At 54.6% G+C, this 57,671-nt stretch carries 54 protein-coding genes (2 of these 54 running past the window's edge); 40 read left to right on the top strand and 14 right to left on the bottom strand.

Going from position 1 to position 57,671, the window contains the following annotated elements; genetic code table 11:
* Positions 1–650, bottom strand: partial view of an ATP-dependent RNA helicase SrmB gene (srmB, locus tag IP582_RS19100; RefSeq protein ID WP_193794123.1) — the 5' end (the start) only. Its footprint begins 685 nt before the window's first position; 650 of the gene's 1,335 nt are visible here — the first part of the coding sequence; its start codon is at positions 648–650; its stop codon lies off the left edge, out of view.
* Positions 651–780: 130 nt separating this feature from the next.
* Here srmB and IP582_RS19095 point away from each other — a divergent pair, with 130 nt between their 5' ends.
* Positions 781–1,518 (top strand): tRNA1(Val) (adenine(37)-N6)-methyltransferase, encoded by a 738-nt coding sequence (locus tag IP582_RS19095; RefSeq protein ID WP_193794122.1) that lies wholly within the window; start codon positions 781–783, stop codon positions 1,516–1,518.
* On the opposite strand, the gene nadB is transcribed toward IP582_RS19095, so the two are convergent.
* Positions 1,503–3,122: an L-aspartate oxidase gene (gene nadB / locus IP582_RS19090; RefSeq protein WP_039079563.1), complete on the bottom strand. Its 1,620-nt coding sequence runs from the start codon at positions 3,120–3,122 to the stop codon at positions 1,503–1,505. The two genes, IP582_RS19095 and nadB, sit on opposite strands and share 16 nt — an antisense overlap.
* Before the next feature lie 426 nt (positions 3,123–3,548).
* Between nadB and rpoE the strand changes: the two genes are divergently transcribed.
* The 6 genes from rpoE (at position 3,549) to lepB (ending at position 9,189) form a co-directional block, all read left to right on the top strand.
* The gene (gene rpoE / locus IP582_RS19085; RefSeq protein ID WP_000003307.1) at positions 3,549–4,124 is read left to right on the top strand and encodes an RNA polymerase sigma factor RpoE; all 576 of its coding nucleotides are present in this window, start codon (positions 3,549–3,551) and stop codon (positions 4,122–4,124) included.
* Between the two features lie 31 nt (positions 4,125–4,155).
* A complete protein-coding gene (gene rseA, locus IP582_RS19080) occupies positions 4,156–4,806 on the top strand; it encodes an anti-sigma-E factor RseA (protein WP_039079564.1) in 651 nt (216 codons plus the stop codon).
* On the top strand, positions 4,806–5,762 hold the full coding sequence (rseB, locus tag IP582_RS19075; protein WP_193794121.1) for a sigma-E factor regulatory protein RseB: 957 nt from the start codon (positions 4,806–4,808) through the stop codon (positions 5,760–5,762). The genes rseA and rseB overlap by 1 nt, the downstream gene beginning before the upstream one ends.
* On the top strand, positions 5,759–6,229 hold the full coding sequence (gene rseC, locus IP582_RS19070) for a SoxR-reducing system protein RseC (RefSeq protein WP_071193439.1): 471 nt from the start codon (positions 5,759–5,761) through the stop codon (positions 6,227–6,229). The genes rseB and rseC overlap by 4 nt, the downstream gene beginning before the upstream one ends.
* Before the next feature lie 169 nt (positions 6,230–6,398).
* Entirely contained in the window at positions 6,399–8,198 is a 1,800-nt protein-coding gene (lepA, locus tag IP582_RS19065) for a translation elongation factor 4 (RefSeq protein WP_039079626.1), read from the top strand.
* Between the two features lie 16 nt (positions 8,199–8,214).
* Positions 8,215–9,189 (top strand): signal peptidase I, encoded by a 975-nt coding sequence (lepB, locus tag IP582_RS19060; RefSeq protein ID WP_039079627.1) that lies wholly within the window; start codon positions 8,215–8,217, stop codon positions 9,187–9,189.
* Between the two features lie 156 nt (positions 9,190–9,345).
* On the opposite strand, the gene IP582_RS19055 is transcribed toward lepB, so the two are convergent.
* The gene (locus IP582_RS19055) at positions 9,346–9,513 is read right to left on the bottom strand and encodes a hypothetical protein (protein WP_162303307.1); all 168 of its coding nucleotides are present in this window, start codon (positions 9,511–9,513) and stop codon (positions 9,346–9,348) included.
* Here IP582_RS19055 and rnc point away from each other — a divergent pair.
* The 5 genes from rnc to acpS all read left to right on the top strand — a co-directional run bounded on the left by rnc (position 9,457) and on the right by acpS (position 13,097).
* Positions 9,457–10,137 (top strand): ribonuclease III, encoded by a 681-nt coding sequence (rnc, locus tag IP582_RS19050; protein WP_039079783.1) that lies wholly within the window; start codon positions 9,457–9,459, stop codon positions 10,135–10,137. The genes IP582_RS19055 and rnc overlap by 57 nt on opposite strands.
* Positions 10,134–11,045 (top strand): GTPase Era, encoded by a 912-nt coding sequence (gene era, locus IP582_RS19045; protein WP_039079628.1) that lies wholly within the window; start codon positions 10,134–10,136, stop codon positions 11,043–11,045. Before rnc ends, era begins: the two co-directional genes overlap by 4 nt.
* Positions 11,046–11,177: 132 nt before the next feature.
* Positions 11,178–11,885 carry a DNA repair protein RecO gene (gene recO, locus IP582_RS19040; protein ID WP_193796309.1) on the top strand — a complete coding sequence of 236 codons (708 nt, stop codon included), beginning with the start codon at positions 11,178–11,180 and terminating at the stop codon, positions 11,883–11,885.
* A gap of 100 nt (positions 11,886–11,985) precedes the next feature.
* Complete coding sequence (pdxJ, locus tag IP582_RS19035) at positions 11,986–12,717, top strand: pyridoxine 5'-phosphate synthase (protein ID WP_193794120.1); 732 nt, start codon at positions 11,986–11,988, stop codon at positions 12,715–12,717.
* The gene (gene acpS / locus IP582_RS19030; RefSeq protein ID WP_039079630.1) at positions 12,717–13,097 is read left to right on the top strand and encodes a holo-ACP synthase; all 381 of its coding nucleotides are present in this window, start codon (positions 12,717–12,719) and stop codon (positions 13,095–13,097) included. Before pdxJ ends, acpS begins: the two co-directional genes overlap by 1 nt.
* 135 nt (positions 13,098–13,232) lie before the next feature.
* On the opposite strand, the gene IP582_RS19025 is transcribed toward acpS, so the two are convergent.
* On the bottom strand, positions 13,233–13,493 hold the full coding sequence (locus tag IP582_RS19025) for a YfhL family 4Fe-4S dicluster ferredoxin (RefSeq protein WP_193794119.1): 261 nt from the start codon (positions 13,491–13,493) through the stop codon (positions 13,233–13,235).
* A 58-nt stretch (positions 13,494–13,551) separates the two neighbouring features.
* Entirely contained in the window at positions 13,552–14,400 is an 849-nt protein-coding gene (locus tag IP582_RS19020; RefSeq protein ID WP_193794118.1) for a MurR/RpiR family transcriptional regulator, read from the bottom strand.
* Between the two features lie 117 nt (positions 14,401–14,517).
* On the opposite strand from IP582_RS19020, the gene murQ reads away from it, so the two are divergent.
* From murQ to tadA, 4 genes are all read left to right on the top strand, one after another.
* Positions 14,518–15,411 (top strand): N-acetylmuramic acid 6-phosphate etherase, encoded by an 894-nt coding sequence (gene murQ / locus IP582_RS19015; protein WP_193794117.1) that lies wholly within the window; start codon positions 14,518–14,520, stop codon positions 15,409–15,411.
* A gap of 12 nt (positions 15,412–15,423) precedes the next feature.
* Positions 15,424–16,782, top strand: a complete 1,359-nt coding sequence (locus IP582_RS19010) for a PTS transporter subunit EIIC (RefSeq protein WP_193794116.1) — start codon at positions 15,424–15,426, stop codon at positions 16,780–16,782.
* Between the two features lie 3 nt (positions 16,783–16,785).
* The gene (gene yfhb / locus IP582_RS19005) at positions 16,786–17,421 is read left to right on the top strand and encodes a phosphatidylglycerophosphatase C (protein ID WP_193794115.1); all 636 of its coding nucleotides are present in this window, start codon (positions 16,786–16,788) and stop codon (positions 17,419–17,421) included.
* Positions 17,422–17,483: 62 nt separating this feature from the next.
* Positions 17,484–17,987 (top strand): tRNA adenosine(34) deaminase TadA, encoded by a 504-nt coding sequence (gene tadA / locus IP582_RS19000; RefSeq protein WP_193794114.1) that lies wholly within the window; start codon positions 17,484–17,486, stop codon positions 17,985–17,987.
* Here the strand turns inward: tadA and mltF are convergent.
* On the bottom strand, positions 17,980–19,539 hold the full coding sequence (gene mltF, locus IP582_RS18995; protein ID WP_193794113.1) for a membrane-bound lytic murein transglycosylase MltF: 1,560 nt from the start codon (positions 19,537–19,539) through the stop codon (positions 17,980–17,982). The two genes, tadA and mltF, sit on opposite strands and share 8 nt — an antisense overlap.
* A 256-nt stretch (positions 19,540–19,795) precedes the next feature.
* On the opposite strand from mltF, the gene purL reads away from it, so the two are divergent.
* The 8 genes from purL to glnB all read left to right on the top strand — a co-directional run bounded on the left by purL (position 19,796) and on the right by glnB (position 34,874).
* Positions 19,796–23,683, top strand: coding sequence for a phosphoribosylformylglycinamidine synthase (gene purL / locus IP582_RS18990; protein WP_193794112.1), 3,888 nt, complete (start codon positions 19,796–19,798; stop codon positions 23,681–23,683).
* Between the two features lie 124 nt (positions 23,684–23,807).
* Complete coding sequence (locus IP582_RS18985) at positions 23,808–26,822, top strand: hypothetical protein (protein ID WP_193794111.1); 3,015 nt, start codon at positions 23,808–23,810, stop codon at positions 26,820–26,822.
* Entirely contained in the window at positions 26,812–28,434 is a 1,623-nt protein-coding gene (locus IP582_RS18980; protein WP_193794110.1) for an SWIM zinc finger family protein, read from the top strand. Before IP582_RS18985 ends, IP582_RS18980 begins: the two co-directional genes overlap by 11 nt.
* Before the next feature lie 318 nt (positions 28,435–28,752).
* Entirely contained in the window at positions 28,753–30,453 is a 1,701-nt protein-coding gene (locus IP582_RS18975) for a reverse transcriptase family protein (RefSeq protein ID WP_193794109.1), read from the top strand.
* Between the two features lie 506 nt (positions 30,454–30,959).
* Positions 30,960–32,396 carry a two component system sensor histidine kinase QseE/GlrK gene (gene qseE / locus IP582_RS18970; protein WP_193794108.1) on the top strand — a complete coding sequence of 479 codons (1,437 nt, stop codon included), beginning with the start codon at positions 30,960–30,962 and terminating at the stop codon, positions 32,394–32,396.
* The gene (gene qseG, locus IP582_RS18965; protein WP_193794107.1) at positions 32,393–33,127 is read left to right on the top strand and encodes a two-component system QseEF-associated lipoprotein QseG; all 735 of its coding nucleotides are present in this window, start codon (positions 32,393–32,395) and stop codon (positions 33,125–33,127) included. The genes qseE and qseG overlap by 4 nt, the downstream gene beginning before the upstream one ends.
* Complete coding sequence (gene glrR / locus IP582_RS18960; RefSeq protein ID WP_039079641.1) at positions 33,124–34,461, top strand: two-component system response regulator GlrR; 1,338 nt, start codon at positions 33,124–33,126, stop codon at positions 34,459–34,461. The genes qseG and glrR overlap by 4 nt, the downstream gene beginning before the upstream one ends.
* A 74-nt stretch (positions 34,462–34,535) precedes the next feature.
* A complete protein-coding gene (gene glnB / locus IP582_RS18955) occupies positions 34,536–34,874 on the top strand; it encodes a nitrogen regulatory protein P-II (protein WP_024549981.1) in 339 nt (112 codons plus the stop codon).
* A 43-nt stretch (positions 34,875–34,917) separates the two neighbouring features.
* On the opposite strand, the gene hmpA is transcribed toward glnB, so the two are convergent.
* Positions 34,918–36,108: an NO-inducible flavohemoprotein gene (hmpA, locus tag IP582_RS18950; RefSeq protein ID WP_193794106.1), complete on the bottom strand. Its 1,191-nt coding sequence runs from the start codon at positions 36,106–36,108 to the stop codon at positions 34,918–34,920.
* A gap of 318 nt (positions 36,109–36,426) precedes the next feature.
* Between hmpA and glyA the strand changes: the two genes are divergently transcribed.
* On the top strand, positions 36,427–37,680 hold the full coding sequence (gene glyA / locus IP582_RS18945; protein ID WP_039079643.1) for a serine hydroxymethyltransferase: 1,254 nt from the start codon (positions 36,427–36,429) through the stop codon (positions 37,678–37,680).
* A 49-nt stretch (positions 37,681–37,729) separates the two neighbouring features.
* Here glyA and IP582_RS18940 read toward each other — a convergent pair whose 3' ends face one another.
* Complete coding sequence (locus IP582_RS18940) at positions 37,730–38,623, bottom strand: nickel/cobalt efflux protein RcnA (protein WP_193794105.1); 894 nt, start codon at positions 38,621–38,623, stop codon at positions 37,730–37,732.
* 141 nt (positions 38,624–38,764) lie between these two features.
* Here IP582_RS18940 and rcnR point away from each other — a divergent pair, with 141 nt between their 5' ends.
* Together rcnR and IP582_RS18930 are read left to right on the top strand one after the other, a co-directional pair.
* Complete coding sequence (gene rcnR, locus IP582_RS18935) at positions 38,765–39,037, top strand: Ni(II)/Co(II)-binding transcriptional repressor RcnR (RefSeq protein WP_039079645.1); 273 nt, start codon at positions 38,765–38,767, stop codon at positions 39,035–39,037.
* A 98-nt stretch (positions 39,038–39,135) separates the two neighbouring features.
* Positions 39,136–40,275 (top strand): 3-phenylpropionate MFS transporter, encoded by a 1,140-nt coding sequence (locus IP582_RS18930; protein WP_193794104.1) that lies wholly within the window; start codon positions 39,136–39,138, stop codon positions 40,273–40,275.
* On the opposite strand, the gene csiE is transcribed toward IP582_RS18930, so the two are convergent.
* Positions 40,272–41,549, bottom strand: a complete 1,278-nt coding sequence (csiE, locus tag IP582_RS18925) for a stationary phase inducible protein CsiE (protein ID WP_193794103.1) — start codon at positions 41,547–41,549, stop codon at positions 40,272–40,274. The genes IP582_RS18930 and csiE overlap by 4 nt on opposite strands.
* Before the next feature lie 124 nt (positions 41,550–41,673).
* Here csiE and IP582_RS18920 point away from each other — a divergent pair, with 124 nt between their 5' ends.
* Positions 41,674–42,312 (top strand): DUF1007 family protein, encoded by a 639-nt coding sequence (locus IP582_RS18920; protein WP_039079648.1) that lies wholly within the window; start codon positions 41,674–41,676, stop codon positions 42,310–42,312.
* Positions 42,303–43,283, top strand: coding sequence for a nickel/cobalt transporter (locus IP582_RS18915; protein WP_193794102.1), 981 nt, complete (start codon positions 42,303–42,305; stop codon positions 43,281–43,283). Before IP582_RS18920 ends, IP582_RS18915 begins: the two co-directional genes overlap by 10 nt.
* Positions 43,284–43,335: 52 nt before the next feature.
* On the opposite strand, the gene suhB is transcribed toward IP582_RS18915, so the two are convergent.
* Complete coding sequence (gene suhB / locus IP582_RS18910; RefSeq protein WP_039079650.1) at positions 43,336–44,139, bottom strand: inositol-1-monophosphatase; 804 nt, start codon at positions 44,137–44,139, stop codon at positions 43,336–43,338.
* 117 nt (positions 44,140–44,256) lie between these two features.
* On the opposite strand from suhB, the gene trmJ reads away from it, so the two are divergent.
* From trmJ to sseB, 11 genes are all read left to right on the top strand, one after another.
* The gene (gene trmJ / locus IP582_RS18905) at positions 44,257–44,991 is read left to right on the top strand and encodes a tRNA (cytosine(32)/uridine(32)-2'-O)-methyltransferase TrmJ (protein WP_193794101.1); all 735 of its coding nucleotides are present in this window, start codon (positions 44,257–44,259) and stop codon (positions 44,989–44,991) included.
* Between the two features lie 217 nt (positions 44,992–45,208).
* Positions 45,209–45,700 carry a Fe-S cluster assembly transcriptional regulator IscR gene (iscR, locus tag IP582_RS18900; protein WP_039079652.1) on the top strand — a complete coding sequence of 164 codons (492 nt, stop codon included), beginning with the start codon at positions 45,209–45,211 and terminating at the stop codon, positions 45,698–45,700.
* A gap of 243 nt (positions 45,701–45,943) precedes the next feature.
* Positions 45,944–47,158 (top strand): cysteine desulfurase, encoded by a 1,215-nt coding sequence (gene iscS / locus IP582_RS18895; RefSeq protein ID WP_193794100.1) that lies wholly within the window; start codon positions 45,944–45,946, stop codon positions 47,156–47,158.
* A 27-nt stretch (positions 47,159–47,185) separates the two neighbouring features.
* A complete protein-coding gene (iscU, locus tag IP582_RS18890; RefSeq protein WP_003860661.1) occupies positions 47,186–47,572 on the top strand; it encodes a Fe-S cluster assembly scaffold IscU in 387 nt (128 codons plus the stop codon).
* A 13-nt stretch (positions 47,573–47,585) separates the two neighbouring features.
* A complete protein-coding gene (iscA, locus tag IP582_RS18885; protein ID WP_039079654.1) occupies positions 47,586–47,909 on the top strand; it encodes an iron-sulfur cluster assembly protein IscA in 324 nt (107 codons plus the stop codon).
* Positions 47,910–48,031: 122 nt separating this feature from the next.
* Positions 48,032–48,547: a co-chaperone HscB gene (gene hscB / locus IP582_RS18880; protein ID WP_193794099.1), complete on the top strand. Its 516-nt coding sequence runs from the start codon at positions 48,032–48,034 to the stop codon at positions 48,545–48,547.
* An 18-nt stretch (positions 48,548–48,565) separates the two neighbouring features.
* Positions 48,566–50,416: a Fe-S protein assembly chaperone HscA gene (gene hscA, locus IP582_RS18875; protein WP_193794098.1), complete on the top strand. Its 1,851-nt coding sequence runs from the start codon at positions 48,566–48,568 to the stop codon at positions 50,414–50,416.
* Between the two features lies 1 nt (position 50,417).
* Positions 50,418–50,753 carry an ISC system 2Fe-2S type ferredoxin gene (fdx, locus tag IP582_RS18870; protein ID WP_039055895.1) on the top strand — a complete coding sequence of 112 codons (336 nt, stop codon included), beginning with the start codon at positions 50,418–50,420 and terminating at the stop codon, positions 50,751–50,753.
* Position 50,754: 1 nt separating this feature from the next.
* Entirely contained in the window at positions 50,755–50,955 is a 201-nt protein-coding gene (iscX, locus tag IP582_RS18865; protein WP_039079658.1) for a Fe-S cluster assembly protein IscX, read from the top strand.
* A gap of 60 nt (positions 50,956–51,015) precedes the next feature.
* Complete coding sequence (pepB, locus tag IP582_RS18860) at positions 51,016–52,305, top strand: aminopeptidase PepB (RefSeq protein ID WP_193794097.1); 1,290 nt, start codon at positions 51,016–51,018, stop codon at positions 52,303–52,305.
* Positions 52,306–52,429: 124 nt separating this feature from the next.
* On the top strand, positions 52,430–53,233 hold the full coding sequence (gene sseB / locus IP582_RS18855) for an enhanced serine sensitivity protein SseB (RefSeq protein WP_071193455.1): 804 nt from the start codon (positions 52,430–52,432) through the stop codon (positions 53,231–53,233).
* Between the two features lie 13 nt (positions 53,234–53,246).
* Here sseB and IP582_RS18850 read toward each other — a convergent pair whose 3' ends face one another.
* The 4 genes from IP582_RS18850 to IP582_RS18835 all read right to left on the bottom strand — a co-directional run.
* Complete coding sequence (locus tag IP582_RS18850; protein WP_193794096.1) at positions 53,247–54,020, bottom strand: MurR/RpiR family transcriptional regulator; 774 nt, start codon at positions 54,018–54,020, stop codon at positions 53,247–53,249.
* Positions 54,021–54,866 (bottom strand): 3-mercaptopyruvate sulfurtransferase, encoded by an 846-nt coding sequence (sseA, locus tag IP582_RS18845; RefSeq protein ID WP_039079789.1) that lies wholly within the window; start codon positions 54,864–54,866, stop codon positions 54,021–54,023.
* A gap of 215 nt (positions 54,867–55,081) precedes the next feature.
* Positions 55,082–56,449 carry a 6-phospho-alpha-glucosidase gene (locus IP582_RS18840; protein WP_193794095.1) on the bottom strand — a complete coding sequence of 456 codons (1,368 nt, stop codon included), beginning with the start codon at positions 56,447–56,449 and terminating at the stop codon, positions 55,082–55,084.
* Positions 56,450–56,461: 12 nt separating this feature from the next.
* On the bottom strand, positions 56,462–57,671 hold the 3' portion of the coding sequence (locus IP582_RS18835; RefSeq protein WP_193794094.1) for a PTS transporter subunit EIIC. Its footprint extends 335 nt past the window's final position; the window shows 1,210 of its 1,545 coding nt (coding positions 336–1,545); the start codon falls outside the window, past its right edge; it ends in the stop codon at positions 56,462–56,464.

Genomic DNA, 57,671 nt, shown 5'->3' with positions numbered 1-57,671 from the left:
CGGGTGGACGGCGTTGCAGAAACTTCAACCGGATCTTCCAGCAGACGCTCGGCGAAGTCTTTGATCGCTTCGCCTTCCAGCGTTGCGGAAAACAGCATGGTCTGTTTGCGCCAGCGTGTTTCGCCAGAAATATGCTCGATGTCCTGCGCAAAGCCCAGATCCAGCATGCGATCCGCTTCGTCGAGGATCAATGTTTCGACCGCACGGCAGTCAAAATTCTCTTCTTTAATGTATTGCAGCAGTCGGCCTGTGGTTGCGACCACGATATCCTGGTTTTCGCTGAACACTTCGGCGTGGTTCATATAGGCCACACCGCCGGTGATGGTAGCAATATCCAGGTGGGTATTTTTTGCCAGCTCGCGGGCGTGGTCGGCAACCTGCATCGCCAGTTCACGAGTCGGCGTCAGGATGAGAATGCGCGGCGGGCCCGATTTCTTACGTGGGAAGTCCAGCAGGTGCTGCAACGCTGGCAGCAAATATGCCGCCGTTTTACCCGTACCGGTCGGCGCTGAGCCAAGTACATCACGCCCTTCAAGCGCAGGCGGAATGGCGGCGGCCTGGATGGCGGTCGGGCGTGTGAAACCTTTCTCCTGGAGCGCGTCCAGTAGGCTGTCGTCGAGTTCGAGTTCGGAAAAAGTCGTTACAGTCATGATCTACCTCTGTGTGGGGCGCTGATTATAGACGTTACGGCTGCAATCTTCATCTGTTTGTAAGCTTATTACTTTTCCGGCGCTTTGCTTTCACCTATGCTACGTCTGTTTCCGTATAGAGGTTGTAAAGATGCCCCACCAGAAGGCGCAGTTGCGCCGCGATGGTTTCACATTTAAAGCGTTTTTTGTTGCACACGATCGTTGCGCCATGAAAGTCGGCACCGACGGCATCTTACTCGGTGCGTGGTCGCCTGTTTCGCGGGCGAAAAGGGTGCTGGATATTGGCACGGGCAGCGGGCTGGTGGCGCTGATGTTGGCGCAGAGAACAACCGATGCGGTTGTCATCGATGCAGTAGAACTCGATGAGCAAGCGGCCGCACAGGCGCAGGAGAATGGGCAGGCGACACCCTGGGCTGCGCGTTTTCATGTCCATCATGCGGATATTCGCGATTGGTGTGCGGGGCAAACGGCACGTTACGATCTGATTGTCAGTAACCCGCCTTTTTTTGCGCAGGGCGTGCAGTGTGCGACCCCGGAGCGGGAACAAGCTCGCTATACCACGACGCTGGATCACGCAGTGTTGCTGGACTGTGCGGCGTCGCTTATCACCGAAGACGGTTTCTTCTGCGTGATCCTCCCGGTAGACGTGAGTGAATCCTTTGCCCAAAAAGCGCAGGGTATAGGCTGGCACTTACGGTTACGTACGGATGTGGCGGAGTATGAAAATCGCCCGCCGCATCGCATATTAATGGCCTTTTCGCCAACGCCGGGGGAATGTTTCACCGACTGGCTGGCGATCCGCGGTGCCGATCAGCATTATTCTGAAAGTTACACCGCGCTCACTCAGGCTTTCTATTTATTCATGTAAGTGCGTGGCGACAAAACCGTTGGGCCGGATTCAGGCAACTGATCCGGATAATCCAGCGTATAGTGCAAGCCGCGGCTTTCCTTACGTTCCATAGCGCAGCGCACGATAAGCTCTGCCACCTGTACCAGGTTACGTAGTTCCAGCAAATTGTTCGACACGCGGAAATTGGCGTAGTACTCGTCAATTTCCTGCTGGAGCAAAGTAATACGTCGTAAGGCGCGCTCCAGACGTTTGGTGGTACGCACAATGCCAACGTAATCCCACATAAACAAGCGCAGCTCATGCCAGTTATGCTGGAGAATCACACGTTCATCGGCATCGTCGACGCGGCTTTCATCCCAGGCGGGAAGCGTGGGGGCTGGGCGGGTCATGCCGATCCGACGATCAATATCTTCTGCCGCCGACCAGCCGTAAACCAGACATTCGAGTAGCGAGTTAGACGCCATGCGGTTGGCGCCATGCAGGCCCGTATAGCTCACTTCGCCAATCGCATACAAGCCATCGACATCGGCCCGACCATGTTCGTCCACCATGACGCCGCCGCAGGTATAATGCGCGGCAGGCACGATAGGTACCTGATCTTTGGTTAAATCGATCCCCAGCCCCAGCAGTTTTTCATAAATCATCGGGAAATGCTGGCGGACAAAATCCTCAGGCTTATGGCTGATGTCGAGATACATACAATCAACCCCCAGACGTTTCATCTCGTGATCAATGGCGCGCGCGACAACATCGCGCGGTGCCAGTTCGCCGCGAGGGTCAAAATCGGGCATGAAACGGGTGCCGTCCGGACGTTTAAGATGCGCCCCTTCACCGCGCAGAGCTTCGGTGAGCAGGAAATTGCGCGCCTGTGGGTGGAACAGGGCCGTCGGGTGAAACTGATTGAACTCCAGGTTTGCCACGCGACATCCGGCACGCCAGGCCATGGCGATACCGTCGCCGGATGAGATATCCGGGTTGGTGGTGTACTGGTACACTTTTGATGCGCCGCCCGTCGCCAGCACGACGGCTTTTGCATGGCAGGTTTCCACAATCTCTTTATTACGGTTCCAGATCCATGCGCCTACGACGCGACGCGTGCCGGGCAGGCCGATTTTATCGGAAACAATCAAATCCACCGCGTTGCTGCGTTCAATGATATGAATGTTTGGGTGATTCAGCGCCTTGCTGACCAGGGTGTTTTCAACCTCTTTTCCGGTGGCATCGGCGGCATGCAGAATGCGGCGGTGGCTGTGGCCGCCTTCGCGGGTCAGGTGATAGCTTTCGCTTCCTTGTGCATCCACCTGCATATCGAACGCGACGCCCTGATCGATCAGCCATTGCACACACTGACGGGCGTTACTGGCAACAAACTCTGCTGCCTGACGTTCAACAATACCAGCCCCGGCAATCAGCGTATCTTCGACATGAGACTCAACGCTGTCGGTTTCATCAAACACAGCGGCAATACCGCCCTGTGCGTAAAAAGTTGAGCCTTCACTCACCGGCCCTTTGCTTAACACGATAACGTTGTGGCGTTCAGCGAGGCGCAGAGCAACAGACAGGCCCGCGGCACCGCTGCCAATGACCAGCACATCGCACGAAAGTTCGGGGGTTGTTTTCATGATGGTGTGTTTAATTTACTAAACAAGGTTCGGGCAGCATAGCACTGCAATCTACCCTGGCGTAACCATTTTTTAATGATTTGTACTAACGGCTAAACATGCGAGGGCGGCATAAATGCGATGCCCGCAAGAAAATCGTTATCTGGCAGATTGTTAGCTGATATGGATTAGGTGATGAAAAAAAGGCTGTGTTGCGTTACTCTCTGGCGGTCTTCGGGTCTTTTCATAATCAACATACCCGATACAGAGTTTGTGGACTTATAATGAGTCATAATGAAAAGTCTGCAGAACGATTCACAAAAACAAAGGCGTAACGGAACTTTTTACTGAACCTTCGCTCTAAATGGCTGCTTGCTCATATAGTGCAGTTTTGGAGTGGCGTTTCATTTACGCGTGGAAATAGGTTTTGGGGAGATTTTACCTCGGATGAGCGAGCAGTTAACGGATCAGGTCCTTGTTGAGAGGGTCCAGAAAGGAGATCAGAAGGCGTTCAACTTACTGGTAGTACGCTACCAGCATAAAGTGGCGAGTCTGGTTTCCCGCTATGTGCCTTCTGGCGATGTGCCTGATGTCGTACAAGAGTCATTTATTAAGGCTTATCGCGCGCTGGACTCGTTCCGGGGAGATAGTGCTTTTTATACCTGGCTATACCGTATCGCTGTGAATACAGCAAAAAATTATCTGGTTGCTCAGGGACGCAGGCCGCCATCAAGTGATGTCGACGCGATTGAAGCAGAAAACTTCGAAAGTGGCGGAGCGCTGAAAGAAATTTCGAACCCTGAGAACTTAATGTTGTCAGAAGAACTGAGACAAATAGTTTTCCGTACTATTGAGTCGCTCCCGGAAGATTTACGCATGGCAATTACGTTACGGGAGTTGGATGGTCTGAGCTATGAAGAGATAGCCGCTATCATGGATTGCCCGGTAGGTACAGTGCGTTCACGTATCTTCCGAGCGCGGGAAGCTATTGATAATAAAGTTCAACCGCTTATCAGGCGTTGACGATAGCGGGATACTGGAAAAGGTATTAGGCATGCAGAAAGAACAACTTTCCGCTTTAATGGACGGTGAAACGCTGGATAGGGAGCTGCTCTCTGAGCTGTCTCGCGATCCTGAAATGCAGAAAACCTGGGAGAGCTACCATCTCATTCGCGACGCAATGCGCGGTGATACGGCTGATGTTCTCCACTTCGATATCTCAGCCCAAGTTATGGCCGCGATTGAAAATGAGTCTGTTCAACCGACGACACCATTAATCCCTGAGGCTCAGCCTGCGCCGCACCAGTGGCAGAAAATGCCATTCTGGACAAAAGTCCGTCCATGGGCCAGTCAATTGACACAAATGGGCGTGGCTGCATGTGTATCGCTTGCAGTTATTGTGGGTGTCCAGCACTATAATGGACAGTCTGAATCCACCCAGCAGCCAGAAGCGCCGGTGTTTAATACACTGCCGATGATGGGCAAAGCCAGCCCGGTAAGTCTGGGTGTTCCGGCTGATGCAACGGCGGATGTCGGTCAGCAACAGCAGGTGCAGGAACAGCGTCGCCGTATTAACGCCATGTTGCAGGATTACGAACTGCAACGTCGTCTGCACTCCGAACAGCTTAAGTTTGAGCAGGCACAAACGCAGCAGGCTGCTGTGCAAGTGCCAGGAAATCAAACGTTAGGAACCCAATCGCAGTAATGAAGCAACTTTGGTGTGCCATGTCTTTTGTGGCAGCAGGCCTGTTCTTCTCAAGCAACGCCTCGGCAGATACCTCGTCCGGGGCGTTGTTGCAGCAGATGAACGTGGCGAGCCAGTCACTCAGCTATGAACTGTCCTTTATCAGCATTAACAAGCAAGGGGTAGAGTCTCTGCGTTACCGCCACGCGCGTGTAAACAATCAACCTCTCGCTCAGCTTTTGCAAATGGACGGCCCCCGCCGGGAAGTGGTACAGCGTGGCAATGAGATAAGCTACTTTGAGCCGGGTCTTGAGCCCTTTACGCTGAATGGCGACTACATTGTCGATTCGCTCCCTTCGCTGGTATATACCGATTTCAAACGCCTTGCGCCTTATTACGATTTTATTTCTGTCGGACGTACGCGTATTGCCGATCGCTTGTGCGAAGTGATCCGGGTTGTTGCCCGTGACGGAACGCGTTATAGCTACATTGTCTGGATGGATGCGGAAACGCGCCTGCCAATGCGCGTGGATCTTCTCGACAGAGATGGCGAAACGTTGGAACAGTTCCGCGTGATTGCCTACACCGTAAACGGGCAACAGATCGCCAGCAGTATGCAGACCCTTGCTAAAGCCAACTTGCCGCCGTTGCTGTCCGTTCCGCAGGGCGACAGCGTTGCCTTTAATTGGTTGCCTTCCTGGTTACCGCAAGGTTTTAGTGAAGTCTCCAGCAGTCGTCGTCAGCTTCCTACCATAGACATGCCTGTCGAATCCCGCCTTTATTCCGATGGCCTGTTTAGTTTCTCGGTGAACGTCAATCGTGCTAATCAGAACAGTGCCGATCAGATGTTGCGTACCGGACGCCGGACCGTGAGTACAACCATCCGTGATAACGCTGAAATTACTATTGTGGGTGAATTACCCCCACAAACGGCCAAGCGTATTGCGGACAGCATCAAATTCAGGGCAGCACAATGATTAAAGAGTGGGCGACCGTCGTCTCATGGAAAAACGGTGAAGCGCTGGTGGAGTGCGATGTTAAAGCCTCCTGTAGCAGTTGTGCTTCACGAAGTGGATGCGGGAGCCGCGTACTGAACAAACTTGGGCCGCAAATGACCCATACCTTGTCCGTACCGTGCGATCAGCCGCTGGTTGCCGGGCAAAAAGTGGAGCTGGGAATTGGCGAAGCCAGCTTATTGACGTCAGCGCTGCTGGTGTATATGTCTCCGCTGGTTGGTCTTTTCCTGATGTCGGCGCTCTTCCAGACCCTTTTTAATCAGGATCTGGCCACGTTGTGCGGCGCCATATTGGGTGGGGTTGGCGGTTTTTTACTGGCGCGGAGTTTTTCGCCAAAACTGGCGAATCGTTCCGAATGGCAGCCGGTGATTATCAGCGTTGGCCTCCCTCCCGACCTGGTGCGCATCGACAATTCACCTGCCGAATAATGCCAGTGATTTTCCTGTCTTACCGGGGGGAATGCGCTGCCTGGTTTGTTGCCAGTATGAGCATTTCCCCGCATTGTGGTTGTAGTGTAGAATGCGGCGTTTCAGACTTTTGACGTCAGGCTCCGAACCGCGGCCTCTTAGTTATTCGTAAGGCAAAAAATCTCCCTATATGAAGAATATACGTAACTTTTCGATCATTGCTCACATCGACCACGGTAAGTCGACGCTGTCTGACCGCATTATCCAAATTTGTGGCGGCTTGTCCGATCGCGAAATGGAAGCTCAGGTTCTTGATTCTATGGATCTCGAACGTGAACGCGGTATTACCATCAAGGCGCAGAGCGTTACGCTGGACTTTAAAGCGTCCGATGGCGAAACCTATCAACTGAACTTTATCGATACTCCTGGTCACGTTGACTTCTCCTACGAAGTTTCCCGTTCGCTGGCCGCCTGTGAAGGTGCGTTGCTGGTGGTGGATGCCGGCCAGGGGGTAGAGGCGCAGACGCTGGCAAACTGCTATACCGCCATGGAAATGGATCTGGAAGTGGTGCCGGTACTGAATAAAATCGACCTGCCTGCAGCCGATCCGGAACGTGTTGCGGAAGAAATTGAAGATATCGTTGGTATCGATGCCACCGACGCGGTGCGTTGCTCTGCAAAAACCGGTGTGGGTGTTGTCGATGTCCTCGAACGCCTGGTGCGCGAAATTCCGGCACCTCAAGGTGATCCGGATGCACCGTTACAGGCACTGATTATTGACTCCTGGTTCGATAACTACCTGGGCGTCGTGTCGTTGATCCGTGTGAAAAACGGTACGCTGCGTAAAGGCGATAAAGTCAAAGTGATGAGTACCGGCCAGGTCTATAACGCTGACCGTCTGGGCATCTTCACACCGAAACAGGTTGACCGTACTGAACTGAATTGCGGCGAAGTAGGCTGGCTGGTTTGCGCCATTAAAGACATTATGGGCGCGCCGGTGGGCGATACCCTGACGCTGGCGCGAAATGCGGCTGACAAAGCGCTGCCAGGCTTTAAAAAGGTGAAGCCGCAGGTTTATGCCGGTCTGTTCCCGGTAAGCTCCGACGATTACGAGAACTTCCGTGATGCGCTCGGCAAGCTGAGCCTGAACGATGCATCACTGTTCTACGAACCGGAAAGTTCTACCGCGCTGGGCTTTGGTTTCCGCTGCGGCTTCCTTGGTCTGCTGCATATGGAGATCATTCAGGAGCGTCTGGAGCGTGAATACGATCTGGATCTGATCACCACCGCACCAACGGTAGTCTACGAAGTTGAGACCACCTCGAAAGAGGTTATCTACGTCGACAGTCCGTCCAAGCTGCCACCGCTGAACAATATTTATGAGCTGCGTGAGCCAATTGCCGAGTGTCATATGCTGCTGCCACAGGAGTTCCTGGGCAACGTAATTACGCTCTGTATCGAGAAACGTGGCGTGCAGACCAACATGGTTTACCACGGTAACCAGGTGGCGCTGACCTATGAAATCCCGATGGCGGAAGTGGTGCTCGACTTCTTCGACCGTCTGAAGTCAACCTCCCGTGGCTACGCGTCACTGGATTACAACTTCAAACGCTTCCAGGCTTCCAACATGGTACGTGTGGACGTGCTGATCAACGGTGAGCGTGTTGATGCGCTGGCGCTGATCACCCACAACGACAACGCACCATACCGCGGGCGCGAGCTGGTTGAGAAGATGAAAGATCTCATCCCGCGTCAACAGTTTGATATTGCCATTCAGGCGGCCATTGGTAACCACATCATTGCCCGTTCGACGGTAAAACAACTGCGTAAAAACGTTCTGGCAAAATGCTATGGCGGTGACGTTAGCCGTAAGAAAAAGCTGCTGCAGAAACAGAAAGAAGGTAAGAAACGCATGAAGCAGGTCGGTAACGTCGAACTGCCGCAGGAAGCGTTCCTCGCCATTCTGCATGTCGGTAAAGACGGCAAATAACCCTTAAGGAGTTGGCATGGCGAACATGTTTGCCCTGATCCTGGTCGTTGCGACCCTGGCGACGGGATTTCTATGGTGCCTGGATAAGTTTATTTTTGCACCCAAACGCCGTGAGCGTCAGGCTGTTGCCCAACTGGCAACAGGTGATGCCCTCGATAACAAAACGCTGAAAAAAGTCGGCCCGAAACCGGGCTGGCTGGAAACTGGCGCATCGGTTTTCCCGGTGCTGGCGATTGTTCTGGTCGTGCGTTCATTTATTTATGAACCCTTCCAGATCCCGTCAGGTTCGATGATGCCAACCTTGCTGATTGGTGATTTTATTCTGGTTGAGAAGTTCGCCTATGGCATTAAAGATCCGATTTACCAGAAAACCCTGATCGAAACCGGTCATCCGAAACGTGGTGACATCGCGGTATTTAAATATCCGGACGATCCGCGTCTTGATTACATCAAACGTGTTGTCGGCTTGCCGGGCGATAAAGTGAGTTACGATCCGGTCGCCAAAGAGGTTACCGTTCAGCCAAAATGCAGCTCCGGCCAGGCCTGTGATAACGCGCTGCCAATCACCTACAGTAATGTTGAGCCGAGTGATTTCGTGCAGACCTTCGGGCGCCGCACGGGCGGGGAAGCCAGCAGTGGTTTCTTCCAGTTGCCGAAAGGCGAGAACCGTGATGATGGTATTCGTCTGGGTGAGCGCAAAGAGACGCTGGGGGATGTCACCCACCGTATTCTGACCGTGCCGGTCGCGCAGGATCAACTGGGCATGTATTACAAACAGCAGGGCCAGCCGCTGGCGACGTGGATTGTTCCGCCGGGTCATTACTTCATGATGGGCGATAACCGCGATAACAGCGCTGACAGCCGTTATTGGGGCTTTGTACCAGAAGCCAATCTGGTGGGCAGAGCTACCGCGATCTGGATGAGTTTTGAAAAACAAGAAGGTGAATGGCCAACCGGCGTGCGCTTAAGTCGCATTGGTGGCATTCATTAATTCAACGGGGTGCGGACAGAATATCCGCACCCCGAATTATTTCCGCGATAAATCCGTTCAGACTAACGACATCCCATGTCGTTGCGTATAGAATGTTCCCCCGAAGTTTCAGGCTGGCTCCTCAGGGCGCCACAGCACACGAAACCGCGTTGGTTCTTACACTTCATCATGCGCGCCATCGATTAAAAGAGGCTGCCAATCGATGATATGTACTTTCAGGTCGGTTTCGTGTGCTGCATTGTTGACGCATTCATCTATTGGTATCGCATGAACCCCATCGTAATAAATCGGCTTCAGCGGAAGCTGGGCTACACTTTTCATCATCAGGAGCTGTTGCAGCAGGCATTAACGCATCGCAGTGCCAGCAGCAAGCATAACGAGCGTCTCGAATTTTTAGGCGACTCCATTTTAAGTTTTGTGATTGCCAATGCGCTATATCACCGTTTCCCGCGTGTGGACGAAGGTGATATGAGTCGTATGCGCGCAACGCTGGTTCGCGGAAACACACTGGCGGAAATCGCCCGTGAGTTTGAACTGGGTGAATGTCTGCGCTTAGGGCCTGGTGAACTGAAAAGCGGTGGTTTTCGTCGTGAATCAATTCTGGCCGATACCGTAGAAGCGTTGATCGGTGGGGTATTCCTCGACAGCGATATTCAGACTGTCGAGAAACTGATCCTGAACTGGTATCAAACACGTCTGGACGAAATCAGTCCGGGTGATAAACAAAAAGATCCAAAAACCCGTTTGCAGGAATTTTTGCAGGGTCGCCACCTCCCTCTGCCGTCTTATCTGGTGGTGCAGGTGCGTGGTGAAGCACACGATCAGGAATTCACTATCCACTGCCAGGTCAGTGGCCTGAAAGAACCGGTAGTAGGCACAGGTTCAAGCCGCCGTAAGGCAGAACAGGCCGCAGCCGAACAGGCGCTGAAAAAACTGGAGCTGGAATGAGCACTGAAACTGAAAAAACATATTGTGGGTTTATCGCCATCGTTGGCCGCCCTAACGTGGGTAAATCCACGCTGTTGAATAATCTGCTCGGGCAGAAGATTTCCATTACCTCGCGCAAAGCGCAGACCACCCGTCACCGCATCGTGGGTATTCACACCGAAGGGGCTTACCAGGCCATCTACGTGGACACTCCCGGCTTGCATATGGAAGAGAAGCGCGCGATTAACCGCCTGATGAACAAAGCGGCGAGCAGCTCGATTGGTGATGTAGAACTGGTCATTTTCGTCGTGGAAGGCACCCGCTGGACGCCGGACGACGAAATGGTGCTCAATAAACTGCGTGAAGGGAAAGCGCCGGTTATCCTGGCTATCAACAAAGTCGATAACGTGCAGGAAAAGGCCGATTTGCTGCCGCATCTGCAGTTCCTGGGTAGCCAGATGAACTTCCTCGATATCGTCCCAATCTCTGCTGAGACCGGCTTTAACGTTGATACTATTGCCAGCATTGTGCGCAAGCATCTGCCGGAAGCGGTTCACCATTTCCCGGAAGATTATATTACCGACCGCTCTCAGCGTTTTATGGCGTCCGAGATCATTCGTGAAAAACTGATGCGTTTTCTGGGCGCTGAATTGCCGTATTCCGTCACCGTTGAAATTGAGCGTTTTATTACCAATGAACGTGGTGGTTACGATATCAACGGGTTGATCCTCGTTGAACGCGAAGGGCAGAAGAAGATGGTGATTGGCAACAAAGGGGCCAAAATTAAAACCATTGGAATCGAAGCCCGTAAAGACATGCAGGAGATGTTCGAAGCCCCGGTTCACCTTGAGCTGTGGGTGAAAGTGAAATCGGGCTGGGCCGATGACGAGCGTGCACTGCGTAGTCTTGGCTACGTTGACGATCTTTAAGAGTTGATACTCTATGGATTTCGAGTTGCAGGAAGGCGGCAAGACCGTGAATCCCCTGGAGCTTACATCGGTAAGTTACTGGGGGGAGCTGGCGCAGCTAACGCGCCTGCAGCTTGAAAGACGACGAGTATGATGGAGGGCTGGCAGCGCGCATTCGTCCTGCATAGTCGCCCCTGGAGCGAAACCAGCTTAATGCTGGACGTCTTCACGGAAGAGTCGGGTCGCGTGCGCCTGGTCGCTAAAGGCGCACGTTCAAAACGTTCCAACCTGAAAGGCGCGTTACAGCCTTTCACCCCCTTGCTGGTACGCTTTGGCGGACGCGGCGAAGTCAAAACGCTGCGCAGCGCTGAAGCCGTCTCTCTGGCGCTTCCCCTTTCCGGGATTACGCTTTACAGCGGTCTGTATGTCAACGAGCTCCTGTCACGGGTTCTTGAACATGAGACTCGCTTCTCTGAACTTTTCTTCGATTATCTGCACTGTATCCAGGCACTGGCTGGCGCAATCGGTACGCCCGAACCGGTTTTACGTCGTTTTGAACTCGCGTTGCTGGGGCACCTCGGATATGGCGTAGATTTTCTGCACTGTGCAGGCAGCGGTGAACCTGTTGACGACACCATGACCTACCGTTATCGCGAAGAGAAGGGATTTATTGCCAGCGTGGTGGTGGATAACAGCACATTTACCGGGCGGCATTTGCGTGCGCTTGCCGAACGCGAATTTCCCGATATGGATACGCTCAGGGCGGCGAAACGCTTTACCCGCATAGCGTTAAAGCCGTATCTTGGGGGCAAACCGCTCAAGAGCCGGGAACTGTTTCGCCAGTTTATGCCGAAACGTTAACGGAGCCGAATTTCCGACTCGCTTTCGCCTTTGCGCATGTGAGCAGAAGGGCGGGGTGAGTAGAACGTAAAGACGAACGAAAAAGAAAACGAGGATTGTGATGGCTGAATTACTGTTAGGCGTCAACATTGACCACATTGCCACCCTGCGCAATGCGCGCGGCACGGCGTATCCGGACCCGGTACAGGCGGCATTTATTGCGGAACAGGCCGGTGCGGACGGTATTACCGTACATTTGCGTGAAGATCGTCGCCATATCACTGACCGCGATGTTCGCGTACTGCGTCAGACTCTGGATACTCGCATGAATCTTGAAATGGCCGTTACAGAAGAGATGCTGGGGATTGCGGTCGAAACTAAGCCGCATTTCTGTTGCCTGGTGCCGGAGAAACGCCAGGAAGTGACCACCGAAGGCGGTCTGGATGTGGCCGGGCAACGTGACAAAATGCGTGATGCCTGCAAGCGTCTGGCAGATGCCGGTATCCTGGTCTCGCTGTTTATTGACGCCGATGTTGAGCAGATCAAAGCGGCTGCCGATGTTGGCGCGCCATACATCGAAATTCACACCGGTTGTTATGCCGACGCGAAAGACGAAGCGGAACAGGCAAAAGAGCTGGAACGCATCGCTAAAGCGGCGACCTATGCGGCAAGCCTCGGCCTGAAAGTTAATGCCGGTCATGGCCTCACCTACCATAACGTGCAGGCTATCGCACGCCTGCCGGAAATGCATGAGCTGAACATTGGCCATGCCATTATTGGTCGTGCTGTCATGAGCGGCCTGAAAGAGGCTGTCGCGGAAATGAAACGCCTGATGGTGGAAGCGCGTAAGTAATGGCTATTCTTGGCATTGGCACAGATATTGTCGAAATTGAGCGTATTGAAGCGGTGATTGCCCGTAGCGGCGATCGCCTGGCAAAACGCGTGTTAAGCGACAATGAATGGGCCATCTGGGAGAGGCATCAGCAACCGGTGCGTTTTCTCGCCAAACGCTTTGCCGTCAAAGAAGCGGCGGCAAAAGCGTTTGGAACGGGTATCCGCAACGGGCTCGCGTTTAACCAGTTTGAAGTATTTAACGACGAGCTGGGCAAGCCCTGTCTGCGGCTGTGGGGGGAAGCGTTAGCGCTTGCGGAAAAACTGGGCGTGGCGCACATGCATGTCACGCTGGCAGATGAGCGCCGCTATGCCTGCGCGACGGTGATTATCGAGAGTTAAGGACCTTATTTCAGGGCGTCATTGGCGATGTCAGTTTGAACTCGCACAGCAGAAACCGGAGTGTACTCAGGTACGTGAGGATTGCGGGCACTGCCCTGGTTTAAAACGCCAGGTAAAATAGCCCTGAGTCAGGTTCTAGATCTTATCTGCGTGGTGCATTTGTACAAACTTGTCCCACAACTGCTCTTCGCTTTCGGCATGTGCCGGATCTTTCAAAATGGTATTGGGGATCGGGCACACTTTCTGGCAGGTCGGTGTTTCGTAGTGTCCAATACATTCCGTGCAGCGATCGCTGTTAATCTCATAAATGCTCTCTCCCATCGAAATGGCCTCATTAGGGCATTCGGGCTCGCACATATCGCAATTGATGCATTTTTTGGTGATTAACAGCGCCATCAGGAAAATCTCAGAAACCTCACACAAACAGGGCGGGCATTATACGATCATTCCCTGTTCAAACCAGTTTTTTTACCAGCTCCTCGCTGTGACGAATGCGTTCCGGCGCATGTTCCAGATCGCGCTGGACCAGGGCCATAAATAACAGATCGGTGAGCATCGTTTGGGCGCTGGTCGATGAGATAGCCGCGCTGCGGGTCGCCTGCTCTTCGGCAATCGTGTACAGACAGTGGCTGGCGCGCTGTTGCAGGGCATTAGGTGTGAAACCGGTAATCGCCAGAATGCGTCCACCGGCGCGCAACATTTCATCGGCAGCCATATTGATCTCGCGGCGCTCACCAGAATACGAGATCGGTAACAACAGATCTTGTGGATCCATCGCCTGCACCGTAGCCAGCAGGGCGTGCATATCCTGCTCGACTACGGCATTCAGGCCAATTTTCATCAGCTTCCAGCCAAAATTACGCGCCACCAGACCGGATGCGCCAATCCCGGTCAACACAATGCGTCTTGCCGTGCGCAGCATCTCCACGCTTTGCTGTAGCTTCTCTTCGCTGTTCACATCCAGCGTGGCGCGCATGGCGCTCAGATTCTCATTGATAAGCTTTTCGCCAACCACGCGCAGCGTATCGTCACCGAGAATCTGATTGTGCACAGTGATGGAGAGGGGAACCGGGCTGCTGGCGAGTGCCTCGCTGATCGCCAGTTTCAGTGCCGGAAAGCCTTTGAACCCCAGCTTCTGGGCAAATTTCACCACGCTCGACTGACTCACTCCCGCCTCCAGAGCCAGTTGCTGAGAGCTTAAATGACGAGCGCGATCGGGCTCGGCCAGCAAGAAATCCGCCAGCTTCTTATCGCTCTGTGCAAATCCGGCATAACGCTGGCGAATACTAAGTAAACAGTTCATCTCGTCTCCTGAGGCAAAATGTGACCACAATTACAAATACGCATTTGACGCAGGCAAATGAATTTTATATTCCATGTCTTGCTATTATTATGAATAAAAAATTCTTTAGGAGCAAAAATGAATCTTGGCGCACTGGTTTCCGAGACACGCAATCCAGAAACTATGGATTTAGACGCATTAACGACCATCGAATTAGTTAACCGTTTTAACCAACAGGATACGCTGGTCGCTCAGGCAGTAAAAGCCACCTTACCGGAAGTTGCTAGGGCGGTGGATGCGGCGGCGCTGGCGTTGAAAGCGGGCGGCAGAATTATTTATATGGGCGCCGGTACCAGTGGGCGACTTGGTGTGCTGGATGCTTCTGAGTGCCCGCCGACCTTTGGCGTGCCGCACGGTCTGGTGGTCGGGCTGATTGCCGGTGGACCTGGGGCATTGCTCAAAGCCGTTGAAGGGGCGGAAGACAATGCACAGCTCGGCGAGGACGATTTGAAAGCCCTCTCACTGAACGCTGCGGATCTGGTGGTGGGGCTGGCAGCGTCCGGGCGCACGCCCTATGTCATCGGCGGCCTGAAATATGCCAGTGCCGTGGGCTGCACCACCGTGGCGGTCTCCTGTAACCCGGATTCCCCTATTGCCCATGAAGCGGATATTGCCATTTCACCGGTGGTTGGCCCGGAGGCGCTCACTGGCTCCACGCGTCTGAAATCGGGCACTGCGCAGAAATTGGTACTCAATATGATTTCCACCGGGGCGATGGTGAAATTTGGCAAGGTTTATCAAAACCTGATGGTCGATATGAAAGCGACAAATATCAAGCTGGTGGACCGTGCCTGTCGCATGGTAGTAGAGGCAACAGGCGTCACGCGTGATGTCGCGGAAAGCGTACTGAAACAGACTGATTTCGACGTCAAACCGGCCATTTTGATGGTGTTGACCGGGCTTGATGCGCCTGCGGCTCGCGCGAAACTGACGGCTCATCAGGGCTTTTTACGGGCGGCGTTAGAAAACTAAAGAGGCGTGTGTATGGACAAAACAGCAGCGCTCGCCAGCGCCATCCTAAACGGCGTGGGCGGGCAGGGTAACATTCAGCGTCTTGAAAACTGCATGACCCGCGTGCGCGTCGAACTTTTCGATGACGCGAAGCTGGACCTGGCGGCCACAAAACAGTTGCCAGGGGTTAGCGGCTATGTCAAACAGGGCCAGCAGCATCAGTTTATTGTCGGGCCGGGTAAGGCGGCGCAGGTGGTGGATGCGATGCGAGCACAAATGAGCGGGGCGGACGCGGCGCTAGATAATGTCGAGCATAACAAGGCACAGGCGAAAGCCAAATACAAAGCCCCAATGAGTGATGCGCTGCGTAAGCTGGCAAACGTCTTTATTCCGCTGATCCCGGCGTTTATCGCCTCGGGGCTGATCACGGGTATTATCAATATCCTCAAACGTCCGGATATCGTCGGCGATTTTGCGACACAATACCCCAATATGCTCGGTTTGCTGGCCATTTTTGGCAGCGCTGTGTTTGCCATCATGAATATTCTGGTGGGGGTAAATACCGCGAAGGTATTTGGCGGCTCGCAGGCGCTGGGTGGGGTGATGGCCGGGATCCTCTCCAGCCCACAACTGGCGCAAATTACCCTGTTTGGCGAGGCGCTGCAGCCGGGCCGCGGTGGGGTTATCGCGGTGTTACTGGTCGTGGCCTTAATGTGCTGGATTGAGAAAAAATTTCGCGACATTCTGCCCGGCTCGATCGAACTTATCCTTAACCCGTTGCTGACCACGCTTATCGCAGGGACGGTGGCGATTATTGTGCTACAACCTTTGGGCGGCGTGATTTCCGAGGGCATCGCGCACGGGGCTTCCTGGGCTATTGATCGCGGCGGCCTGCTGGTGGGGGCTATCCTTGCAGGCGCATTTCTGCCGCTCGTGCTTACCGGGCTTCATCAGGGGCTGGTGCCCATCCACGTAGAGCTGGTACAGGCGCATGGTTACAACGCCCTGTTCCCGATTCTGGCGATGGCGGGTGTCGGGCAGGTGGGGGCGGCGATTGCGGTGCTCATGAAAACCCGTAATGCGCGCCTGAAAAAGGTGATCAAAGGCGCACTCCCGGTGGGATTACTGGGGATAGGCGAGCCGCTGATTTTCGGTGTCACCCTGCCGCTGGGGAAACCTTTTCTCGGCGCGTGTTTAGGCGGCGCCGTTGGCGGTGCGCTGATAAGCTACTGGAAAGTGGCGACGGTTATCACCTTCGGCATCTCCGGATTACCGCTTGCGTTAACCATTGTTACCGGAAAAGTGATGCTCTATCTGTTAGGCTATTTGGTAGCAGTGATAGCCGGGTTCCTGTTTACCTGGCTGTTGGGTTTCACCGATCCTGAGGAGTAACATTTGGCTACCAGCGAGCGTCGCATTGTCTTTTTTGATCTTGATGGCACTTTACATCAGCAGGATATGTTCGGCACATTCCTGCGCTACGCGTTGCGCCATCACCCTCTGAATGTCTTGCTGGTTCTGCCTTTACTGCCCGTCATTGGCGTCGCCCTGTTAGTCAAAGGGCGCGCCGCGCGCTGGCCAATGAGTCTGTTGTTATGGGGATGTACTTTCGGCCACAGCGAAATGCACCTTAAGCGGCTTGAGCAGAAATTTGCCACCTGGTTTCGCGGGCATGTCACGGCATTTCCGGTGGTGCAGGAACGACTCACCAACTATCTTCTGGCTTCCGATGCAGATATCTGGCTTATCACCGGTTCGCCGCAGCCGCTGGTGGAACAGGTCTATTTTGATACCCCCTGGCTGCCGCGAGTGAATATTATCGCCAGCCAGATTGAGCGCCGCTACGGTGGGTGGGTGCTTACATTGCGTTGTCTGGGGCATGAAAAAGTTGCTCAGCTTGAGCGCAAAATCGGCACGCCGCTGCGTCTGTACAGTGGCTATAGCGACAGTAAACAGGACAACCCACTGCTCTATTTTTGCCAGCATCGCTGGCGGGTGACGCCGCGTGGACAGCTCCAGCAACTGGAATGAGCGTGTGCAACACATAACGGCTGTGTATAATGCGCCCCGCTTGTTAACTGGAGTGTCCCCCTTTGTCCAACCCTGAACTTAACCACGACTACTGGATGCGCCATGCGTTAGCGCTGGCAAAACGCGCGTGGGAAGAAGGCGAAGTGCCGGTTGGCGCGGTGCTGGTCCACAATAATCAGGTTATTGGTGAAGGCTGGAACCGTCCCATTGGCCGCCACGATCCCACCGCACATGCGGAAATCATGGCGCTGCGCCAGGGGGGGATGGTGTTGCAAAACTACCGTCTGATTGATACCACGCTGTACGTTACGCTTGAACCCTGCGTGATGTGTGCCGGGGCGATGGTGCATAGCCGTATCGGTCAGCTTGTCTTCGGTGCGCGTGATGCGAAAACCGGTGCGGCAGGCTCGCTGATGGATGTGCTGCACCACCCGGGCATGAACCATCGGGTTGAGATTGTCGAAGGGGTTTTACGCGATGAGTGCGCCGGAATGCTAAGCGATTTTTTCCGTCAGCGTCGGCTGGAGAAAAAAGCGCAGAAAAAAGGGCCGGAGCCACTTATTTAGCCGTGCCAGGCACTTGCACCACCAGTTTGTCCGGTACGGTCAGCGGATTGCGCGGGAAGGCCTCGCCTGGCGTAAAAGCGCTAAAGGGCATGATACCGTACGGCGCACGATTGAACTCCTCCGCCGCCACCGCCGGATACCCTTGCGCCAGTTGTGATTTCTTCGCCGCCTCTTTCTCTTTTTCCAGCAAATACCCCACCAGGCTGATTTCGTATTTACGGATGTTTTCCACGTAGGCGTAAGCTTCATGCCCACGCGCATAGCCATAGGTGAGTTTGCTGTAATAAGGTTTCTGACTCAGCAGCGGCAGGCGCTGTTTTACGTCCGCCCAGCTATCCGGGTTGCCTTTTGTTTTCACCGTGAGCGACCGGGCGTCGAGCATGTGCGCATAGCCCATATTGTAGGCTGCCAGCGCAAACCAGATACGCTCGTCGCGAGGGACGCTGTCAGGTACTTTATCCATCATATCCTGCAGGTAGCGCGCACCGCCGCTGATGCTTTGCTCGGCATCCGTGCGGTCGCTAAGCCCCAGGCTTTGCGCGGTATTGCGGGTAAGCATCATCAGGCCGCGTACGCCGGTGGGGGAGGTCGCCTGGGTATCCCAGTGGGATTCCTGATATGAAATCGCGGCCAGCAGACGCCAGTCAATATCCTGCGCGTATTTCGTAAACAGCGGCTGGAGATCGGGCAGAACGCTGTCCACCGCACGTAAGAAGGTGCGCGTGTCGACGTAATCAAAATCATCGCCATGACCGAGGTACTTCTCTTCCAGGCGCGCCAGGGTCCCGTCTTCATTAATGTTATTAAAGAAGTCGAGCATCGCCGCCGACAGGGTATTGTCGTCATCACGGCGGCTAAACCAGGTGACCGGCTGCTCATCGCTGATATCGAGGGCGACGGCCAGTTCCGGATGGACGCGCTGGAACAGACTCACGGCGACAGAATCCGCTACGGTATAGCTGAGTTTGCCGTTCACCACGTCTTCAAGCAGATTGTTGGTGCCTGCTTTATCGTCCACCTTCCAGCTCAGATCCGGGAACGTTTTCTCTTTGAGTTCACGTAAATCGTTGATCGCCACATGGCCTGGGGCGATGGTGAGTTGGGTGTCATTGACGGTGGCCAGGCTGCGGGGGCGGTAGCTGCCAACGCGGTAAACCAGTTGCTGCGAAACCCAATAGTAAACCGGGCCCGGCTGGTAGTTTTCGAGGCGCTCATTGTTATAGACCAGGCCGGCTGCCAGCATATCGGCCTTGCCGTGGTCGAGATCATCAAAAAGCTGGCTGATATTCTGGCGTACGGTCACTTTCAGTTTAACGCCAAGATAGCTGGCGAACTGTTGGGCGAGCTCGTAATCAAGCCCGTAAGGTTTATTATCTACACTGGCATACGTCAAAGGGGATGCGATAGTGCTTATGCGAAGCTCGCCCCGCGCCTTGATGGCCGCAACGCGGTTGTCGGCTTTGCCGAACCAGGGGATAGAAGGCCACAGGGCCGCTGCCAGCAGCAGGGTGACGATGCCGATAAGCAGATAATTAATCTTAAATTTTTTCAATTAGTTAATTCTCTGCGCCGTGCGATGCCTCAATAAATAGCCGCCATGAATACAAGGATGTTTATCGGTCGTTGAGCGGCATTTTGCGCAACAATACGCCAGTTGGCAACTAATTAGCGAAGCCGCTACGGTTTGCTGCCAAATGCCACCCATGATTTTATTTCGACGCAAACGGTTTCGTCACCGCTCAGGATTCTCTATAATGACGCCCGTTTTCCCCCTGATGCACACTTAAAGCTTCGAAGACGAGAGACTTATGATGGAAATTCTGCGTGGTTCGCCTGCACTGTCCGCATTTCGTATCAACAAACTGCTGGCGCGTTTTCAGGCAGCCCGGCTCCCGGTGAGCAATATTTACGCTGAGTATGTCCATTTTGCCGATGTGAACGAGCGGCTGAACGAGGAAGAGCTCACGCGGCTGCAACGCCTGCTGAAATATGGTCCGAACTTGAGCAGCCATACCCCAACCGGAAAATTACTTCTCGTTACGCCCCGTCCTGGCACCATCTCCCCCTGGTCTTCTAAAGCAACGGATATCGCGCACAACTGCGACCTTGGCAAAATCAATCGCCTTGAGCGCGGCGTGGCCTACTATGTTGAGGCCTCAACGCTGACCGAAGCGCAATGGGCAAGCGTGGCGGCTGAACTGCATGACCGCATGATGGAGACCGTATTTACCGCCGAAGCGGATGCGGCACGCCTGTTTGAACATCATCAGCCTGCGCCGGTGCAAAGTGTGGATCTGTTAGGTGAAGGGCGTCAGGCGCTGATCGACGCTAACGTGCGTCTCGGCCTTGCACTGGCGGAAGACGAAATTGATTATCTGCAGGATGCGTTTAGCCGCCTTGGCCGCAACCCGAATGATATCGAACTCTACATGTTTGCTCAGGCGAACTCTGAACACTGCCGTCATAAAATCTTCAACGCCGACTGGGTGATTGACGGCAAACAGCAGCCAAAGTCGCTGTTTAAGATGATCAAAAACACCTTCGAGAAAACCCCGGACTATGTGCTGTCTGCCTATAAAGACAACGCCGCGGTGATGGAAGGTTCTGAGGTCGGGCGTTTCTTCGCTGACCACGAGAATGGTCGTTATGACTTCCACCAGGAAGCGGCGCACATTCTGATGAAAGTGGAAACCCACAACCACCCGACGGCGATTTCTCCTTGGCCGGGCGCGGCAACCGGTTCCGGTGGTGAAATCCGTGACGAAGGGGCGACCGGGCGTGGTGCGAAGCCGAAAGCGGGTCTGGTGGGCTTCTCCGTTTCTAACCTGCGTATTCCGGGGTTTGAACAGCCGTGGGAAGAAGATTTCGGGAAGCCGGAACGTATCGTTTCCGCGCTGGATATCATGACCGAAGGCCCACTCGGTGGCGCGGCGTTTAACAACGAATTCGGCCGGCCGGCGCTGACCGGCTACTTCCGTACTTACGAAGAGAAAGTGAACAGCCACAACGGCGAAGAGCTGCGTGGCTATCACAAACCGATCATGCTGGCAGGCGGTATCGGCAACATTCGCGCCGATCACGTACAAAAAGGTGAGATCACCGTTGGCGCGAAACTGATCGTCCTCGGCGGCCCGGCGATGAATATCGGTCTGGGCGGCGGCGCTGCCTCCTCCATGGCCTCCGGCCAGTCTGACGCGGACCTGGATTTTGCTTCCGTGCAGCGTGACAATCCGGAAATGGAGCGTCGTTGCCAGGAAGTGATTGACCGCTGCTGGCAACTGGGTGATGCCAACCCGATCCAGTTTATCCATGACGTGGGGGCGGGCGGTCTGTCGAACGCCATGCCGGAACTGGTAAGCGATGGTGGGCGCGGTGGTAAATTCCAGTTGCGCGACATCCTTAGCGACGAACCGGGAATGAGCCCGCTGGAAATCTGGTGTAACGAATCCCAGGAGCGCTATGTCCTGTCCGTTGCGGCCGATCAGTTACCGCTGTTTGATGAACTTTGCCGCCGCGAACGCGCCCCGTACGCCGTGATTGGTGAAGCCGTGGCAGAGCAACATTTGACCATGAGCGACAGCCACTTCGACAACCAGCCGATCGATTTGCCGCTGGATGTGCTGCTGGGTAAAACCCCAAAAATGACCCGCGACGTGCAGACACGTAAAGCGGCCGGTGAAGCCATCGATTCACGTGACATTTCCATTGCTGACGCGGTAAACCGTGTACTGCATCTGCCTGCCGTCGCCGAGAAAACCTTCCTGGTGACCATCGGCGACCGTACCGTCACCGGTATGGTGTCGCGCGATCAGATGGTTGGCCCGTGGCAGGTGCCTGTCGCTAACTGTGCGGTGACCACCGCCAGCCTGGACAGCTACTACGGCGAAGCGATGTCCATCGGCGAACGTGCGCCGGTGGCGCTGCTGGACTTCGCCGCCTCTGCCCGTCTGGCGGTCGGTGAGTCCCTGACCAACATGGCGGCCACGCAAATCGGTGAACTCAACCGCATTAAGCTCTCTGCAAACTGGATGTCCGCAGCCGGTCATCCGGGTGAAGACGCCGGGTTGTACGACGCGGTAAAAGCCGTGGGTGAGGAACTCTGCCCGGCGCTGGGCCTGACCATTCCGGTGGGTAAAGACTCCATGTCGATGAAAACCCGCTGGCAGGAAGGTCACGAGCAGCGTGAGATGACCTCACCGCTGTCGCTGGTGATCACCGCTTTTGCCCGCGTCGAAGATGTGCGTCGTACCGTGACGCCGCAACTTTCTACCGAAGACAACGCCCTGTTGTTGATTGATCTGGGTAAAGGCCATAATGCGCTGGGCGCAACCGCGCTGGCGCAGGTTTACCGTCAACTGGGCGATAAAACTGCCGATGTGCGTGATGTCCAGCAACTAAAAGGTTTCTGGAATGCAATGCAGGCGCTGGTGGCTGACGGCAAACTGCTGGCCTGGCACGACCGTTCCGACGGTGGTCTGCTGGTGACGCTGGCCGAAATGGCGTTTGCCGGTCACTGCGGTGTGAATGTGGATATCGCCGCACTGGGCCAGGATCATCTGGCGGCCCTGTTTAACGAAGAACTGGGTGGCGTCATTCAGGTTCGTGCAGCGGACCGTGAAGCTGTGGAAGCGCTGCTGGCGGCAAACGGTCTGGCGGATTGTGTTCACTACCTGGGTCAGGCCACGGCGAGCGATCGGTTTGTTATCGAGGCGGCAGGTCAGGCTGTGTTCAGCGAAAGTCGTACCACCCTGCGTATGTGGTGGGCAGAAACCACCTGGCAGATGCAGCGCCTGCGTGACAACCCGGAATGTGCTGACGAAGAGCATCAGGCGAAAGCCAACGATAACGATCCGGGCCTGAACGTGAAGCTCTCTTTCGATATTAACGAAGACATTGCGGCACCGTATATTGCGACCGGCGCGCGCCCGAAAGTGGCTGTGCTGCGTGAGCAGGGCGTTAACTCGCATGTGGAGATGGCGGCGGCGTTTTACCGTGCGGGCTTTGATGCCATCGACGTCCACATGAGCGATCTGCTGGCCGGGCGTACCGGTCTGGAAGATTTCCAGGCGCTGGTTGCGTGTGGCGGCTTCTCTTACGGCGACGTACTGGGCGCGGGTGAAGGTTGGGCGAAATCAATTCTGTTCAACAACCGCGTGCGCGATGAGTTCGAAACCTTCTTCCACCGTCCGCAGACGCTGGCGCTGGGCGTCTGTAACGGCTGCCAGATGATGTCTAACCTGCGTGAGCTGGTGCCGGGCAGTGAGTTGTGGCCACGCTTTGTGCGTAACCACTCTGACCGCTTCGAAGCCCGTTTCAGCCTGGTCGAAGTGACCCAAAGTCCGTCGCTGCTGCTGCAGGGTATGGTCGGTTCACAAATGCCTATCGCGGTTTCCCACGGTGAAGGCCGCGTGGAAGTGCGTGACGACGCACATCTGGCTCAGCTTGAAAGCAAAGGTCTGGTGGCGCTGCGCTTTGTCGATAACTTCGGTAAAGTGACCCAAACCTATCCGGCTAACCCGAACGGTTCGCCAAACGGTATTACCGCGGTTACCAACGAAAGTGGTCGCGTGACGCTAATGATGCCGCATCCGGAGCGTGTGTTCCGTACGGTTTCTAACTCCTGGCACCCGGAAAACTGGGGCGAGGACAGCCCGTGGATGCGTATCTTCCGCAATGCGCGTAAGCAGTTAGGTTAACCCCGTCCAGCACGCCCGGCCCACATGGTCGGGCGTGCTTCCTCTTCCCGGCTGCTTATCTAAAAGACAGAACTGGCGATATTGAGTACAATCGTTTCCGGCGCTAACAGGGAAGGGAACGGTTATGAAGCTGATTAAAAAGGTAAAATTAACCTTTACGCAGGGAGCCTCAGACAAGGTCTATGAGGTGGATCTCTGTGAACAGCCTGGCAACGAGATGAATCGTTACTGGGTGAATTTTCGCTACGGACGACGTGGCGGCACGTTACGGGAAGGGACAAAAACGCCTGCCCCCGTTGATTTCACCAATGCCGAGGCTATTTTCGCAAGCGTGGTGGTTGCCAAAACCAACAAAGGCTACGTTGAGGCCGGTTCACTTTCCCCCTCTGCTGTCAGTGCTTTCTCTTCTTCGTTACACACCTTAATACGCCAAATCGATCGCATTAAAGAGAGCGAACAACGAGCCCGAAGCATATGGCGACTCCCTCAGCAGCCGAACGCTATGCTGGCAGACTGGCTGGAAAAGGGGCTTAACGAGGAACATCACTGGCTGGAAAATTACGCCCGTCTCTGGACGCTGGGGCGCACGGGAAATCAGCACAACCTGGCGCGTGTGAGACCGTTTCTTGAAAGCCCATATCCGCCATTAAGCAACCTTGCTTATGAAGTGTATCTGCGTCTGGGTGACGATGACGATATCGCTGTGCTGCGGCAAAACTTGCTGGCATCGTTACCTTCAGATCTGTCCCAGGCATTCGCTGTTGGCGATACTGGGGCAATCGATGCGCAACTTCAGCGCCATATTAATGAACAGAATCCCAACGCGAGTACATTACTCAAAACGCTCTATCAGGTGGCGCTGGACAACCCGCTATTGCATCAAGGCCTGATTCGTCTGCTATACGTTCTGCCTCTGCGCCCTAATCTGTTTAAAGGTGTGCGCTATCTGTTCAAAATGGCCGAGTTCCGCCTGGATGCGCCGGTGTTTGCCCTGCTGGCCTGGCGTTTTGATACCACGCGGGAATTTTATTCTGCCCAGTGGGATGGCGTCTGGGTGAACGACGTGGGCTATATCAAACCCAGTCAGGAGCTTCTGCGCGACGATAGCAGGCTGGCCTATTCGCGCAAAACGCGCGACTACCTGCGGCGCCGTAGCTGGCGTGCCTTGCGGCGTCTCGGTGTCCGTGGCGACGCTCGCTATGTCGATATGGCCTGCGCACTTCTGCTCCAGTATAAGAAAGAATACCTGGTTGCAGAAAAGCAGAGTGAGGCAGGCGTCTTCGCCAGCGATGCGCATCTTTTCGCGTGGAACGCCATTTTGCGCTTACATCATCCTCACTATCAGCGCCACAACAAAAGGGCGTTATGGATTCGGGTGAGTGATGAAAAGGATGAACGCCGCGTCGAGGCATTTCCACAACTCTGGGATCAGCGCCCTGATGCACTGCTGACGTTATTGTGTCTGAGCGAGAGTGAAGCCGTTTGCACGTTTGCGCTCAGGGCAATGAAAGATAATGCCTCCTTCTGCCAGGCCCTCACCGATAGCCAACTGGTGCAGTTGCTGGCTCGTCCGTTCCCGCTCCTTGCCGATTTTGTGCTCTCGCTTCTTACTGCACGTTCGCTCACTCCTGAGCTGCTGCTGGGGCTGATTAACAGTGTCCACCCGCAAGCGCGCAGCCTGGCGCTGACCCATTTAAACAGCATTAGCGCACTGTTTGATGAAACCGAACTGGTTACCGCGCTTTTGCTGGCTGACGATGCGCAGATCAGCGCGTGGTTAGAGGGGCGTTTTTCCCGGCAGCCTCTGACCACCTCGCAACAGGTGACGTTAACGCGGGCGCTTTTGCTCCGGCTTACCGACGCGCAGACCACCTTTTCTGAGCAACATGCCCTCTGGTTGTCGATGTGCCTGGTGAGCCATCTGCCTGCCATGTCCCCGTCGCTGACGATTGATAATTTCAGCGAGCTGCTCGCCCATCCCGATACGGGTGTGCAGCTTTTAGCCGCCCGGTTGTTGGTGAGTTCCGATTTGGCGCAGAGCCCGCTTTCGCAAGCCCTGCTGGTTCAGATTCACAACTCGCCTGTCGCGGCTATCCGCGCCGCGGGCATCGCGCTGTTAGGCAAACAAAATCCGGAATTAGTCTTGCTGCAGTTACCGCAGCTAATTGATCTGCTCCAGTGCGGTGAGGCAGAAGAGCGACAAGCCTGTTACACGCTTCTGGGGCAACTGGCCGGGCAGCATGCTGCTGAGGTCTTTGCGGGATTATTCCCCTTAGTCTTTAAAAAAGAAGCCCACGAAGGCGCACACCAGGCGCTGTTAACGTTCTTCACGCACAAGCTTAATGCCTGCCTGCTATCCCTGGATAAAGACACCATCTGGCGGCTGATTCATGCCAGATCGCTGGCGGCGCAAAGCCTGGGACGTGAGTGTCTTCTGGCCCGTTCTCCGCTGGTGTGGAGCGTGAATCAATGGGTGGCGTTGGCAAATCACCCTGACCATTATATTCGTGATTATGCGTTGAAGGCCTTCACGTCACATGTAGATGTTGTCCGCGAACAGAGCAGTGCTGCGCTGGAGCTACTGGAAAGCGACTGGCCCGCAACCCGAGAATTTGGTTTTGCGTATTTCCGCCAGAACTACCCCTCCCCAGGCTGGACCCCGGAGCTGATCGTCAAGGTCTGCGACAGCAACCGCGACGATGTGCAGGCTTACGGTCGGGAACTGTTGCAAACGTTCTTCCAGCGCGAGCAGGGGGAAGCGTACCTGTTAAAGCTGAGCCAGCATCCGTCATTGACAGTACAGACCTTTGTGACCCATTTTTTTGACGAGTATGCGACCGGAAAGCCTGATGTCATCCTGGCGCTGAAACCTTGTTTCCTGACAATCCTTTCCCAGGTTAACCGTGGGCGTGTCGCTAAAGACAGGACGCTTGCTTTTCTTACGCAGCAGGCGGCTGCCAGTCCGTTGGTGCTTGAGATGGTGGCGTCATTGCTGACTCGTCTGTCGCTGACAGTGGTGCAAAAAGACAAAGCGCCGCTGATCAAGGCCATGCTTCAACTGCAAAAACAGTATCCCCATTTGAATTTGCCGCTGGACATTATTGCCCGACCCGAACAAGGAGCGCCTCATGCAGGTTAGTTATCGTTATCAGGGAAAGAGTCAGGCCTCGGAAAACGGTTTGACGTTCTCGCCAGATAGCCTTCGCCCACCGGCGTTCTTCGTCGGTGAGCTCAGGCAGAAACTGGCGTTTCGCGAGGCCATCTCCGCGCTGCATAACGTGGTGGTATCGGACATGCGTTTTCAGCCAAAAGATAAAACCGACTATCGGCGCTGGCTGGCGGGAGAAGAACAGCGGTTATTAGCGGAATTTATTGCGCAGAAAAGCCAGCTTGAGCAAGAAGCGAATGAGATTAGCGGGCGATTACATGTGCTGAACAAAGAGGCTGCAACGCTGCTTGCACCTTACCATGAGGCGCAAAAAGCTTATTTCAATTATCTCTATAAAAACGATATTGATGCCTGGTATGTGTTGGATCCGGTTATCACTGTGCATCCCGATGAAGTCTTTTTTGAGTGTTTTTCTGAGGATGAATCAAGCTACGGCAAACTGAGTTGTCATTACGATGTTTTTGACAACATCAGCGAGCGTGCCTTTGGGACCACCAACATCGACTATTCCGAAGGGCTCTACCAGGCATTTCAGAAAATCCGTGATTATCACCCGACGCAGTTGAAAATTGATCCGGACGGCTTCGCCATACAGACGGACGGCAGCGAGTGTGAAGAGAAGAAAATCGATCTGCCGGACAGTTGGGTGCGCGGTTTTTTACAGGTCAGCTCGGCGATGACCCTGCCGATGGTGAAATTCTCGCTTGCGCCCATGGATATGCACAATATTTGCTTCCGGCTCAGGCGTAAAAAAGAGCGTAGTGGGCCGCGCTCGCTGCGTTTTGAGCTGACGCCGGGGCAGCCCGTCAACGTGATTTTTGAGCCGTGGAATGAAACCCTGGTTTGCCCACGTTCGCTCTACAACGGCGACCAGCCGCGTTCCATACGTGTCTGGGGACGGCGCAGACTGCATATCCTCGAACGTCTGATCCCGATAGCTGAAAAATTCGATGTCTGCCTTCTCGACGATGGTATGCCTTCATTCTGGACCGCAGATTTAGGGGCGATGAGTTTTACCCTTGGCCTGTCCGGCTGGAGCGCGAATGACTGGTCGGCCCAGGGTAATTTTGATTTGCTCGCGCCACGCCAGGCAGTCGATACCCTGACGCTTGAGCGGGTTTATCAGGCACTGAGCAAGCACCATATGGCTTCATGCGCGGCTCTTGCCACCGAACTGGGGTTGGACGAAAGCATAGTAAAAGCGGCGCTGGCAGCCTACAGCCAGCATGGCCAGGTACTCTATGATCTTAACAAAGATCTCTATCGTATTCGCGCGCTCTGCCGCGAGCCGATCCCACTGGAACAACTGCGCTTTAGCAACGAACGGGAAGAGAAGGCGATCAACTTCGTCAACGCCGGCCTGGTGCAGGTAGAAAGCGCCCTGAGTAATGCCTCCGGAACACAAATGTGCGGTCAGGTTCTGGATAATGCCGTACGGTACAACGTTTCCCTGATGCTGGATACAGACCAGCGGCTGACGGTGGGCGAGTGCAATTGTCACTATTTCCATCAGAACCGACTGCGTCATGGTCCGTGTGAACATATGCTGGCATTGCGGCTGGCAGTAAAGGTAAAAGCATGATGAAAAGGACTTTTTCTGCTGTTATACTCGACGTTAATAGCGGCGTGGCAAGGAAACCTTGCATCCCGGATGGTGGATCGCCATTCAGGTTTTATGACTGCCCACGCGTCACTGATGCCATCTTCACTGGGCAGAGTGTGAGTACCTGTCACTATTGCAGTATGGCTTCAACGAAGCCAATGAGTGACAGGTACTCCACTCTGCGTCGAGTGGATAACCTCAGTACCAGGAACGCTTCGAAGGCCTTATTCGCCACGCCGCTATCCCTCCCGGTCATCCCCGTATTCTCTTGCCCATCACGGTCAGGGGGCGTTCGTTATGTCTGAATCTTCAAAGCTGACCCGCCAGCAAATTTATGAGCGCATCCGAGAAACCAGTAAAGAGGAGTACATCCTCGCTGAAATGATCCGTCTGGGTTTCTGGGATGAAACGCAGGATAAACCCGCTCTCACCGCAGAATTAATCGCTCAACGTGCGGCGTTACAGAAACAGCTTGCGGAGCTGGGGCAGAAACAACGGCTTTATGATGACCCGCAAAAAGCATTGCGGGAATTGCACAAGGCGCGCAAAAAAGCGGCCCTGGAGAAACGCGAGCAAACCCGCATTGCCCGTAACGAAGCGCGCTATGCGCGTGCGTTGCAATGGCATCAAAAGCAGCAAGCAGAGATAACCTGGCTGGGGGAGGGGTTTTCATTTGGCCTCGCTGACACCGCGCACAACGAAGCCCGATTACAAGCGCAGAAGCTGCCCTTGCTGGCGGACAGCCAGGCACTGGCATCTGCAATGGGCATCACGATCAATGAGCTGCGTTTTCTTTGCTTCCAGAAAAATGTCTCCCGAGTAAACCATTACCGGCGTTTTTCCCTCGCCAAAAAAAATGGCGGTGAGCGACTGATTTCGGCGCCTATGCCACGCATGAAGCGCGCGCAGTACTGGATTCTGGAAAACATTCTGAATCGTGTGAAGTTACACGAAGCAGCCCACGGTTTTGTTACCGGGCGCAGCATTTTGAGTAATGCGCTGCCGCATGTGAACCAGGCGATTGTGGTCAATCTGGATATGGAAAACTTCTTCCCGACGGTGAATTACCGCCGGGTAAAAGGTTTATTTCGCCAGTTAGGTTATGCGGAGCAGTTGGCCACTGAACTGGCTTTGTTAACTACGGAACCTGAGGTTACGCAGGTGGCACTGGATGGCGAGACCTGGTTTGTGCAGGAGGATGCACGTTTCCTGCCGCAGGGTGCGCCAACCAGTCCGGCGATTTCCAATATCATCTGCCGTCGTCTCGACAGCCGTTTGCAGGCAATGGCACAGAAGCTTGGCTTTGTTTACACCCGTTATGCTGACGACATGACCTTTTCCAGTGCGCAGCCGTCCGCCAATGTGCAACAGCTATTATGGCGCTGCAAGCAGATTGTTAAGGATGAAGGTTTTAAGATCCACCCTGAGAAAACCCGGGTAATGCGCAAGCCGCAAAAGCAGGAAGTCACCGGTATTGTGGTGAATGAAAAGCCCTCCGTGGATCGCAAAACGCTAAAACGCTTTCGCGCATTGCTGTTTCAGATTGCAAAAGATGGAATGGAAGGAAAGCGCTGGGGATCGGGCGAGCTGATGGCGAGCCTTGAAGGCTATGCTAATTTCGTGGCAATGGTGGCCCCTGAGAAGGGCATGGTTTTGCAAAAGCAGGTCACCGACCTGAAAAGACAATATGGATACACAACCCAGCCGGGGCGAATTACAGCGCTGAACAAGAAGTTGTTCCGGGCAAAAGCCGCCCGTGGGGAATCGCCACGTGATAACTGGTGGCAGGCACAAGAAGCCCCGCCACCCGTTCTGGAACAAACCGTGCAGCAGCAGGCAACGCAAAAGGCGACATCATCAGCGACAGAGGAGCTGCATTTCGACGCGCAGCCTGAGGCTCATGCCGGTCAGGTGCCTGATAAGTCTCGTTCCCCTTTACGTTTCTTCTGGGTGCTTATCCTTGTGCTGCTGATTATGATTCTGGCGCGGCTGTTTTAAATGTTATCTGTGTCATGTTGTAGTGTCGGGAAACCGCGACAAAGCTACTGTTCTGATGTCTCCAAAAGGAGACATTTAAGTCTTTGATTTATATAGTTGATGCGTTTGGGATAAAAGGGTGTTGCTGATCGGAGACAGTTAGCGTGAAAATCATTCAACCGCTATTCAACGCCGAAATGTTGTTAACTTCTTATATTTCAGTTAGTTAATATTTTGTTTTGCGTTTTGGCATAAGTGTTGCATAATAATAACCAGTGGCTCATTCACCTCCTTATGTCAGCCCCTTCGGGACGTGCTACATAAACTTCGAATGACGCACTTAAAGGTGCCTGCCGTCCAACTGCTGATAAAAGTTCGCTTTTTCAGATATCGGGCGAAACGTCGAGTTAGGCACCGCCTAATTTCTAAGCAAAGCCGGGTTTATACCCGGCTTTGCTTTTTCTGGCTTCCCCGTAGCACATTACTCAGCTAGCATCCTGTTAAACCCGATTTGCGAGAGTATTGCGTTGAAACGCTGGCCCATTTTTCCCCGCTCCCTACGCCAGGTCGTTATGATGGCGTTCTTACTGATCTTATTGCCTTTGTTGGTGCTTGCCTGGCAGGCATGGCAAAGCCTGAATGCCCTGAGCGCCCAGGCGGCACAAACGAATCGCACAACGCTTATCGATGCCCGACGCAGCGAGGCGATGACCAATGCCGCGCTGGAAATGGAACGCAGTTACCGTCAGTACTGCGTGCTGGACGACGCAACCCTGTCAAAGGTGTATCAGAGCCAACGTAAACGCTACAGCGAGATGCTGGATGCCCATGCAGGCGTGTTGCCGGACGAAAAACTCTACCAGGCGCTGCGTCAGGATTTGAACGATCTCGCTCAGTTACAGTGCAAAAGCAGTGGCCCAACCGCAGAGGCGTCCGCACGACTCGAAGCCTTTGCGGCGGCGAATACCGAGATGGTGCAGTCAACGCGGCAGGTGGTGTTCTCCCGTGGACAGCAGTTGCAGCAGGAAATTGCCGAGCGCGGTCAGTTCTTCGGCTGGCAGGCACTGGTGCTGTTTCTGGTTAGCCTCGCGATGGTGCTGCTGTTTACACGGATGATTATCGGCCCGGTGAAGGGCATTGAACGGATGATCAACCGGTTGGGGGAAGGGCGCTCCCTTGGGCATACGGTAGTCTTTAAAGGCCCGCGTGAGTTGCGCTATGTGGGGGAACGCATCATCTGGCTAAGTGAACGCCTTTCCTGGCTTGAATCTCAGCGTCATCAATTTTTACGTCATATCTCTCATGAACTGAAAACTCCGCTTGCCAGTATGCGTGAAGGGACCGAACTGCTTGCCGATCAGGTCGTCGGGCCGTTAACAGTGGAGCAGGAAGAGGTGGTGGCTATTCTCGATGACAGCAGCCGTAATCTGCAAAAACTGATTGAACAATTACTCGACTACAACCGGAAACTGGCGGATGGCGCGGTTGAACTCGAAGACGTTGAGATCGAGCCGCTGGTGGATATGGTTCTTACGGCTCACAGTTTGCCCGCGCGAGCTAAAATGATGCATACCGAGGTTGTGCTGGATGCGGCTTCATGCTGGTCTGAGCCGATGTTGCTGATGAGCGTGCTGGATAATCTTTATTCGAACGCGGTGCACTATGGGGCTGAATCCGGTAACATTTATATTCACAGCTATCTTGCAGGCTCGCGGCTGCGTATTGAGGTATCCAATACCGGTACGCCGATTCCTGAGGCGGAACGCAGTATGATTTTTGAACCCTTTTTCCAGGGGAGCCATCAGCGAAAAGGCGCTGTGAAGGGGAGTGGCCTGGGGTTAAGCATCGCCAGAGACTGTGTTCGCCGTATGCACGGCGAGTTGCATCTGGTGGACGTCGATCATGCAGATGTCTGTTTTCGCATTGAGCTACCGCTTAATGCGTCGGAAAAATCCAACAAATGAAGCGAAATCAGGTGAGTATGTCGCACGTTTTTTCCCGCGTGGCTGGCGCGGTGTTGTTGCCTAAGAAAATGCTTCGTGCATTGCCCTGCCTGCTGCTGGCAGGTTGTGTATCCCAGACGCCTGAGCATGCTGTACATGAAAAATTCGAAGAGCAGCTTCCGGAACATCAACTGGCCGATTTCCTGCTGACGGACTGCGGTAATATCTGGTCATTAACCGGCCAGGCTTTCGATACCAACCCGCTATTCTGGCTGCGCAGTATGGATTGCGCCGGGCGCCTGGCGCCTGCAGAAGCGCGTGCTGAGGCGCGCGTCTGGCCCGACGATACGTGGCAGGACGCCTTTAAGCGCGGCATTTTACTGTCGAGTGCGAAAATTACCCCACTGGAACGGCGTGAGAATATCACGCGTCTTGATGTGTTAAGCCCGCAAATTCCTGCACCTGTGCGTCCGCTTTACCAGCTCTGGCGCGACGGTCAGACATCACAGCTCCAGCTTGCAGAAGAGCGTGGTCGTTATGGCAAGCTCCAGCAGTCGACGGATGCCGAGCTGGATACCTTACGCCAGCAGCAACAATTTCTGCGTGAGCAACTGGACACGACCACGCGCAAACTGGAAAACCTGACCGATATAGAACGTCGACTCTCCAGTCGCAAACCGGCGGGCAATGATCTACCGGATAGCGCGCGCCCCGCAAGGACCGAAACGAAACAAGAGGACGTGAAACCATGACCAGCCGAAAACCTGCCCATCTGCTGCTGGTGGATGACGATCCGGGTCTGTTAAAACTGCTCGGTTTGCGCCTGACCAGTGAAGGCTACAGTATTGTCACTGCTGAGAGCGGGCAGGAGGGGCTTCGCGTGCTGGCTCGCGAGAAAGTGGACCTGGTCATCAGCGACCTGCGTATGGATGAGATGGACGGTATGCAACTGTTCACGGAGATCCAGAAGGTGCAGCCGGGTATGCCCGTCATTATTCTCACCGCACATGGTTCCATTCCGGATGCGGTCGCCGCAACGCAGCAGGGGGTATTCAGCTTCCTGACCAAGCCGGTCGATAAAGATGCATTGTACAAGGCGATTGATGATGCGCTGGAGCACTCTGCACCCGCCTCAGACGATCAGTGGCGCGATACGATCATTACCCGCAGCCCGGTCATGCTGCGCCTGCTTGAGCAGGCGAGAATGGTGGCGCAGTCTGATGTCAGCGTGCTGATTAACGGCCAGAGCGGGACCGGGAAAGAGATCCTGGCGCAGGCGATCCACAATGCCAGTCCACGCAGCAAAAATGCCTTTATCGCCATCAACTGTGGCGCGTTACCGGAGCAGTTGCTGGAATCTGAACTCTTTGGTCACGCTCGCGGTGCCTTTACCGGCGCGGTCAGCAGCCGTGAGGGGCTCTTTCAGGCGGCAGAAGGCGGTACGCTGTTTCTTGATGAAATCGGCGATATGCCCATTCCGCTACAGGTTAAACTGCTGCGTGTGTTGCAGGAACGCAAAGTCCGGCCGCTCGGCAGCAACCGTGATATCGACATCAATGTGCGGATTATCTCCGCGACCCACCGCGACCTGCCCAAAGCGATGGCGCGCGGCGAGTTTCGTGAAGACCTGTTTTATCGTCTGAATGTGGTTAACCTCAAAATCCCGGCGCTGGCGGAACGTGCGGAGGATATCCCGCTGCTGGCCAACCATCTGTTGCGTCAGGCGGCTGACAGACATAAACCCTTTGTGCGCGCTTTTTCCACCGATGCGATGAAACGGCTGATGACCGCAGGCTGGCCGGGTAACGTGCGCCAACTGGTCAACGTCATTGAGCAATGTGTAGCGCTGACCTCATCGCCGGTCATCAGCGACGCGCTGGTTGAGCAGGCGCTGGAAGGTGAGAACACGGCCCTGCCCACGTTTGTTGAGGCACGGAATCAGTTTGAACTCAATTACCTGCGCAAGCTGCTGCAAATCACCAAAGGTAACGTCACCCACGCGGCGAGGATGGCCGGGCGCAACCGTACTGAATTTTACAAATTGCTCTCGCGCCATGAACTGGATGCCAACGACTTTAAAGAGTAATGGCGTAGTGAATATGGTAGTGTGAGCAACCGATTACGAAGTAGCTTACTGGCAAGCGTTTTTAAGGACCAACCATGAAAAAGATTGATGCAATTATTAAACCTTTCAAACTGGATGACGTGCGTGAAGCGCTGGCCGAAGTCGGCATTACCGGGATGACGGTGACCGAAGTGAAAGGGTTTGGTCGCCAGAAAGGCCATACCGAACTGTACCGTGGTGCAGAGTACATGGTGGACTTTCTGCCGAAAGTAAAAATCGAAATCGTTGTCACCGATGATATCGTTGAGACCTGCGTAGATACCATTATCCGCACGGCCCAGACCGGCAAAATCGGCGACGGTAAGATTTTTGTCTTTGATGTTGCCCGCGTGGTACGTATCCGTACCGGTGAAGAAGACGACGCGGCTATCTGATCCTCTCCCTCACCCTGGCGGGTGAGGGCTATTCCTCCTGCTCTTACAGCACCTTGTGCGGGCCAAAACATTCGTAATGAATGTTCTCTGCCTTCATCCCCAGCCCGACCAGTTGCTTCGCGGCAAACTGCATAAACGCCACCGGGCCACAAAGATAAAACTGCATGGCCGGATCGCTGAATGCTGACTCGTGCTTACTCAAATCCATCAACCCTTCGCTATCAAAGGCCTGCGCCTGTTTATCAAAATGGGTAGGTGCGCGATACCAGACATGAGACGTCACGCGAGGCAGTTTGCTGCTCAGTGTTTTCACCTCATCGGCAAAGGCGTGAACATCGCCATTTTCTGCTGCATGAAACCAGTTTACCTGGGCTTTATGTCCAGCCCGGGCGAGTGTATCGAGCATCGCCAGCATTGGTGTCTGGCCAACGCCTGCGGAGATGAGCGTGACCGGGGTGTTGCCCTCGACATTCATAAAGAAGTCGCCTGCCGGGGCCGCCAGATGTACCACGTCGCCGACCTGCGCGCGCTGATGCAGCCAGGTTGAGACCTGCCCACCTTCTTCACGTTTAACCGCAATACGATAATGTTTACCGTCAGGGGCGCGTGTCAGGGAGTACTGGCGGATTTCCTGATAAGCAAATTCTTCCGGTTTGAGCCAGATGCCGATGTATTGCCCCGGACGGAAATCAGCAATGGGTTGCCCATCAACAGGGGCGAATTCAAAACTGGTGATTAACGTGCTTTGCCCGGTTTTTTCCACCAGACGAAACGGGCGCGTTCCTTCCCAGCCGCCGGTTTTGCTCGCATTTTCATCATACAGTTGCGCTTCTCGCTGAATAAAGACGCCAGCCAATACCCCGTAAGCTTTCCCCCATGCGTCGAGGACTTCCTGGCCTGGGCTGAACATCTCATCAAGGGTCGCCAGCAGATGATGGCCGACAATGTCGTATTGCGCAGGCTGGATCTGAAAACTGGTGTGTTTTTGGGCAATCTTTTCCACTGCTGGCAGTAACGCGGCGAGGTTATCAAGGTTGCTGGCATAGGCCGCAATAGCGTTGAACAACGCTTCGCGCTGATCGCCGTTACGCTGATTGCTCATGTTGAAAATGTCTTTGAGCTCGGGATTGTGCGTAAACATCCGGTCATAAAAATGGGCGGTCAGTTTTGGACCGGTTTCCAGCAGCAGAGGAATGGTGGCTTTCACTGTCGCGATGGTTTGAACGTCAAGCATAGTCGCTTCCTGTCAGGTGATTTATAAGATGTATTTAAAATGCATCTTATAGGCGAGGCTGCGGGGTTGTAAAGAGGAAAGCGGCTGCGGCGATGAATTTCAACGTGAAGAAGTTGCATCACAAACGTGAAAAGAATTCCGTTGCAAACGCAAAGTGCATTATCTCTCAAACCCTTGTCTGGCGCGTAGCCAATCGTTTGCGTAAAAACCTTTGTCAAGACCTGTTATCGCGATATGAATCAGTTATACTGTGAGCCGTTCCCCAAAACGGGCCCTCAAATTTGAGTTGCTTTATTGTTAGCTGAGCAGGAGATGCGGATGTTAAAACGTGAAATGAACATTGCCGATTATGATGCCGAACTATGGCAGGCTATGGAGCAGGAAAAAGTACGTCAGGAAGAACACATTGAACTGATCGCCTCCGAGAACTACACCAGCCCGCGTGTAATGCAGGCACAGGGCTCTCAGCTGACCAACAAATATGCCGAAGGTTATCCGGGCAAACGCTACTACGGCGGTTGCGAGTATGTCGATATCGTTGAACAACTGGCTATCGACCGTGCAAAAGAGCTGTTCGGCGCTGACTACGCGAACGTACAGCCGCACTCCGGTTCTCAGGCTAACTTTGCGGTCTACACCGCGCTGCTGCAGCCGGGCGATACCGTGTTGGGTATGAACCTGGCGCAAGGGGGCCACCTGACTCACGGCTCCCCGGTTAACTTTTCCGGTAAACTGTACAACATCATCCCTTACGGTATCGATGAGTCCGGTAAAATTGACTATGAAGACATGGCGAAGCAGGCTCAGGAACACAAACCGAAGATGATTATCGGTGGTTTCTCTGCTTACTCCGGTATCGTTGACTGGGCAAAAATGCGTGAAATCGCAGACAGCATCGGCGCATACCTGTTCGTTGATATGGCGCACGTTGCCGGTCTGATTGCGGCAGGCGTTTACCCGAACCCGGTTCCACACGCTCACGTCGTCACGACGACCACGCACAAAACCCTGGCGGGTCCGCGCGGTGGCCTGATCCTGGCGAAAGGCGGTAACGAAGAGCTGTACAAAAAACTGAACTCCGCTGTGTTCCCAAGCGCACAGGGCGGCCCGCTGATGCACGTCATCGCCGCGAAAGCCGTCGCGCTGAAAGAAGCGATGGAGCCAGAGTTCAAAGTCTACCAGCAGCAGGTTGCTAAGAACGCGAAAGCAATGGTGGAAGTGTTCCTGAACCGTGGCTACAAAGTGGTCTCCGGCGGTACGGAAAACCATCTGTTCCTGCTGGATCTGGTTGACAAAAACCTGACCGGTAAAGAAGCAGACGCTGCGCTGGGCCGCGCCAACATCACCGTTAACAAAAACAGCGTGCCGAACGATCCGAAGAGCCCGTTCGTCACCTCCGGTATCCGTATCGGCTCCCCGGCCGTAACGCGCCGCGGCTTTAAAGAAGCGGAAGTGAAAGAGCTGGCTGGCTGGATGTGTGATGTGCTGGACAACATCAATGATGAAGCGGTTATCGAGCGCGTCAAAGGTAAAGTTCTGGATATCTGCGCACGCTTCCCGGTTTATGCATAAGCCCTGAAAGCATACAAAAATGCCCGCATCTTGCGGGCATTTTTTTGCCTTATCGCAGGGTGAAATAGCCGTGAACGCCCATATAAATCCCTACCAGTGCAATCAATACGCTTGAGAAATAGGGCGCGCGCCGCGCAAGAGTATTGAATCCTGACCAGCGTTTCGCCGCATGCTGCACACTCACTGCCGCTCCCACGCCTACCGCAACCAGGGTTAATGCCAGACCGATGCTAAAACACACCACCATCGTAGCGCCCAGCGTTAACGCCTTAAGCTGAATACAGATCAGCAGCACGGTAATCGCTGCCGGGCAGGGAATGAGTCCTCCAGTCAGGCCAAACAGCAGAATTTGCCCGTTGGTCACCTTTGTGCCGTTAAAGCGGCGCTCGATATCCCGGGCATGGGCCAGTTCGTGCGCGTCACGATACTCTTCTTGTTTCTCCACTTTTCGCGCAGAGAAGATCACCGGCTGGCGCAGGCTCAGGCTGGCGGCTTGTGCAGGCTGGAAAATCAAACCTTGAGCATGAGGGTGGGGATGCGGGTGATCGTGATGGTGGTCATGACCGTGGTGATGATCATGGTGGTGGCCCGCATGCCACTGGCGCTCACCTTGCCAGGTACGCCAGAACATCCATGCGGCTGTCCCCAGAATAATTACCGCTGAGATCATCTGCATCCACGGTTCAACGGCCTCGGCAGTGAACCGACGGCTGATAAACATCCCGCCCATCGCGATAAGCCAGACCACCGCCGTATGAGACAGCGTAGCCGCAAGACCGAGCATAACGGCTTGTTTTACGGTGCCTTTGATTGCCACGATAAAGGCAGCCATCATCGTTTTTGAATGCCCCGGTTCAAGGCCGTGTAGCGCGCCGAGCAGAATGGCGCTCGGAATGAAAAACCAGCCATTTCCCTGCTGAAAGAGGGTCGCAAAATCGGTCATGAGAATAATTCTCGCTAATTGTTATCTCTTTTAAATCTACTCCCCCCCGGTAAAAAATACTACCCCCCAGTAGAAAGAAACTCCCCCCAGTTGTTCTGTGATATGATTTTTCCACTCAGCAGACGCGAAAATGAGGTCATTATGTCGCATACCATTCGGGATAAAAGAAAGCTCAAAGCACGGGCGAGTAAGATTGAAGGGCAAGTTGCGGCGCTGAAAAAGATGCTTGATGAACCGCATGAATGCGCACAAGTTTTGCAGCAAATCGCGGCTATTCGCGGGGCGGTTAACGGTTTGATGCGTGAGGTTATCAAAGGGCATTTGACCGATCATATCGTTCATGAAAATGACGAAGTCAAACGTGAAGCCGACCTTGATGTGGTGCTGAGTGTGCTGGATTCCTATATCCGCTAACGGTAAGGGAATAACACGCCTCCCCAACCTGTTATATAACTGTTACTTGCCAGTTTATTGATTTACCTCCAGACTATCGCCTCATTCAGGAGGGAATCATGGTTTTGCAGTCCACGCGCTGGCTGGCGCTCGCTTATTTCACCTACTTTTTTAGTTACGGCATCTTTTTGCCCTTCTGGAGCGTCTGGCTCAAAGGCACAGGACTCACGCCGGAAACCATCGGGATCTTGCTCGGTGCAGGCCTGGTAGCCCGTTTCCTCGGCAGCCTGCTTATTGCACCTCGCGTCAGTAACCCCTCACTTCTCATTAACGCCTTACGTCTCCTTGCGTTGATTACGCTGGTGTTCGCGCTCGCCTTTTGGGCCGGGACTCATGTGGCCTGGCTCATGGTGGTGATTATCGGTTTTAACCTCTTTTTCTCACCGCTGGTTCCCCTGACGGATGCGCTTGCCAACACCTGGCAGAAACAGTTTCCCATGGACTACGGTCGGGTTCGCGTTTGGGGCTCTATCGCCTTTGTGATTGGCTCGGCGGCAACCGGAAAACTGGTTAGCGAGTTTGATTATCGTGCGGTGCTGGCGATGCTGACGCTGGGGGTTGCTTCTATGCTGCTGGGAATGCTGCTACGCCCGTCGATTTTACCGCAGGGAGATACCCGCCATCAGGATGCCACCGGCTGGAAGGCATGGCGCGACCTGGTCGTAAAAAGCTGGCGTTTCCTGTTTTGCGTTTCGCTACTGCAGGGGGCGCACGCTGCCTACTATGGTTTCAGCGCCATCTACTGGCAGGAAGCGGGGTATTCCGCTTCAACGGTGGGCTATCTCTGGTCACTTGGGGTGGTCGCAGAAGTCGTTGTCTTTACGCTTAGTAACCGGTTGTTCCGTCGCTTTAGCGCCCGCGATTTGCTTTTACTGTCTGCTGTTTGTGGGCTGGTGCGTTGGGGACTGATGGGATGGACGACCGACCTGTCGTGGCTTATCGTCGTACAAATCCTGCACTGTGGTACCTTTACCGTCTGCCATCTGGCCGGTATGCGCTACATCGCTGCACGCAAAGACAATGAGATAATTCGCCTGCAGGCCGTTTATTCCGCCGTCGCGATGGGCGGAAGTATTGCGGTGATGACCATGTTCTCCGGATTCTTATTCCAGCATCTGCATCAGGGGCTGTTCTGGGTGATGGCGCTACTGGCAGTGCCTGCACTGTTTTTGCGCCCGAAAGTTGCCGCTCAGCCTTAAGCTTCAAGCATTTCACGGATATGCGCCTGCTGATGACCGGTCAGCGGGCGATCCGCATGGATCAGCGGCGGTGAAAAGAGGGGGAGTGGGGTCGTATACGGGGTCACGATCAGCGTGACATTGCGCGGAGCCCCCTGTTTCTGAAAGTCCTGTAGCGGAAGATATTTAATATTGAGCGGCAGCAGCGTGAGTTCACGCAGTTGCAATTCAATTTCCTGTTCGCGCTCTGGCTCGTGGCCGGTAAGCAATACGACCTGTTTTTCATGCAGGTCGCTTTCCTGCATCAGCCATGCCCCGAAGATGACCGCCACCAGGCCCGCTTCCTCATCGCTAAAACGCAGGCCGTATTCTTTTTCCACCACCAATAACGCCTCGCGCGCGGTGCGTACCAGCCGTGGATAAAGACGGAAAATCTCCTCCTGCAGGCTGTCATCAATACCAATTCCAAAGAGATTACGATCCAGCGCCTGTGCCAGGTGAACATAGAGCTGTGCCGCCAGCCCTTGCTCATCGCTGAAACGTAGCCCGGCAAGCGCGCGAAAACGGGCAATCATATGCGTAATGGCTTGTTGCAGGCGTTTATCCTGTTGCTGGCTGTCGTTTAGTGGATCCGGGGTACGCAACATCATAAACAGCAGCGAGAGAAAGGCATGTTCGTTGCCGGGAGGTAACGCGGTAACACGACGGCGCCAGTGACGCACGATTTCATGCGCCGCTGCGTATTCTGCGCGCATCTGTGTCCATGCCTGCTGAACCGGGTTAAACTCCGGCGTAAAACCGTAGTGACTTTGCAGCAGGCAGTACTGGAGATAGAGACGCAGAAACTGAATGTCGCGGCATTCAAATGACCGTTCTAAGCGCCGGGCGCAGAGGTTAATCAACGCGCGCAAATTGGTGTCATCATACAGCGTGCGGGCAACCCCCTGTTGTTTAAGGGCGGCTTTGAGCGCTGGCGCATACTGCTGAGTGATAAAATGGGGACATAAGCGCAGCCCACGCCGGAGCCATTGCAACAGGCATAAACGTTGGTCGAGTGCTGTGCCTTCAATCCGGTAGCTGCCGTCCTGTCGGGACGTAATAGTCAGCCGATGAAAACGCTGGATCTCATGGTCGGTCTCGGCAATATCCTGCCGGGTGACCTCTTCATCCACGCCATTCATGGCACGTATGATTTCCGTGGTGACAGTGTGCCCTGGGAGTGCGAGCATCAAAAGCACCTGGCAGCGGCGCTGCGGACTGGAGAGCACAGATGGCGGTGTCGTTTCTATAGTCATCTGTCAGGCTCCAGTAAGGTTGTTTGATAAGAATAGCTAAAGGTATGTCTGGTGAAAGCGCAGCCGCAGCCCTTTCCTTCAGGATTGCCGGAGAGCATCACAGAATTTTTCTCGTGAGGAACACATGCAAGCAGTTAAACAATGCGCTTTTGGGCTCTTTCTCGCATTTTTATCATTCAGTGCGCTGGCGCATCCGCACAGTTTCATCCGCATAAAAATGCAGCTTGTGGTGGATAACGGGCAATGGACCGGGCTGAATATGCGCTGGACGATGGATGAAATTACCTCCGCAGATCTCCTCTATGATGCGGGCGATGCCAAACCGGGTGACGAGATCTGGAAAAAGCTGGCGGCGGAAGTGATGGCCAATGTACTGGGGCAGCATTACTTCACCGAAGTCTGGCATAACGGGCAAAAAGTAAAATTTCAAAATCGACCCTTAAGCTATGGCCTTGCGAGAGAAGGACATAAGGCCGTGCTTACCTTTGTGTTGCCGCTGGCAGAACCACAGCCGCTGAGTGGGCAGACGTATACTTTTTCCACCTATGATCCGACCTATTTTGTCGACATGAGTTACGCCAGTGAGAGCGATGCCACGCTGCCGGATGCCGTACAGAAGACATGCAAACTTACAGTTAAAACACCGAAGCCGGGGGAAGATGTGCTGAACTATGCACAATCGCTGGATAAAGCGGATGCGCCGGAGGAAGACATGCAGTTGGGTAAACAGTTCGCGCAGACGGTGACGGTACAATGTCCGTAATTAACACAACACGCCGACCGCTGCGGCGCTGGCGGCAGTGGTGGCCTCTGGCCCTCTTTATCATGCTCGCGCTGGCGGGTGTCTTCTGGCTCTGGCACGTCTGGCCGCAAGTACTGCGTGAAAGTGTCGGCTGGCAGCGTGCGTTTAACCGGCAAATGAGCGCTCTGATTCAGGCCGTGGCGGAAAACCCGACCGCCGCGGGTGGTTCTCTGCTGATGGTGAGCTTTATATATGGCGTACTGCATGCGCTCGGGCCGGGGCATGGCAAAGTGGTGATCACCACCTGGCTTGCAACGCATCCTTCACGCCTGAAATCCAGTATTGGGCTGACGCTGGCTTCTTCCTTACTGCAAGGGCTGGTGGCGGTGACGCTGGTGTTTGTCGTATTGAGCGTACTGGCACTACCGGCCCGTCAGCTTCATTTAAGCAGCTTCTGGCTGGAGAAATGTAGCTACGCGCTGGTGGGGGTGCTGGGCCTGTTGCTCTGCTGGCGTGCTGTCAATAAACTCCGCGGCCTGTTACGCAAACCTACGTTTACCGCGTTTACGCCTCATCATGAGCATCATGAACACTGCGGGTGTGGACATCAACATCTGCCCACGGCGGAACAGCTACAGCAGGGCGACGACTGGCGCGCGCGTTTGATGATCATTCTCTCGATGGGGATGCGGCCCTGTTCCGGGGCCATTATGGTACTGCTGTTCAGTAAGGTGATCGGCGTTTTCGGCTGGGGTGTTGCCTCGGCGATGGCGATGGCGGCCGGGACATCATTGACAATCTCGACGCTGGCGCTACTGGTGCACAGTTTTCGTCAACTGGCGGTGAAATTGAGTGCGAATAAAGCCCCCGCCTTATGGAAGCAGGTTGGCTGGACGACGCTCGCGCTGGCGGGTGGGGCGATCCTTGTCACCGCATCGGTTGTGATGTGGCTCAGTGCGGAAATAATGGGAAGAGGGCTTCGGCCTTTTTGATTCGCCGAAAGAGAGTACCGCTTGCAGCCGGGCCGCAAGCGGTTATCAGGTATTAACGCTTGAGCGCGTCGCTCAGCTCTTCGCGCATGTTTGCCAGCATCGCTTTCACGACGCGTGGGTTACCTGCAACGATGTTGCCGGTAGTCATATAGTTATGACCACCGGTGAAATCGCACACCAGGCCGCCAGCTTCACGAACCAGCAGTTCGCCTGCCGCAAAATCCCACGGTTTGAGAGCGATTTCGAAGAAACCGTCGACGCGGCCCGCAGCCACATAGGCCAGGTCCAGCGCAGCAGAACCGGTACGACGGAAATCCGCGCACTCAGTAAACAGTTTGCCAACGATGTTGATGTAGGTCGCCGCGTGTTGCTTGGCTTTGAACGGGAAGCCGGTTGCCAGAATGGTGCCGTCCAGGTCGCGTGCGGTGCTGCCACGCAGACGATAGCCGTTCAATTGCGCGCCCTGACCACGGGTTGCCGTGAAGAGTTCATTACGCATTGGATCGTAAACGACCGCGACTTCGGTGCGGCCTTTAATGCGCACGGCGATAGAAACGGAGAAGTGTGGCAGACGTTTGATGAAGTTGGTAGTGCCATCCAGTGGATCGATAACCCATTGAACATCCTGATCTGTGCCTTCATGCTCACCGCTTTCTTCGGTGATAATGGTGTGTTGCGGGTAAGATTTACGGATAGTGTCGATAATCACTGCTTCTGCAGCTTTATCTACATTAGTCACGAAATCGTTACTGCCTTTCTGGCTCGCTTCTACAGCGTCCGGGGTTTCATAGTGTTTGGCAATTACATTACCCGCCTTGCGCGCAGCACGCACGGCGATGGTCAGCATCGGATGCATCGGTTTCTCTCACTGGATGTTAAAGAACGGAAAACGGCGCGTATGATAGCAGCGAATTCGGATTATGTCTTCGCTTTATGATAATATGCGCGAATATTCTTTAGCCGTTGAAAAAATATGCTGCAAAATATTCGAATTGTGCTGGTGGAAACCTCTCACACTGGCAACATGGGCTCCGTCGCCCGCGCAATGAAAACGATGGGCTTAACCAACCTCTGGCTGGTGAACCCGCTGGTTAAACCGGACTCCCAGGCAATCGCGCTGGCCGCAGGTGCCAGCGATGTGATTGGCAATGCGCAAATCGTCGATACCCTCGATGAGGCGCTGGCAGGCTGCAGCCTCGTTGTCGGCACCAGCGCCCGCTCGCGTACACTGCCTTGGCCGATGCTCGACCCGCGTGAGTGTGGCTTAAAAAGCGTTTCCGAGGCACAGCATGCGCCGGTGGCGCTGGTATTTGGTCGCGAACGCGTTGGCCTGACCAATGACGAACTCCAGAAATGTCATTATCACGTCGCGATTGCGGCCAACCCGGAATATAGCTCGCTGAACCTGGCGATGGCGGTTCAGGTGATTGCTTACGAAGTCCGTATGGCGTGGCTGGCGACGCAGGAAAACGACAGCACGGAAGCACATGAAGAGACGCCGTATCCGCTGGTAGATGATCTGGAGCGTTTCTATGGGCACCTGGAAAAGACGCTGCTCTCCACCGGTTTTATCCGTGAAAGTCACCCGGGACAGGTCATGAACAAGTTGCGCCGCCTCTTTACCCGTGCGCGTCCGGAAAGCCAGGAGCTGAATATCCTGCGTGGAATTCTGGCGTCAATTGAGCAGAAAACGCAGGAAAAACAGTAGGGTTACTGTATTTTTTCTTGCGTGTGTCCCGACTGCTTCAGCGGGCGAAGAATGCCCCTAAGCAAAACGGCACGTAAAGCCAAATACCTGACTAAAACAGTCAAGTAAATAGTTGACCAATTTAGTCAGGAATGTCAGACTTGCCCCTGCTATGCGACATTATTTTAAATTTTAATAAAAACCCCGGGCAGGGGCGAGTCTGAGGCTAAGTTAAGACATGAGACTGACATCTAAAGGGCGTTATGCCGTGACCGCAATGCTGGACGTTGCGCTCAACTCCGAAACGGGCCCGGTACCGTTGGCTGATATTTCCGAACGTCAGGGAATCTCCCTCTCTTATCTGGAACAACTGTTCTCTCGCTTGCGCAAAAATGGCCTGGTGGCCAGCGTGCGTGGCCCGGGCGGCGGTTATCTGCTGGGTAAAGATGCAGGCAGTATCGCTGTTGGTGAAGTGATCAGCGCCGTTGACGAATCTGTTGATGCAACCCGTTGCCAGGGTAAAAGCGGCTGCCAGGGCGGCGACAAGTGCCTGACGCATGCGCTGTGGCGTGACCTGAGCGATCGTCTGACCGGTTTCCTGAACAACATCACCCTGGGTGAGTTGGTCAATAACCAGGAAATCCTCGATGTGTCCGATCGTCAGCATACGCACGAATCCCATCGCACGACCCGCGGTCAGGATGCCATCGACGTTAAGCTGCGCGCATAATTTACCCGTCCTGTTTCGGGGCGCTGCTGCGTTGGCCGCACTTGTTTAACCCAGGCGCTTACTTATTTAAGCTCCTGGGCATTCACAAGCTTGCCGCCTTGCCGCACCGCAAAACAGTTAGGTTAAAACACTATAAGAATTCAGAATCAGGCCGGGGTGATCCGTCATCCCGTATAAACGGTCGTACATCCAGCCGGTAAGCCTGATTCATTGCATTGAGTGATGTACGGAGTTTATAGAGCAATGAAATTACCGATCTATCTCGATTACTCCGCAACGACGCCGGTGGATCCGCGTGTTGCTGAGAAAATGATGCAGTGTCTGACTCTGGACGGGACTTTTGGTAACCCAGCTTCTCGTTCTCACCGTTTTGGCTGGCAAGCTGAAGAGGCGGTTGATATCGCCCGTAATCAGATTGCTGAGCTGGTTGGTGCCGATCCGCGTGAAATTGTTTTCACCTCTGGCGCGACCGAATCCGATAATCTGGCGATCAAAGGTGCGGCCAACTTCTATCAGAAAAAAGGCAAGCACATCATCACCAGCAAAACCGAACACAAAGCCGTGCTGGATACCTGCCGTCAGCTCGAGCGCGAAGGTTTCGACGTGACCTATCTGGCACCGCAGCGCAACGGCATCATCGACCTGAAAGAGCTCGAAGCGGCCATGCGTGACGACACCATCCTCGTCTCCATTATGCACGTGAACAACGAAATCGGTGTGGTACAGGATATCGCGACCATCGGCGAAATGTGCCGTGCGCGCGGCATTATCTACCACGTTGATGCGACCCAGAGCGTGGGCAAACTGCCTATCGACCTGAGTCAGTTGAAAGTGGATCTGATGTCCTTCTCCGGCCACAAAATATATGGCCCGAAAGGGATTGGCGCGCTGTATGTGCGTCGTAAACCGCGTATCCGCATCGAAGCACAGATGCACGGCGGCGGTCACGAGCGCGGCATGCGTTCCGGTACCCTGCCAGTACACCAGATTGTCGGCATGGGTGAAGCTTACCGTATCGCCAAAGAAGAGATGGAAACCGAGATGGCGCGTCTGCGCAGTCTGCGTAACCGTCTGTGGGACGGTGTGAAAGATATGGAAGAGGTCTACCTGAACGGCGATCTCGACCAGGGCGCACCGAACATCCTCAACGTCAGCTTTAACTACGTTGAAGGCGAGTCGCTGATCATGGCGCTCAAAGACCTGGCGGTTTCCTCTGGTTCTGCCTGTACTTCGGCGAGCCTGGAGCCCTCTTACGTGCTGCGTGCGCTGGGCATGACTGACGAGCTGGCACACAGCTCTATTCGTTTCTCTTTAGGTCGTTTCACTACCGAAGAAGAGATTGACTACGCCATCAAGCTGGTTCGCAACTCCATTGGTCGTCTGCGCGAACTTTCTCCACTGTGGGAAATGTTCAAACAGGGCGTGGATTTGAACACCATTGAATGGTCACATCACTAATCGGTAGCGGAATCAGGAGAACAGAACATGGCTTACAGCGAAAAAGTAATCGATCACTACGAAAACCCACGCAACGTCGGCTCTTTCGACAACAGCGATGAGAGCGTTGGTAGCGGTATGGTGGGGGCACCAGCCTGTGGCGACGTAATGAAGTTGCAGATCAAAGTCAACAATGAAGGTATCATTGAGGACGCGCGCTTCAAGACCTACGGTTGCGGTTCGGCAATCGCCTCCAGTTCACTCGTCACCGAGTGGGTAAAAGGCAAGTCCCTGGATGAAGCGCAGGCAATTAAAAACACTGACATTGCTGAAGAGCTGGAATTGCCGCCGGTAAAAATCCACTGCTCTATTCTGGCGGAAGATGCGATTAAGGCCGCAATTGCGGACTACAAAAGTAAACGTGAAGCAAAATAATTGAGGGCATTGTATGTCGATTACCCTGAGCGACAGTGCTGCAACGCGAGTGAATAACTTTTTGGCCAACCGCGGTAAAGGGTTTGGCCTGCGTCTGGGGGTCAGAACCTCTGGTTGTTCTGGCATGGCCTACGTACTGGAATTTGTTGACGAACCCTCGGCGGAAGACACCGTGTTCGAAGATAAAGGTGTGAAGGTCGTTATCGACGGCAAGAGCCTGCAATTCCTTGATGGCACGCAACTGGATTTCGTTAAAGAAGGCCTGAACGAAGGGTTTAAGTTCACCAACCCGAACGTCAAAGACGAGTGCGGTTGCGGCGAAAGCTTTAACGTGTAATTGCATTTCACCGATAAGCCCCACCATAGAACAGACTCACATCCTTCGCGCTGAGACAGCGTGAAGGACGCAGAGTATGACTGTGCGTGGGGTTTGTTTTAGCAGGCTATTCCGAGATTGCTATGGATTACTTCACGCTCTTTGGGTTATCCGCCCACTATCAGATTGACATTCAGGCGCTAGCGTCACGTTACCAGGATCTGCAGCGTCAATGCCATCCGGATAAATTCGCCAGCGGAACCCAGGCAGACCAACTGGCTGCGCTGCAGCAGTCTGCAACCATCAATCAGGCATGGCAGACGCTGCGTAGCCCGCTGAACCGCGCGGAATATCTCCTTTCACTGCACGGCTTCGATCTCGCCAGCGAACAGCACACGGTGCGCGATACCGCTTTTCTGATGGAACAACTGGAATTGCGCGAAGAGCTTGATGAGATTGAACAGGCGCGGGATCAGGCGCGTCTGGAAAGCTTTAGCAAACGCGTGAAAGGTCTGTTTGATTCCCGCCATCAGCAATTGATTGAACAACTGAATACTGAAACGTGGGATGTCGCGGCGGATACCGTGCGTAAACTGCGTTTTCTCGATAAACTGCGCAGCTCAATAGAACAACTCGAAGAAAAACTGCTCGGTTTTTAATTTTTCTGGAAGCACAAGATGGCCTTATTACAAATTAGTGAGCCTGGTTTGAGTGCCGCGCCGCATCAGCGTCGACTGGCGGCAGGCATCGATTTAGGCACCACCAATTCTCTGGTTGCTACTGTACGCAGCGGCCAGGCTGAGACCCTTGCCGATAGCGCCGGGCGTCATCTGTTACCTTCGGTTGTGCACTATTCAGCCACCGAACATACCGTGGGTTATGACGCGCGTGCCAACGCCGCACAGGATCCGGTTAATACCATCAGTTCCGTAAAACGTATGTTGGGCCGCGCGCTGAGCGACATCCAGGCACGTTACCCGCATCTGCCGTATCAATTGCAGGCAAGCGAGAACGGCCTGCCGATGATCGCCACCAGCGCGGGGCTGATAAACCCGATCCGCGTCTCTGCCGATATCCTGAAATCCCTTGCGCTGCGTGCGCAGGAATCCCTGTCCGGCGAGCTGGACGGCGTGGTTATCACCGTTCCGGCATATTTTGATGATGCGCAGCGTCAGGGCACCAAAGATGCCGCGCGCCTGGCGGGCCTGCATGTTCTGCGTTTGCTCAACGAACCGACCGCAGCGGCGATTGCCTATGGCCTGGACTCCGGGAAAGAAGGGGTAATTGCCGTTTACGATCTGGGCGGCGGTACCTTTGATATTTCCATTCTGCGCTTAAGTCGCGGGGTGTTTGAAGTGCTGGCCACCGGCGGTGATTCCGCGCTGGGCGGCGATGACTTTGATCATCTGCTGGCAGATTTTATCCGCGAGCAGGCGAACCTGCCTCAGCATGGCGACAACCGTCTGCAGCGTGAACTGCTTGACGCCGCCATTGCCGCAAAAATTGCGCTGAGCGATGCCGCGTCTGTCACCGTTGAGGTGGCTGGCTGGCAGGGCACAGTGACCCGTGAACAGTTCGAAGCGCTGATTTCGACGCTGGTCAAACGAACCTTGCTTTCTTGCCGTCGCGCGCTGAAAGACGCGGGCGTTGAGCCGAACGAAGTGCTGGAAGTGGTCATGGTAGGCGGCTCCACGCGTGTACCTCTGGTTCGCGAGCAAGTGGGTGATTTTTTTGGTCGTACGCCGCTGACCTCCATCGACCCGGATAAAGTTGTCGCGATTGGCGCGGCGATCCAGGCCGATATTCTGGTGGGCAATAAGCCAGACAGCGACATGCTGCTGCTGGATGTGATCCCGCTGTCGCTTGGTCTGGAAACCATGGGTGGGCTGGTGGAAAAAGTTATCCCGCGTAATACCACCATTCCGGTGGCGCGTGCGCAGGAGTTCACCACCTTCAAAGATGGTCAAACGGCCATGTCTATCCACGTAATGCAGGGCGAGCGCGAACTGGTGCAGGATTGCCGTTCGCTGGCGCGTTTCGCGCTGCGTGGTATTCCGGCGATGCCTGCGGGTGGTGCCCATATCCGTGTTACTTTCCAGGTGGATGCGGACGGCCTGCTCAGCGTGACGGCGATGGAGAAATCCACCGGCGTTGAAGCGGCTATCCAGGTCAAGCCCTCCTACGGTCTGACCGACAACGAAATCGCCACCATGATTAAAGATTCCATGAGCTTCGCTGAGCAGGACGTGAAGGCACGTATGCTGGCCGAACAAAAAGTGGAAGCTGCCCGCGTACTGGAAAGCCTGAACGGTGCGCTGGCGACAGATGCCGCGCTGTTAAGCGCCGCAGAGCGGACGGTTATCGACGAGGCTATCGCACAGTTGAGTGCGGTTGCTACCGGCGATGATACTGACGCCATTGAACAAGCCATTAAAAATCTAGACAAACAAACCCAGGAATTCGCCGCGCGCCGCATGGATCAGTCCGTGCGCACCGCGTTAAAAGGCCATTCCGTCGACGAGGTTTAACATGCCAAAGATCGTTTTTCTGCCTCATCAGGACCTCTGTCCCGATGGCGCAGTTCTGGAAGCTAAGAGCGGCGAGACCATTCTTGATGTAGCCCTGCGTGGCGGTATTGAGATTGAACACGCCTGTGAGAAATCCTGCGCCTGTACCACCTGCCACTGTGTCGTGCGTGAAGGGTTTGATTCGTTGCCGGAAAGCACCGAAGACGAAGACGACATGCTGGATAAAGCCTGGGGTCTGGAGCCGGAAAGTCGCCTGGGTTGCCAGGCGCGCGTCACCGACGAAGATCTGGTTGTGGAGATCCCGCGTTACACTATCAACCACGCCCGGGAGCATTAATATGGCACTGAAATGGACCGACAGTCGCGAGATCGGCGAGGCGCTGTATGACGCTAACCCGGATCTCGATCCGAGAACTGTCCGCTTCACCGATATGCACCAGTGGATTTGCGATCTGGAAGATTTTGATGACGATCCGAACGCATCGAACGAAAAGATTCTCGAAGCAATTCTGCTAGTCTGGTTAGATGAAGCATCTTGATATCGACGGGCTGCCTTCTGGCGGCCCGTTTTCATATCCCATGCGCTAAAGGACAAAACAATGACAACAGAAGCGATGAAAATTACGCTGACGACCCAGAGCGCAGACGCTCGTTGGGGCGAAAAAGCGCTCTACAGTATTAATAACGACGGCATTACCCTGCACCTGACCGGTAAAGATGACACGGGCTTAATCCAGCGCGCCGCGCGCAAAATTGATGGCATGGGCATAAAGCATGTCGCGCTGAGCGGTGAAGGCTGGAACGCGGATCGCAGTTGGGCGTTCTGGGCTGGTTACAAAGGGCCGAAAGGGACGCGCAATGTTGAGTGGCCGACCTTATCAGAGTCCGATCAAAAAGAGCTCGACAGCCGTCTGAAAACTATCGACTGGGTGCGTGACATCATCAATGCGCCGGCAGAAGATCTCGGGCCGGAACAACTGGCGCAACGCGCTGTGGATCTGCTCAATGACGTGGGCGGCGAGGCGGTCTCTTACCGGATCGTGAAAGGCGAAGATCTGCGCGAAAAAGGGTATATGGGCATCCATACTGTCGGGCGCGGTTCTGAACGTCCCCCGGTACTGCTGTCGCTGGATTATAACCCGACGGGCGATGCAGAAGCGCCAATCTATGCCTGCCTGGTCGGTAAAGGCATTACCTTCGATTCAGGTGGTTATAGCATCAAGCAGACCGCGTTTATGGATTCGATGAAATCCGATATGGGCGGCGCTGCGCTGGTGACCGGCGCACTGGCATTTGCGATTACGCGCGGCCTGAAAAAGCGGGTGAAACTATACCTGTGCTGCGCGGATAACATGGTCAGCGGCAACGCCTTCAAACTGGGCGATATCATCCGCTACCGCAACGGCAAAACCGTAGAAGTCATGAACACCGATGCGGAAGGGCGTCTGGTGCTGGCAGACGGTCTGATTAATGCCTCCGCGCAGAAACCGCAATTTATCATCGATGCCGCGACCCTGACCGGAGCTGCCAAAACCGCATTGGGTAATGACTATCATGCGCTGTTTAGCTTCGATGACAAACTGGCAAACCGTTTACTGGCCAGCGCTGCGGCGGAAAACGAGCCGTTCTGGCGTTTGCCGCTGGCGGAATTCCACCGTAATCAGCTACCGTCAAACTTTGCCGAGCTGAATAACACCGCTGGCGCTGCGTTCCCGGCAGGGGCAAGCACGGCGGCAGGTTTCCTGTCGCATTTTGTGGAAAATTATCAGCAGGGCTGGCTGCATATCGACTGCTCTGCGACCTATCGTAAAGCGGCGGTGGAGCAGTGGGCCGCGGGCGCGACGGGCCTTGGCGTGCGCGCCATCGCGAATCTATTGACCGCGAAGTAATTTTCCCCTCATCCTGACCTTCTCCCCAAAGGGGGGAGGGGGTTGTACGGTGCAGGCCGTCCCCCTCTCTGTGGGAGAGGGCCGGGGTGAGGGCATCAAACAGCTTAAACGAACAGTAAAATTTATGTCTCATTCAGACCACGATCACGACCATCATCACGAGCCTGAAACTCTCGATAGCCTGCTGGAAAAAGCGGCGACCGAGCCGGCTTATCGCCCGGCATTTTTCCGCAAATTGCTGGAATCCACTGTTTGGGTGCCAGGCACTGCCGCGGAAGATGAAGCCATTGTTGAAGACAGCGCGTTGGATCTACAGCACTGGGAAAAGGACGACGGCCAGTCGGTGATCCCCTTTTTCACCTCCCTCGAAGCCCTGCAGCAGGCGGTGGAAACGGAGCAAGCGTTTGTGGTGATGCCTGCGCGTACGCTATTTGAAATGACGCTCGGTGAGACGCTGTTCCTCAATGCGAAGTTACCGACCGGGAAAGAGCTCACGCCGCGTGAAATCAGCCATCTGGTGGGTAAAGATGACAGTCCGTTAAGCCAGCAGGAAGTGCTGGAAGGCGGCATGTCGCTGCTGCTGTCCGAAGTGGCAGAGCCGCCCGCGCAAATGATCGATTCGTTGACTAAATTGTTCTCGACCTTCAATCACGTGAAATGTGCGTACCTTTGCTCTATCAAAGAGAAAAATGATGCCCAGCCGAACCTGCTGATTGGTATTGAAGCCGAAGGCGACATTGAGAGCGTGATTGAGGCGGCAGGCAGTGTGGCAATGGATACCTTACCGGGTGATGAGCCGGTGGATATTTGTCAGGTAGTAAAAGGGGAACACGGGGTCAGCCATTTTATGATTGCCCATATCACACCCTTCTATGAGCGCCGCTGGGGCAGTTTCCTGCGTGATCTCAAGAACAACCGCATTATCTGATACATCGACGGGCTTAGCCCGTCGCTTCCAGTAGCAGTAAATCCATCAGTAACACCAGATTCGACTCAAACGACGTAACACCGGCCGCTTCGGCGGCAAAATGCACCGCTTCGTCATACAACGCAAAATGCAAATCCGCGAGGTTTGCCAGCGTATTCGCCGAGGCGCGAGTAAAGGCGATTACCGTCATACCGACATTCTGTGCAATACGCGCTTTATCCAGAACCTGTTCCGTTTCGCCGCTACGTGAGACGGCGATAAATACCTGGTAACGCGCCGCGTTGCTGAGGAAAATATTACGGCTGTCGCCGGGACCGGAGATAAATGCCGTCTTGCCCAGCACCTGCAATTTTTTTGTCAGGTATTCTGCAAACAGATATGAAAACCCGGCGCCATAAAGGAAAAAACTCTCTTTCTCGCGCAGTAATGTGACGAACTGTTGGCGTTTTTCCTCGGTTACCCACTGAAAGGTCTGCTGATAGTTCGCCATAAACTGATGGAAAAGCGCAGGCAGGGTATTGCCGTTTCCCGTAACCTGCTCTGGAATATGAGGGGTATCGGCCAGAAGCTGTTTGCAGTGCCAGATAAACTCGCTGTAGCCGCTAAACCCCAGTTTCTGGCATAGCCGCATAATGGTGGCAGTAGAGACAAATGTCGCCGTCGCCAGATCGCGAACGGTGATATTGCCCACCAGCAGCGGGTGATCCGTGAGGTGGGCGAGGACCCGGTATTCGGCGCGGGTAAGAGACTCCCCGCGCGTTAAAAGGGGCGCTAAACGGTTATCCATTTACGCAGGTTCAATCGGCAAGTCGTCGCGCGCGCCCCATTCACTCCAGGAACCATCGTACAACTTCACGTTATTTGCGCCGAGCGTGGTGAGCGCCAGGATGACGACAGTGGCGGTGACACCCGAGCCGCAACTGACAATAATCGGCTCCTGCAGATTAACGCCCTGACGTGTGAAGATGGCCTCCAGCTCGTCTGTCGTTTTCAGCTCACCGTTAACCACCAGATCGCCCCACGGCACATTCAGCGCGCCGGGAATATGGCCGCGTTTCAGGCCTGCACGTGGTTCATCCACCTCGGCGTTGAAACGGGCCGCCGGGCGGGCATCCACAAGCTGTGCGGTACGCTCGTGGCTGACCAGCAGTACATCGGTCAGGCGTTTAACCAGTGATGGGTCAACTTTCACCTCGAAATCAGATTGCGGCAAGTTGGCGTCACCCTGCTCAAGCGGCAGTTCATCGCGCTGCCAGCCTGCGAATCCGCCTGCCAGAATTGAAACCCGCTCGACACCGAAATAACGCAGCATCCACCAGGCGCGGGGGGCGGAGAAGAGATTGCCTTCGTCATAGACCACCAGATGTTTGTCGTGGCTTACGCCCAGCTCGCGCATGGCGACGGCAAAGGCTTCCGGGCGCGGTAACATGTGTGGCAGCGAAGTGGTGTGGTCAGAAAGGGCTTCGATATCAAAAAATACCGCCCCGGGGATGTGCCCGGCGCGGTATTCAGCCGTCATATTACGGGTGTGTTCCTGGCCTGCAGGTGCCATACGGGCATCGATGACCTGAACCTCGGGGTCATCGGCGTGTTCGATCAGCCAGTCGGCTGAGACAAAAAAAGAGGTGGACATGGTTGCCTCCGTGTCATCAACAAGAAACCCGCCATGCTTCAGGTTGCAGGTGCATTGGCTGGATTCGTTCATCCCGGTTACTTACATCAGTAAGCTTCGGGGATTCGCTCACCTGCCGCCTGCCTGCAACTTGAATTATTCAGGGTATATCCTGAATTGTTAACGTTTTTTCCTGCCCCGACAAGCAACCATCGCAAAAGGCGCGAGTATCCTCGTTATTTTTTTACCGCCCGACCGTTTTCCCAGGCTTTTTGCAGCGCGGGCCAGTATTCGCGATTCGCCGCGATCATTTCATCAAGAATCGCTTTAGCGTGTTGCATGGTGGGCACTGTGCGGTTGAGCGTAAAGGCCTGCAGGGCTTTTTCGTAACTGCCTTCAATGGTGGCTTCAACCAGCAGTTGTTCCGAAGCCAGTTGCTGCATCAATAACGTTTGATGGAACAACGGCACCGCCCCCATGCGCACCGGCTCCGGTCCGTTTGCCGTGATGTACGCCGGTACTTCTACCATTGCATCGTAGGGGAGGTTCGCAATCGCCCCTTTATTTTCGACAATTACCAGGTGGCGCTGACGTAAATCAAAGGCCAGCGAGCAGGCGACATCAACGATAAACGCGCCGTGAACCCCGACATGAAACGCATCCGGTAAGACGCCGGTACGTTGATACTCCTGGGCTGCGGCAAACAGCTTTTTCTCCCTGCCGTTCATCACCTCATTGGCGCGGGTATAGTTGGGATCCTGATGTTCAACAATTTCGTTGGGCATCAGGTAGTACTGGAGATAGGGGTTCGGCAGATATTCCGGGAAATGATCCATCAGCGGTTTAATATTGCGCCATGTCTTCACCCACGACGGATCCGAATGTTGCGGATCGGTCTGCGCGGCATCTTCGGTGAGCAGGCCAAAGCGGGCAATGTGTTCACGCAGTTGAGGCAGTCTGTCTTCGCCATCCACAAGCACGCGGGTAAACCAGCCAAAATGGTTCAGGCCGAAGTAATCCACCTCCAGTTTGTGGCGATCAACGCCGAGGATCGCCCCCATATTGCGCATCGCCGCCACTGGCATATCGCAAATATTGAGCACGCGGGCGTCCGGACGCAGACGACGTACCCCTTCGGCAACAATTGCAGCGGGGTTAGAATAATTCACAATCCATGCGTGTTTATCGGCATAGCGCCCAACTAGGTCAATGAGTTCCACCATTGGCAGAATAGTGCGCAGACCGTACGCCAGGCCGCCAGGTCCACAGGTTTCCTGACCCACCACACCATGACGCAGCGGGATTTTCTCATCCTGCTCGCGCATTTTGTACTGGCCGACACGCATCTGGGCGAAGACGAAGTGGGCACCGCTAAAGGCCGCCTCCGGGTCGCTGGTGACGGTAAACTTGATGCTCTGGCTGTGGTCACGAATCACTTTTTCCACCACCGGCGCAATGGTGCTCTGGCGGGCTTCGTCAATGTCATAGAGGCGAATTTCCGCCAGCGGGAAATCCTCCAGACGCACCATCAGGCTTTTGACAATCCCTGGCGTGTAGGTGCTGCCGCCACCGGCGATAGAGAGAATAAATGGGGGTTTCAACATCTTTAGTCTCCTTTAGAGAAACGCCTCAACGGCTTCTCGCATTTTTTTGACATGCAGCCCGTAGACCACCTGAACGTTATTGCCTTGTTTGATGACCGCTTTCGCGCCTGTTGCTTTCAGGCGAGGTTCATCAATGGTGGCGACATCTTTCACCGTGACGCGCAGACGGGTATAGCAGTTGTCTACCACCTCGATGTTGCCGCGTCCGCCAAGTCCTTCGATAATTGCCTCGCCCAGCCCGTCGTTGTTACCTTTGGCCTGGTAATCCTGCTTGCTGTACAAACGTGTCTCTTCGTCGTCGGTTTCCCGGCCTGGCGTCTTCATGTCGAAACGCAAAATCAGGAAACGGAAAATAACGAAGTAGAGGGCGAACATAATCAGCCCGACCACGATGTACATCGGCCAGTTCGACTTCTCAGTGCCGAGCGGCAGGTTATAGAGAATGAAATCAATGATGCCGTTTGCGCCGATGGCATGGACGCCAAGCAGCGAGAAAAGCATCATGCCGATGCCGGTCAGCACCGCGTGCACCACGAACAGCAGTGGAGCGACGAACAGAAAAGAAAACTCAAGCGGTTCGGTCACCCCAACCAGAAGGGAGGTGAGCGCAGCGGGGATAAGAATTGCTTTCGCCGCCGCTTTGCGTTCGGGCTTTGCGGTCAAATACATAGCCAGTGCGGCGGCGGGCAGGCCGAACATTTTGCTGATGCCACGCGCATCCCAGACCACTGTGCTGCTCAGTTGTTTCACGTCCGGGCAGGCCATTTCGGCAAAATAGATATTGCGCGCGCCCTGGTACATCGAGCCGCACACCTCCTGCGTACCGCCCAGTTCGGTATATAAAAATGGCGTGTAGACCAGGTGATGCAGGCCCGTGGGAACCAGAATGCGCTCCAGGAAGCCATAAATGGCCACGCCGAATGGCCCGGCACCTTTAATGGCCATTGCCAGTGTGCTGATGCCATGCTGGACGAAAGGCCACAGCTCGCTCATGACCACCCCCAGCACCATAGAGACAGGGAGCATGATGATGGCGACAAAGCAGTGGCCGGAATAGATGGCCATCGCCCCGGAAAACTGTACGCCGGAATACTTATTGTACAGATATCCTGATAGCGCACCGGTGAGGATCCCGGCGAAGACGCCCATCTCCAGCACCTGTACACCCAGCACCATACTTTGGCCCGCGGCTTTCATCTGATCGGCCGCTGCCAGCCCGCCC

This window comes from Citrobacter sp. BDA59-3 (assembly GCF_015167655.1).
GTDB lineage: Bacteria > Pseudomonadota > Gammaproteobacteria > Enterobacterales > Enterobacteriaceae > Phytobacter > Phytobacter diazotrophicus.
The sequence above is the reverse complement of the archived record's forward strand: the minus strand, read 5'-3'. Positions and strand labels throughout refer to the sequence as shown.

Bases quoted from the DNA above. Each gene is read 5' to 3' on its own strand.
- IP582_RS19095 (WP_193794122.1), top strand. From the start codon at position 781: ATGCCCCACCAGAAGGCGCAGTTGCGCCGCGATGGTTTCACATTTAAA.
- nadB (WP_039079563.1), bottom strand. From the start codon at position 3,122: ATGAAAACAACCCCCGAACTTTCGTGCGATGTGCTGGTCATTGGCAGC.
- rpoE (WP_000003307.1), top strand. From the start codon at position 3,549: ATGAGCGAGCAGTTAACGGATCAGGTCCTTGTTGAGAGGGTCCAGAAA.
- rseA (WP_039079564.1), top strand. From the start codon at position 4,156: ATGCAGAAAGAACAACTTTCCGCTTTAATGGACGGTGAAACGCTGGAT.
- rseB (WP_193794121.1), top strand. From the start codon at position 4,806: ATGAAGCAACTTTGGTGTGCCATGTCTTTTGTGGCAGCAGGCCTGTTC.
- rseC (WP_071193439.1), top strand. From the start codon at position 5,759: ATGATTAAAGAGTGGGCGACCGTCGTCTCATGGAAAAACGGTGAAGCG.
- lepA (WP_039079626.1), top strand. From the start codon at position 6,399: ATGAAGAATATACGTAACTTTTCGATCATTGCTCACATCGACCACGGT.
- lepB (WP_039079627.1), top strand. From the start codon at position 8,215: ATGGCGAACATGTTTGCCCTGATCCTGGTCGTTGCGACCCTGGCGACG.
- rnc (WP_039079783.1), top strand. From the start codon at position 9,457: ATGAACCCCATCGTAATAAATCGGCTTCAGCGGAAGCTGGGCTACACT.
- IP582_RS19055 (WP_162303307.1), bottom strand. From the start codon at position 9,513: ATGATGAAAAGTGTAGCCCAGCTTCCGCTGAAGCCGATTTATTACGAT.
- era (WP_039079628.1), top strand. From the start codon at position 10,134: ATGAGCACTGAAACTGAAAAAACATATTGTGGGTTTATCGCCATCGTT.
- recO (WP_193796309.1), top strand. From the start codon at position 11,178: ATGGAGGGCTGGCAGCGCGCATTCGTCCTGCATAGTCGCCCCTGGAGC.
- pdxJ (WP_193794120.1), top strand. From the start codon at position 11,986: ATGGCTGAATTACTGTTAGGCGTCAACATTGACCACATTGCCACCCTG.
- acpS (WP_039079630.1), top strand. From the start codon at position 12,717: ATGGCTATTCTTGGCATTGGCACAGATATTGTCGAAATTGAGCGTATT.
- IP582_RS19025 (WP_193794119.1), bottom strand. From the start codon at position 13,493: ATGGCGCTGTTAATCACCAAAAAATGCATCAATTGCGATATGTGCGAG.
- IP582_RS19020 (WP_193794118.1), bottom strand. From the start codon at position 14,400: ATGAACTGTTTACTTAGTATTCGCCAGCGTTATGCCGGATTTGCACAG.
- murQ (WP_193794117.1), top strand. From the start codon at position 14,518: ATGAATCTTGGCGCACTGGTTTCCGAGACACGCAATCCAGAAACTATG.
- IP582_RS19010 (WP_193794116.1), top strand. From the start codon at position 15,424: ATGGACAAAACAGCAGCGCTCGCCAGCGCCATCCTAAACGGCGTGGGC.
- purL (WP_193794112.1), top strand. From the start codon at position 19,796: ATGATGGAAATTCTGCGTGGTTCGCCTGCACTGTCCGCATTTCGTATC.
- IP582_RS18985 (WP_193794111.1), top strand. From the start codon at position 23,808: ATGAAGCTGATTAAAAAGGTAAAATTAACCTTTACGCAGGGAGCCTCA.
- IP582_RS18980 (WP_193794110.1), top strand. From the start codon at position 26,812: ATGCAGGTTAGTTATCGTTATCAGGGAAAGAGTCAGGCCTCGGAAAAC.
- IP582_RS18975 (WP_193794109.1), top strand. From the start codon at position 28,753: ATGTCTGAATCTTCAAAGCTGACCCGCCAGCAAATTTATGAGCGCATC.
- qseG (WP_193794107.1), top strand. From the start codon at position 32,393: ATGAAGCGAAATCAGGTGAGTATGTCGCACGTTTTTTCCCGCGTGGCT.
- glrR (WP_039079641.1), top strand. From the start codon at position 33,124: ATGACCAGCCGAAAACCTGCCCATCTGCTGCTGGTGGATGACGATCCG.
- glnB (WP_024549981.1), top strand. From the start codon at position 34,536: ATGAAAAAGATTGATGCAATTATTAAACCTTTCAAACTGGATGACGTG.
- hmpA (WP_193794106.1), bottom strand. From the start codon at position 36,108: ATGCTTGACGTTCAAACCATCGCGACAGTGAAAGCCACCATTCCTCTG.
- glyA (WP_039079643.1), top strand. From the start codon at position 36,427: ATGTTAAAACGTGAAATGAACATTGCCGATTATGATGCCGAACTATGG.
- IP582_RS18940 (WP_193794105.1), bottom strand. From the start codon at position 38,623: ATGACCGATTTTGCGACCCTCTTTCAGCAGGGAAATGGCTGGTTTTTC.
- rcnR (WP_039079645.1), top strand. From the start codon at position 38,765: ATGTCGCATACCATTCGGGATAAAAGAAAGCTCAAAGCACGGGCGAGT.
- IP582_RS18930 (WP_193794104.1), top strand. From the start codon at position 39,136: ATGGTTTTGCAGTCCACGCGCTGGCTGGCGCTCGCTTATTTCACCTAC.
- csiE (WP_193794103.1), bottom strand. From the start codon at position 41,549: ATGACTATAGAAACGACACCGCCATCTGTGCTCTCCAGTCCGCAGCGC.
- IP582_RS18920 (WP_039079648.1), top strand. From the start codon at position 41,674: ATGCAAGCAGTTAAACAATGCGCTTTTGGGCTCTTTCTCGCATTTTTA.
- IP582_RS18915 (WP_193794102.1), top strand. From the start codon at position 42,303: ATGTCCGTAATTAACACAACACGCCGACCGCTGCGGCGCTGGCGGCAG.
- suhB (WP_039079650.1), bottom strand. From the start codon at position 44,139: ATGCATCCGATGCTGACCATCGCCGTGCGTGCTGCGCGCAAGGCGGGT.
- trmJ (WP_193794101.1), top strand. From the start codon at position 44,257: ATGCTGCAAAATATTCGAATTGTGCTGGTGGAAACCTCTCACACTGGC.
- iscR (WP_039079652.1), top strand. From the start codon at position 45,209: ATGAGACTGACATCTAAAGGGCGTTATGCCGTGACCGCAATGCTGGAC.
- iscS (WP_193794100.1), top strand. From the start codon at position 45,944: ATGAAATTACCGATCTATCTCGATTACTCCGCAACGACGCCGGTGGAT.
- iscU (WP_003860661.1), top strand. From the start codon at position 47,186: ATGGCTTACAGCGAAAAAGTAATCGATCACTACGAAAACCCACGCAAC.
- iscA (WP_039079654.1), top strand. From the start codon at position 47,586: ATGTCGATTACCCTGAGCGACAGTGCTGCAACGCGAGTGAATAACTTT.
- hscB (WP_193794099.1), top strand. From the start codon at position 48,032: ATGGATTACTTCACGCTCTTTGGGTTATCCGCCCACTATCAGATTGAC.
- hscA (WP_193794098.1), top strand. From the start codon at position 48,566: ATGGCCTTATTACAAATTAGTGAGCCTGGTTTGAGTGCCGCGCCGCAT.
- fdx (WP_039055895.1), top strand. From the start codon at position 50,418: ATGCCAAAGATCGTTTTTCTGCCTCATCAGGACCTCTGTCCCGATGGC.
- iscX (WP_039079658.1), top strand. From the start codon at position 50,755: ATGGCACTGAAATGGACCGACAGTCGCGAGATCGGCGAGGCGCTGTAT.
- pepB (WP_193794097.1), top strand. From the start codon at position 51,016: ATGACAACAGAAGCGATGAAAATTACGCTGACGACCCAGAGCGCAGAC.
- sseB (WP_071193455.1), top strand. From the start codon at position 52,430: ATGTCTCATTCAGACCACGATCACGACCATCATCACGAGCCTGAAACT.
- IP582_RS18850 (WP_193794096.1), bottom strand. From the start codon at position 54,020: ATGGATAACCGTTTAGCGCCCCTTTTAACGCGCGGGGAGTCTCTTACC.
- sseA (WP_039079789.1), bottom strand. From the start codon at position 54,866: ATGTCCACCTCTTTTTTTGTCTCAGCCGACTGGCTGATCGAACACGCC.
- IP582_RS18840 (WP_193794095.1), bottom strand. From the start codon at position 56,449: ATGTTGAAACCCCCATTTATTCTCTCTATCGCCGGTGGCGGCAGCACC.